Annotated in this window: 51 protein-coding genes, 1 tRNA gene and 1 pseudogene (2 of these 53 cut by a window edge); 32 read left to right on the forward strand and 21 right to left on the reverse strand. The window is 33.5% G+C overall.

All coding sequences use genetic code 11. The features are described from left to right. The 4 genes and pseudogenes from APR43_RS09930 to APR43_RS09945 all read left to right on the forward strand — a co-directional run. A protein-coding gene (locus APR43_RS09930; RefSeq protein WP_053471504.1) for an acyl-CoA dehydrogenase family protein crosses the window boundary here: on the forward strand, nucleotides 1-169 show its 3' portion. The gene continues 1,013 nt to the left of window position 1, outside the view; only the last 169 of its 1,182 coding nucleotides appear in the window; its start codon lies off the left edge, out of view; it ends in the stop codon at nucleotides 167-169. An 86-nt stretch (nucleotides 170-255) separates the two neighbouring features. After that, nucleotides 256-1,038, forward strand: coding sequence for a DUF3050 domain-containing protein (locus APR43_RS09935; protein WP_053471505.1), 783 nt, complete (start codon nucleotides 256-258; stop codon nucleotides 1,036-1,038). A 64-nt stretch (nucleotides 1,039-1,102) separates the two neighbouring features. Next, nucleotides 1,103-1,870: an SGNH/GDSL hydrolase family protein gene (locus tag APR43_RS09940; RefSeq protein ID WP_053471506.1), complete on the forward strand. Its 768-nt coding sequence runs from the start codon at nucleotides 1,103-1,105 to the stop codon at nucleotides 1,868-1,870. 289 nt (nucleotides 1,871-2,159) lie between these two features. Continuing rightward, nucleotides 2,160-2,543: pseudogene (locus APR43_RS09945) on the forward strand (helix-turn-helix domain-containing protein). A gap of 271 nt (nucleotides 2,544-2,814) precedes the next feature. Here APR43_RS09945 and APR43_RS09950 read toward each other — a convergent pair. The 4 genes from APR43_RS09950 to APR43_RS09965 all read right to left on the reverse strand — a co-directional run bounded on the left by APR43_RS09950 (nucleotide 2,815) and on the right by APR43_RS09965 (nucleotide 5,184). Then, on the reverse strand, nucleotides 2,815-3,354 hold the full coding sequence (locus APR43_RS09950) for a hypothetical protein (RefSeq protein ID WP_053471507.1): 540 nt from the start codon (nucleotides 3,352-3,354) through the stop codon (nucleotides 2,815-2,817). Continuing rightward, nucleotides 3,344-4,030, reverse strand: coding sequence for a DUF3800 domain-containing protein (locus APR43_RS09955; RefSeq protein WP_053471508.1), 687 nt, complete (start codon nucleotides 4,028-4,030; stop codon nucleotides 3,344-3,346). Before APR43_RS09955 ends, APR43_RS09950 begins: the two co-directional genes overlap by 11 nt. Before the next feature lie 135 nt (nucleotides 4,031-4,165). Beyond that, nucleotides 4,166-4,252: transfer RNA gene (locus APR43_RS09960), tRNA-Ser, on the reverse strand. Nucleotides 4,253-4,314: 62 nt separating this feature from the next. After that, nucleotides 4,315-5,184 (reverse strand): LysR substrate-binding domain-containing protein, encoded by an 870-nt coding sequence (locus tag APR43_RS09965; protein WP_053471509.1) that lies wholly within the window; start codon nucleotides 5,182-5,184, stop codon nucleotides 4,315-4,317. A gap of 90 nt (nucleotides 5,185-5,274) precedes the next feature. Here APR43_RS09965 and APR43_RS09970 point away from each other — a divergent pair, with 90 nt between their 5' ends. Next, nucleotides 5,275-6,516: an MFS transporter gene (locus APR43_RS09970; protein WP_053471510.1), complete on the forward strand. Its 1,242-nt coding sequence runs from the start codon at nucleotides 5,275-5,277 to the stop codon at nucleotides 6,514-6,516. A gap of 176 nt (nucleotides 6,517-6,692) precedes the next feature. Here APR43_RS09970 and APR43_RS09975 read toward each other — a convergent pair whose 3' ends face one another. From APR43_RS09975 to APR43_RS09995, 5 genes are all read right to left on the reverse strand, one after another. Beyond that, a complete protein-coding gene (locus APR43_RS09975; RefSeq protein WP_053471511.1) occupies nucleotides 6,693-7,724 on the reverse strand; it encodes an asparaginase in 1,032 nt (343 codons plus the stop codon). Next, nucleotides 7,714-8,850, reverse strand: coding sequence for a 1-acyl-sn-glycerol-3-phosphate acyltransferase (locus APR43_RS09980; protein WP_053471512.1), 1,137 nt, complete (start codon nucleotides 8,848-8,850; stop codon nucleotides 7,714-7,716). Before APR43_RS09980 ends, APR43_RS09975 begins: the two co-directional genes overlap by 11 nt. 64 nt (nucleotides 8,851-8,914) lie before the next feature. Next, entirely contained in the window at nucleotides 8,915-9,694 is a 780-nt protein-coding gene (locus tag APR43_RS09985) for a TatD family hydrolase (RefSeq protein ID WP_053471513.1), read from the reverse strand. A 199-nt stretch (nucleotides 9,695-9,893) separates the two neighbouring features. After that, complete coding sequence (locus tag APR43_RS09990; RefSeq protein ID WP_053471514.1) at nucleotides 9,894-10,616, reverse strand: hypothetical protein; 723 nt, start codon at nucleotides 10,614-10,616, stop codon at nucleotides 9,894-9,896. Between the two features lie 2 nt (nucleotides 10,617-10,618). Further along, nucleotides 10,619-11,203: an RNA polymerase sigma factor gene (locus APR43_RS09995; RefSeq protein WP_053471515.1), complete on the reverse strand. Its 585-nt coding sequence runs from the start codon at nucleotides 11,201-11,203 to the stop codon at nucleotides 10,619-10,621. Nucleotides 11,204-11,332: 129 nt separating this feature from the next. On the opposite strand from APR43_RS09995, the gene APR43_RS10000 reads away from it, so the two are divergent. The 8 genes from APR43_RS10000 (at nucleotide 11,333) to APR43_RS10035 (ending at nucleotide 20,946) form a co-directional block, all read left to right on the forward strand. After that, nucleotides 11,333-11,632: a hypothetical protein gene (locus APR43_RS10000; protein ID WP_053471516.1), complete on the forward strand. Its 300-nt coding sequence runs from the start codon at nucleotides 11,333-11,335 to the stop codon at nucleotides 11,630-11,632. A 188-nt stretch (nucleotides 11,633-11,820) separates the two neighbouring features. Next, entirely contained in the window at nucleotides 11,821-12,798 is a 978-nt protein-coding gene (locus APR43_RS10005; protein WP_053471517.1) for a hypothetical protein, read from the forward strand. Between the two features lie 111 nt (nucleotides 12,799-12,909). After that, entirely contained in the window at nucleotides 12,910-14,862 is a 1,953-nt protein-coding gene (locus tag APR43_RS10010) for a PKD domain-containing protein (RefSeq protein ID WP_053471518.1), read from the forward strand. A 231-nt stretch (nucleotides 14,863-15,093) separates the two neighbouring features. After that, nucleotides 15,094-17,757, forward strand: coding sequence for a CHAT domain-containing protein (locus tag APR43_RS10015; protein ID WP_053471519.1), 2,664 nt, complete (start codon nucleotides 15,094-15,096; stop codon nucleotides 17,755-17,757). After that, entirely contained in the window at nucleotides 17,709-18,146 is a 438-nt protein-coding gene (locus tag APR43_RS10020) for a retropepsin-like aspartic protease (protein WP_053471520.1), read from the forward strand. Before APR43_RS10015 ends, APR43_RS10020 begins: the two co-directional genes overlap by 49 nt. A gap of 180 nt (nucleotides 18,147-18,326) precedes the next feature. Continuing rightward, nucleotides 18,327-19,295 carry a glycosyltransferase family 2 protein gene (locus tag APR43_RS10025; protein ID WP_053471521.1) on the forward strand — a complete coding sequence of 323 codons (969 nt, stop codon included), beginning with the start codon at nucleotides 18,327-18,329 and terminating at the stop codon, nucleotides 19,293-19,295. Then, the gene (locus tag APR43_RS10030) at nucleotides 19,295-20,275 is read left to right on the forward strand and encodes a UbiA family prenyltransferase (protein WP_053471522.1); all 981 of its coding nucleotides are present in this window, start codon (nucleotides 19,295-19,297) and stop codon (nucleotides 20,273-20,275) included. The genes APR43_RS10025 and APR43_RS10030 overlap by 1 nt, the downstream gene beginning before the upstream one ends. Further along, the gene (locus APR43_RS10035; protein WP_053471523.1) at nucleotides 20,272-20,946 is read left to right on the forward strand and encodes a hypothetical protein; all 675 of its coding nucleotides are present in this window, start codon (nucleotides 20,272-20,274) and stop codon (nucleotides 20,944-20,946) included. The genes APR43_RS10030 and APR43_RS10035 overlap by 4 nt, the downstream gene beginning before the upstream one ends. Before the next feature lie 32 nt (nucleotides 20,947-20,978). Here the strand turns inward: APR43_RS10035 and APR43_RS10040 are convergent, their stop codons facing one another. The 6 genes from APR43_RS10040 to APR43_RS10065 all read right to left on the reverse strand — a co-directional run bounded on the left by APR43_RS10040 (nucleotide 20,979) and on the right by APR43_RS10065 (nucleotide 29,089). Continuing rightward, on the reverse strand, nucleotides 20,979-21,911 hold the full coding sequence (locus APR43_RS10040; protein WP_053471524.1) for a hypothetical protein: 933 nt from the start codon (nucleotides 21,909-21,911) through the stop codon (nucleotides 20,979-20,981). 231 nt (nucleotides 21,912-22,142) lie between these two features. Next, complete coding sequence (locus tag APR43_RS10045; protein WP_053471525.1) at nucleotides 22,143-25,319, reverse strand: efflux RND transporter permease subunit; 3,177 nt, start codon at nucleotides 25,317-25,319, stop codon at nucleotides 22,143-22,145. 91 nt (nucleotides 25,320-25,410) lie between these two features. After that, a complete protein-coding gene (locus APR43_RS10050) occupies nucleotides 25,411-26,478 on the reverse strand; it encodes an efflux RND transporter periplasmic adaptor subunit (protein WP_053471526.1) in 1,068 nt (355 codons plus the stop codon). A 9-nt stretch (nucleotides 26,479-26,487) separates the two neighbouring features. Continuing rightward, on the reverse strand, nucleotides 26,488-27,822 hold the full coding sequence (locus APR43_RS10055; RefSeq protein ID WP_053471527.1) for a TolC family protein: 1,335 nt from the start codon (nucleotides 27,820-27,822) through the stop codon (nucleotides 26,488-26,490). Nucleotides 27,823-27,859: 37 nt separating this feature from the next. Continuing rightward, nucleotides 27,860-28,459, reverse strand: coding sequence for a TetR/AcrR family transcriptional regulator (locus APR43_RS10060; RefSeq protein ID WP_053471528.1), 600 nt, complete (start codon nucleotides 28,457-28,459; stop codon nucleotides 27,860-27,862). Nucleotides 28,460-28,567: 108 nt separating this feature from the next. Then, on the reverse strand, nucleotides 28,568-29,089 hold the full coding sequence (locus APR43_RS10065) for a YceI family protein (RefSeq protein WP_053471529.1): 522 nt from the start codon (nucleotides 29,087-29,089) through the stop codon (nucleotides 28,568-28,570). 267 nt (nucleotides 29,090-29,356) lie between these two features. Here APR43_RS10065 and APR43_RS10070 point away from each other — a divergent pair, with 267 nt between their 5' ends. After that, nucleotides 29,357-30,331, forward strand: a complete 975-nt coding sequence (locus tag APR43_RS10070) for a polyprenyl synthetase family protein (RefSeq protein ID WP_053471572.1) — start codon at nucleotides 29,357-29,359, stop codon at nucleotides 30,329-30,331. Nucleotides 30,332-30,621: 290 nt separating this feature from the next. Here the strand turns inward: APR43_RS10070 and APR43_RS10075 are convergent, their stop codons facing one another. The 3 genes from APR43_RS10075 to APR43_RS10085 form a co-directional block, all read right to left on the reverse strand. Further along, entirely contained in the window at nucleotides 30,622-32,490 is a 1,869-nt protein-coding gene (locus APR43_RS10075) for an alpha,alpha-trehalase (protein ID WP_053471530.1), read from the reverse strand. Then, nucleotides 32,480-33,700 carry an MFS transporter gene (locus APR43_RS10080; RefSeq protein WP_053471531.1) on the reverse strand — a complete coding sequence of 407 codons (1,221 nt, stop codon included), beginning with the start codon at nucleotides 33,698-33,700 and terminating at the stop codon, nucleotides 32,480-32,482. The genes APR43_RS10075 and APR43_RS10080 overlap by 11 nt, the downstream gene beginning before the upstream one ends. Nucleotides 33,701-34,000: 300 nt before the next feature. Next, entirely contained in the window at nucleotides 34,001-36,640 is a 2,640-nt protein-coding gene (locus APR43_RS10085) for a TonB-dependent receptor (protein ID WP_053471532.1), read from the reverse strand. 166 nt (nucleotides 36,641-36,806) lie between these two features. Between APR43_RS10085 and APR43_RS10090 the strand changes: the two genes are divergently transcribed. Further along, entirely contained in the window at nucleotides 36,807-37,832 is a 1,026-nt protein-coding gene (locus tag APR43_RS10090; protein WP_053471533.1) for a LacI family DNA-binding transcriptional regulator, read from the forward strand. A gap of 41 nt (nucleotides 37,833-37,873) precedes the next feature. Beyond that, nucleotides 37,874-38,227, forward strand: a complete 354-nt coding sequence (locus tag APR43_RS10095; RefSeq protein WP_053471534.1) for a hypothetical protein — start codon at nucleotides 37,874-37,876, stop codon at nucleotides 38,225-38,227. 106 nt (nucleotides 38,228-38,333) lie between these two features. Here APR43_RS10095 and APR43_RS10100 read toward each other — a convergent pair whose 3' ends face one another. Further along, nucleotides 38,334-38,885, reverse strand: a complete 552-nt coding sequence (locus APR43_RS10100; protein WP_053471535.1) for a hypothetical protein — start codon at nucleotides 38,883-38,885, stop codon at nucleotides 38,334-38,336. Between the two features lie 116 nt (nucleotides 38,886-39,001). On the opposite strand from APR43_RS10100, the gene APR43_RS10105 reads away from it, so the two are divergent. The 6 genes from APR43_RS10105 to APR43_RS10130 all read left to right on the forward strand — a co-directional run bounded on the left by APR43_RS10105 (nucleotide 39,002) and on the right by APR43_RS10130 (nucleotide 46,811). Continuing rightward, nucleotides 39,002-41,776, forward strand: coding sequence for a 2-oxoglutarate dehydrogenase E1 component (locus APR43_RS10105; protein WP_053471536.1), 2,775 nt, complete (start codon nucleotides 39,002-39,004; stop codon nucleotides 41,774-41,776). Between the two features lie 73 nt (nucleotides 41,777-41,849). Continuing rightward, nucleotides 41,850-43,100: a 2-oxoglutarate dehydrogenase complex dihydrolipoyllysine-residue succinyltransferase gene (odhB, locus tag APR43_RS10110; RefSeq protein WP_053471537.1), complete on the forward strand. Its 1,251-nt coding sequence runs from the start codon at nucleotides 41,850-41,852 to the stop codon at nucleotides 43,098-43,100. A 221-nt stretch (nucleotides 43,101-43,321) separates the two neighbouring features. Next, the gene (locus APR43_RS10115) at nucleotides 43,322-43,654 is read left to right on the forward strand and encodes a hypothetical protein (protein WP_053471538.1); all 333 of its coding nucleotides are present in this window, start codon (nucleotides 43,322-43,324) and stop codon (nucleotides 43,652-43,654) included. Between the two features lie 13 nt (nucleotides 43,655-43,667). Beyond that, the gene (locus APR43_RS10120) at nucleotides 43,668-43,967 is read left to right on the forward strand and encodes a hypothetical protein (RefSeq protein ID WP_053471539.1); all 300 of its coding nucleotides are present in this window, start codon (nucleotides 43,668-43,670) and stop codon (nucleotides 43,965-43,967) included. A 5-nt stretch (nucleotides 43,968-43,972) separates the two neighbouring features. Continuing rightward, nucleotides 43,973-45,538 carry a PepSY-associated TM helix domain-containing protein gene (locus APR43_RS10125; protein WP_053471540.1) on the forward strand — a complete coding sequence of 522 codons (1,566 nt, stop codon included), beginning with the start codon at nucleotides 43,973-43,975 and terminating at the stop codon, nucleotides 45,536-45,538. A gap of 163 nt (nucleotides 45,539-45,701) precedes the next feature. Further along, nucleotides 45,702-46,811, forward strand: a complete 1,110-nt coding sequence (locus APR43_RS10130) for a PepSY-associated TM helix domain-containing protein (protein ID WP_053471541.1) — start codon at nucleotides 45,702-45,704, stop codon at nucleotides 46,809-46,811. A gap of 310 nt (nucleotides 46,812-47,121) precedes the next feature. Here APR43_RS10130 and APR43_RS10135 read toward each other — a convergent pair whose 3' ends face one another. Both APR43_RS10135 and APR43_RS10140 read right to left on the reverse strand, forming a co-directional pair. Continuing rightward, nucleotides 47,122-47,472, reverse strand: coding sequence for a toxin-antitoxin system YwqK family antitoxin (locus APR43_RS10135; protein ID WP_053471542.1), 351 nt, complete (start codon nucleotides 47,470-47,472; stop codon nucleotides 47,122-47,124). 210 nt (nucleotides 47,473-47,682) lie between these two features. Further along, nucleotides 47,683-48,681 carry a TlpA family protein disulfide reductase gene (locus tag APR43_RS10140; protein ID WP_053471543.1) on the reverse strand — a complete coding sequence of 333 codons (999 nt, stop codon included), beginning with the start codon at nucleotides 48,679-48,681 and terminating at the stop codon, nucleotides 47,683-47,685. 157 nt (nucleotides 48,682-48,838) lie between these two features. Between APR43_RS10140 and aspS the strand changes: the two genes are divergently transcribed. The 10 genes from aspS to nuoH form a co-directional block, all read left to right on the forward strand. Then, entirely contained in the window at nucleotides 48,839-50,590 is a 1,752-nt protein-coding gene (gene aspS / locus APR43_RS10145) for an aspartate--tRNA ligase (RefSeq protein WP_053471544.1), read from the forward strand. Between the two features lie 303 nt (nucleotides 50,591-50,893). Next, a complete protein-coding gene (locus APR43_RS10150; protein ID WP_007137066.1) occupies nucleotides 50,894-51,088 on the forward strand; it encodes a cold-shock protein in 195 nt (64 codons plus the stop codon). Between the two features lie 243 nt (nucleotides 51,089-51,331). Further along, the gene (locus tag APR43_RS10155) at nucleotides 51,332-51,697 is read left to right on the forward strand and encodes an NADH-quinone oxidoreductase subunit A (RefSeq protein WP_053471573.1); all 366 of its coding nucleotides are present in this window, start codon (nucleotides 51,332-51,334) and stop codon (nucleotides 51,695-51,697) included. 158 nt (nucleotides 51,698-51,855) lie between these two features. Then, nucleotides 51,856-52,404, forward strand: a complete 549-nt coding sequence (locus APR43_RS10160; RefSeq protein WP_053471545.1) for an NADH-quinone oxidoreductase subunit B — start codon at nucleotides 51,856-51,858, stop codon at nucleotides 52,402-52,404. A gap of 1 nt (nucleotide 52,405) precedes the next feature. Next, the gene (locus APR43_RS10165; protein ID WP_053471546.1) at nucleotides 52,406-52,927 is read left to right on the forward strand and encodes an NADH-quinone oxidoreductase subunit C; all 522 of its coding nucleotides are present in this window, start codon (nucleotides 52,406-52,408) and stop codon (nucleotides 52,925-52,927) included. A gap of 25 nt (nucleotides 52,928-52,952) precedes the next feature. Then, the gene (locus tag APR43_RS10170) at nucleotides 52,953-54,191 is read left to right on the forward strand and encodes an NADH-quinone oxidoreductase subunit D (RefSeq protein WP_053471547.1); all 1,239 of its coding nucleotides are present in this window, start codon (nucleotides 52,953-52,955) and stop codon (nucleotides 54,189-54,191) included. Nucleotides 54,192-54,333: 142 nt separating this feature from the next. Continuing rightward, a complete protein-coding gene (locus APR43_RS10175; RefSeq protein ID WP_035646225.1) occupies nucleotides 54,334-54,864 on the forward strand; it encodes a complex I 24 kDa subunit family protein in 531 nt (176 codons plus the stop codon). 1 nt (nucleotide 54,865) lies between these two features. Further along, nucleotides 54,866-56,236, forward strand: coding sequence for an NADH-quinone oxidoreductase subunit NuoF (gene nuoF, locus APR43_RS10180; protein ID WP_053471548.1), 1,371 nt, complete (start codon nucleotides 54,866-54,868; stop codon nucleotides 56,234-56,236). Nucleotides 56,237-56,328: 92 nt separating this feature from the next. Continuing rightward, the gene (locus tag APR43_RS10185) at nucleotides 56,329-57,360 is read left to right on the forward strand and encodes a 2Fe-2S iron-sulfur cluster-binding protein (RefSeq protein ID WP_053471549.1); all 1,032 of its coding nucleotides are present in this window, start codon (nucleotides 56,329-56,331) and stop codon (nucleotides 57,358-57,360) included. Between the two features lie 3 nt (nucleotides 57,361-57,363). Next, a protein-coding gene (gene nuoH, locus APR43_RS10190; protein WP_053471550.1) for an NADH-quinone oxidoreductase subunit NuoH crosses the window boundary here: on the forward strand, nucleotides 57,364-57,671 show its beginning. The gene runs 745 nt beyond the window's last position; the window shows 308 of its 1,053 coding nt (coding positions 1-308); it begins with the start codon at nucleotides 57,364-57,366; the stop codon falls past the right edge of the window.

Below are 57,671 nucleotides of genomic sequence, written 5' to 3' on the forward strand. Positions count from 1 at the left end.
TGCCCGCGAAGCCAGACAAATGTTAGGCGGAATGGGAATTACCGGTGAATATTCAATTATGCGCCATATGATGAATCTGGAAAGTGTTATAACTTACGAAGGAACTCACGATATTCATTTATTGATTACCGGAATGGATGTAACTGGAATTCCAGCATTTAAATCATAAACATCTATTAAAATATATATAAAAACAATATAAAAAAGCTTCTTCTAACCGAGAAGCTTTTTATATTTGCCCCAAAATTTACATAAATGAATATTGAAACTATAAACAATAGCATTCAACCTCAAAAAGAACAGCTTTTAAAACATTCATTATACAATAAAATCCAAACGATTGATGACTTACACAGCTTTGTAGAAAATCACGTTTTTGCAGTTTGGGATTTTATGTCTTTATTAAAAGCTTTACAAGCCAAACTTACTTGTACTACAACACCTTGGTTTGCTACTAAAAACCCAGAAACAAGATATTTAATAAACGAAATTGTTCTTGCCGAAGAAACAGATTTAAGCATCGACGGAAGAAGACAAAGTCATTATGAAATGTATCTTGAAGCAATGGAAGACTGTGGTGCAGACACTACAGAAATCAATAATTTTTTAGCTTCGGTAAATTCGCTTCACAACATTTTTGTTGCTATTAAACAAAGTTCACTTCATCCAGAAATTAAAGCTTTTCTTGATTTTACTTTTAGAGTTATTGAAGAAGGAAAACCGCATCAAATTGCCGCAGCATTTACTTTTGGAAGAGAAGACTTGATTCCGAGTATGTTTACCGAAATCCTAGGCAACTTTCAAAAAAATCTTCCAGATACAGATTTAAGCAAATTGCTTTATTATTTTGAAAGACATATAGAATTGGATGCCGATGAGCACGGACCAATGGCAATGCAAATGATTACGGATTTATGTGAAGACGACGCGCAAAAATGGAAAGAAGTTGAAGAAGTTTCAATTCTTGCTCTGGAAAAACGCATCGGACTTTGGAATGCCATTGAAGAACAAATTCTAATGAAAACAGAAATGGTCTAAAAACCATAACAACATATTTAACGTAACTATTTGTTTAAACCAGCCAAATTAATTTAAACAAATTATGAAACCGCAATTCAAACAAATAGTTACCGTTATTCTTTCAGCATTTCTATTAAGCTGCAGTCCAGAAGAATCTTCTTCAGAAACTCCCGTTTCACCAAAACCTGTAACTCCTCCTCCAACAACACAAATTCCCACAACGCCTATCTCTAAATCCGTAAATTATCTGGCTTTAGGAGACAGTTATACCATTGGTCAAAGCGTTTGCGAAACCTGCAGATATCCAGAACAGCTAAAAACCAGTTTAAAGGCAATTTATCCTGAAACCAGTTTTTCATTAAAAGTAATCGCTACAACAGGCTGGACCACTAATAATTTACTTACTGCGATAAAAGAGCAAAATCCAGACTCAAATTATGATTTGGTAACTTTATTAATTGGTGTAAACAATCAATATCAAGGAAGAGATTTTTCTATATATGAAAAAGAATTTCCGGAATTAGTCACAAAAGCAATTGCATTGGCCAAAGGCGACAAAAAAAATGTGGTCGTACTTTCTATTCCTGATTATGCTTACACTTCTTTCGGAATGATGTTTGGAACCGATGGAAGAATGAAAATCACCGAAGAAATTAATAAATACAACGCCTTTGCCGAAAATTACTGCATGATTAATAACATAACATTTGTTTCTATTACAGACATTACCAGAAACGGATTAATCAATACAAGCCTTGTTGCGAGTGATGGTTTACATCCTTCAGAATCTGCTTACGCGATGTTTGTGGAGCGTATTTTGCCAAAGGTAAAAATGGCTTTACAGGATTAATTTTTTCTTTTAAAGAAGCAGAAATTTAATTTTCAAAAAACCAATTGTCCCGCTATAGACTTTATCTTTTGTGGCCTCGTTAAAGAAACGAGACCACAAAAGGATACCGTTTCTATCGGGGCTAGTCTAGAAATTTATTTCTTTTAAGACCTTTTGCCTTGTAATTTAGATTTTCAGATAAAACTCTCCAACAGATTTACATCAATAATGAAAACCGTATCTTACAAAAACGAGCCTGTTTTTTACTAAAATCTATTTTTTTTAAAAAATTTTTAAATACCTTTGATTCATGAGCACAGCAACAAAACCATATCATATAGGGCGAAAAATTAGCCGTATTCGTGAACTGAGAGACATGAAACAAGAAGCTTTGGCACAAGCTTTAGGAATGAGTCAACAAACTGTTTCGGCTATGGAAAACAGCGAAACCATAGACGAAGACAAACTGAAAGAAGTCGCAAAAGTACTTGGAATGACCGTTTAAGCAATTAAAAACTTTTCGGAAGAAGCTGTAATTAATTATTTTAATAATATTTACGATCAAGGAGTTTTTAACACTGGTAATTATTGCAACTTCAATCCTTTAGACAAAGTTATTGAACTTTATGAGCGTTTAGTTCAGGCTGAAAAGGATAAAAATGAATATTTGGAGAAATTATTAAAAGAGAAATAAATCTTTTATAAATATAAACTTTCTGATTCTATTTACATAAATAAAGCTCAAAAAACTTATTTATTAATATTTGCTTTGAATTTCAAATCTGTTTTTTTAACAAGTTTATTCTTTCTTTTTTTTATCAAAAATGATCGCGATTGTTAATAACTTTATAGTATTGTTGATAAACACGCAATGTTTTTCGTATATTTGCGCTGTTCATTCTACCACACTAGGAGAATTGAATTACGAAATCCGATACGCCCCGATGTGTACCGGATTTTGCGGTTTAATGAACTTTGTCTAATTTATTTTTAAATTTTTGTTTTATCACATTCAAACCTCCATATTGCTTCTCTAAGTAATATGCTGTAATAAAATAATAATCTTTACCACTCCTTTGTGGCTCTAAAATAACAATATAGTTTTCAGTTGTATTATGAATGTAAGTTCTTATAACATCCCGATTTCTTACTCTATTATTTGCACTAAAAACAATAATTTCATCTTGAATACTTTTTTCTATATGCGGTAATATCCAATGTAGTCTTTTTGATCTCTCGAAATCAAAAATATCTCTTGATTTAATCACTTTACCTTTATTATCTCTTTCCTCTTCCGTTTTATAAGTTAAATGCTTAAAAAGAGATTCAACATCAATTTTATCTTCTTTTTTTAATGGTCTTATGATTTTAGAATTAAATTTAAACCCTGCATTATCTCCAATATCTCTATCAAAAATTGCTTTTAATGATACTAATCTATCTTTTTCATTCAGATGATTTAGTTCTAAGTGAGCATTATATTTTTTAATGTAATTAGTTGGCATTTTTCAAATCAATAAAAAATAAATTAAACTTTTTTTCCGCCTCTTTGTTTCGCATCGTTAAAGGTTTACATCTCAACTTTTCTATCTTTTCAATGATGTTATTTTTTGCTGTAACCTTATTTAATCCCCTAAGTTTATAATTAATTGCTCCCATTAGAACATCTGAAAGCTGCATTAATTCACTTTCATAAGAACGAATTATCTGTAAATTCCTAATATTATTATAATCTCTTTCCAAATATTTTTTTAAACTTCTCGCTTTAAGATAAGAATAAGTGTCTTTAATATCTAAATAAATATTATAATTATAATTAGGATCAATTTTTTTATTTAATAATTGATAATACATCTTATCGTAAAATATATTATGATCCTGATTAAAAGCTTTATGATTTAATTGTGATTTATCAATGATAATAGCTCTAAAGTTTAATTCATCATTACTAAAGAAGTAGTCAATCAATTTACTATAAAAAGGGTATTGTGATTTTGAAATAGAACTCCATTTCATTTCACCACGATAAAAATGCTCAATTTTCATATCACGAATATTTTTATTGTGCATCTTTAATAAATGATAAGGAGTACTTATGTAAGATAAAATCATATATGGATGACCATCACTTTCTATATGAGTACTTTCATCACAATAAATATTATAAGTTCTTTTCATCATTTTTTATTTTATATATCAATGATAATCCTTTTTTTGAGATCAACAAAAAATATGAAAAAGAATTATTAAACAGAAATAAAAAAAACCTCGAAATATACATTTCGAGGTTTGGTATTATTTAAGTTAAAAATTTCGCAGAAAGGAAGGGATTCGAACCCTCGATACAGTTACCCATATACTAGCTTTCCAGGCTAGCTCCTTAAACCACTCGGACACCTTTCTATTATTGGTCTGCAAAGAACACAAAAAAAATCGAGTTTCAAAAATAAAATCTAAGATTACTTTTAAATGCTTTTTTTAAATTCTTCCATGAATATTTTTACTGCTTTTTTTTGATAACCGCCAATTGTTAGCATAAAAGATTCTCTTTTGGTTGCAACGCCGGTAATTTGTATTGCTTTGAGCTGATCCCATCCTTTTAAAGCCTTTTCAGCCACGATCGTCGCCCAGTCACTGTTCTCTACCATTTGCAATAATGCGTGTATAGAATGCAGCTCGATTGAGATTTTAGGTTTCATGTTGAATTTCTGAAATAACTCTTCTACAAATTCTCTCGAATTCGATCCTTTTCCGGGCAATACCAACGGAATTTGTTCTATTTTCTTAAAAGCTATTTTATCCAAATCTGCTAAAGCGTGGTTTTTGGAAACTGCCAAAACCATATAAGAAGTAAACAAAGGCACTTTTTGAATGGGAAGTTCAATTTCGTGCGATGAAACAACCAAAACAACATCTAATTGATTATCAAGAAGTTTTTGTTCTAAAGCTTCTGTAGTTCCATATTCAACAACAATTTTGAGATTCTGGTATTGTTTAGCGAATGTATTGACGATGGGAAGAATTAATAAACCAAAAACATAAGTTACACCAATTCGCAATTCGCCGCCAATCATTTCGTTTAAATCCTCAATTGCCTGCTTTCCGTTTTCTACATTTTCTACCACTTTTTTAGCGTGAATTAAAAAAACAGAACCCGCTTCTGTAAGCTGTACTTTCTTTCCAATCCGCTTGAACAAAGGCAAGCCGAGTTCTTCCTCCAGTTTTTTTATTTGCTGCGAAAGCCCGGACTGCGTTACAAAACACAATTCTGCAGCTTTTGTAAAATGAAGAACCTCAGCTGTTTTAATAAAATATTCGAGTTGGTAAATTTCCATATTGATAAGTTTTAATACTTATTATCAGTAAAATTATTAATTTTTCTAATGAAATCATAATCCCGACCTTTGTATTAAATATTTAAGATCATGTTTAAAGCGTTAAAATCTAAAAACTTCAAGTTATTCTTCTATGGGCAATCCGTTTCAGTTATTGGAACATGGATGCAGAAAACTGCTATAAGCTGGATGGTTTACAGCATAACGGGATCTGTATTTTTATTAGGACTGGCTACTTTTTTAAGCATGATTCCATCTTTGTTTCTGGCACCTTTAGCAGGAAGTATTATTGGGCGTTACGACAGACACAAAGCAATGCTTTTATTGCAGTCTTTAGCGATGCTTCAAGCCGGAGCTTTGGCAATTTTAATTTATTTTAAAATTTACAATATTAACTTTATCCTTGCTTTAAGCCTTATTCAGGGAATTATAAATGCGTTTGACATGACCTGCAGACAAACAATGATGATTGATATTGTTAATGACAAAGAAGATCTGCCAAATGCTGTTGCGCTAAATTCAACTTTAAATAATTTTGCCCGAATTGCAGGTCCTGCACTAGCCGGAATTATTCTGCACAATTATGGTGAAGACATTTGTTTTATTGGAAATTTCCTTAGCTATATTCCGGTTTTAATTTCGCTTTTAATGATGAAAATTACGCCGCACATCAAAGCGGTAGATAAATTTAAAATGCTCGAAGATTTCATTGAAGGTTTTGATTACGTAAAAAAAGAAGCCGAAATGGCAAAAATGCTTTTAATGTTAATGTGCAGCAGTTTATTTGTAATTTCTTTTAATACGCTGATGCCGGTTTTTGCCAAAGATATTTTTAGCGGAAACGCACAAACTTTCAGCTGGTTTGAAAGCGCCGCCGGAATTGGTTCTATTTTATCTGCCATTTATTTGGCAAATCTTAAAAAATCAGATCATATGAGTAAAATAATGATCGCTGCGAGCTTATTATTAGGTTTTAGCATCATTATACTAGCGTATTCAAATAATTTGACTGTAGCGCTTATTTGCATGGCTTTGAGTGGTATAGGAATGATGGCTCAAACTTCATCCATCAACATTTATGTGCAGACGCAAAGTGCTGTAAATATGCGATCAAGAAGTATTAGTTATTATTTAATGGCTTATCAGGGAATGATTCCTGTGGGAAGTTTAATTATTGGATACGTTTCGCACATTATCGGAACCAGACATACGGTTGCTATTCAGGGAATTATTTGTATACTTTCTGTGATTGTTTATGTGTATTATAAAAATCGCAGTTCTCAAGAAGATTTAGAGACTTGTCCGGTTCATTATAAAGATTCAGAATTTTAATAAATTCCAATAAAAAAATTCCAAATTCCAATTGTACGCAATTTTGTCATTTCGAGGAACGAGAAATCGCACAAGTAACTCCGTTCCTAAAAGCGTCAATCTTTGTCGAATTTCTAGTGCGATTTCTCGTTCCTCGAAATGACAAACGAACTTATATCACTTATATGGTGGAAAATTTATAAAGAGATTTCCCCGCGCAAAGCCGTTTCAAAGACATCTTTAAATTCATTTTGCGGAATATTATGACCAAGCAAATACATCAATTTTGTAATTGCAGCTTCTGTAGTAATATCTTTTCCTGAAATAACGCCAAGAGATTTTAAGGCTGTACTGGTTTCATATTGTCCCATGTTTACGCTTCCGCCAGAACATTGTGTTACGTTTACAATGTGCATTCCGGATTTGATTGATTTTTCAATTAAATTCAAAAACCACTCTTCGGTTGGAGCATTTCCTGAACCGTAAGTTTCTAAAACAATACCACGTAAATCTGGAGTTGAAAGGATCGAAGCCAAAACAACTTCACTCATTCCCGGGAACATTTTTATAATTGCTACGTGATTGTCTAGGTTTTTGTGAACAATCAAATCTGCGCCTTCTATTATCGGAAGAAACAAATGGGAGTTTAACTTTAAATGCACACCAGATTCTACCAATTCAGGATAATTTGGTGCAGTAAAAGCTCTAAAATGTTCCGCATTTACTTTTGAAGTTCTGTTTCCTCGGTATAATTTGTATTCAAAATACAAAGAAACTTCATTGATAACAGGTTTTCCATTTTCCTGCAATGAAGCAATTTGAATAGCTGTAATCAGATTTTCTTTAGCATCGGTACGCAAATCTCCAATTGGTAATTGCGATCCTGTAAACACAACTGGTTTAGCTAAATTCTCCAGCATAAAACTCAATGCAGAAGCCGAATATGACATGGTATCTGAACCGTGTAAAACTACAAATCCATCATACAAAGCGTAATTTTCCTCTATAATTGTGGCAATCTTAGTCCACATTTTCGGATTCATGTTTGATGAATCTATCGGATTTTCAAACGAAACAGATTCGATTTCACAATCTAATTGTTTGATTTCGGGAATCTTCTGTATTAGTTTACTAAAGTTGAATGCTTTAAGCGCTCCAGTTTCAAAGTCTTTGCTCATACCGATAGTTCCTCCGGTATAAATCAAAAGTATTTTAGCTTTAGATGACATCTTGGTATTTTAATTTATTGACAACCGGATTAGCATACATTGCCAGAAATCCTTGTCTTGTAACAGGATTATCGCTTCCGATACGCATTTCTAAACGACGCTCAAAAAGTGATTTTTCACTTTCTTTATACAAATGAGCGAATCTTGTTGTTTCGTTTAAAATATCGTAAGCAATAAAATTAGTTGGCCATAATTGATAATTTGTCAAAATGGTATCATCAATAACTTGTGCCAAAGCCTGAACTTGTTTGTTTACGTTGTCATTTTCGGCAACAATTTTATCAATTTCAGTATCTAAAACATCGCCAACAGAAATATGTATTCTTTTTTTAGTTCCCATGATTCCACTTAAAATGGTCATGAAATCTTCGTTTTTATCTTTAACGTAAACTTCGTTTTTTGATTCTGCCATTAATTGCGGCATTTTCAAAACATCTGTAGGATCATATTCATACGAAATAGAAACCGGAACGATTTTTAATTTCTTAAAATAATCCATTAAATTTTCTTCGTCAGAACCCATTCCAATCATTTTTAAAACGCCCGGATTGGTTTCGTCATTTCCGTCTTTTGTTCTTCCTTCTCTTTGCGCAATCCAAACCGAACGATTTTCGCGAAGCAATAACTGTCCCATATATTCGGCAAGCAGTTTAGAACTTTGCAGCATTTCACGAGGCGTTAATCCTCTTAAAACCAAAAAGTTTCTGTTTAATTTCGCTAAAGTTGCCAGGAAAGCTTTTTTAACCAGATTGTCTCCAATTGCAGATGCTGTCATTACCAAACCATGTTCAAACAAACAAACATTCAGTAAAGTTGTATCTAATAAAATATCTCTGTGATTGGAGATAAATAGATAAGAAGTATTTGGTTCCAATTTCTCAAACCCCGAAGTTGTTAAGCCTTCAGAACTTTTCTCCAGAACCTTTTGTATGGTGTTATAAATAAAATTGCATTGAAAATCACGAATCGAATGCGTTTTCCTTAATTGATCTTTCCAAACCTCATCTTCTAGTTCCGGAAAAGTAAAGTTCATCATGGTTTTCATCATAGGGTGATTTACAACATCATGAAGTGCTTCATTTATTTCGGAATCATAAAACGGTCGAATGGCATCAAATTTCTGCATTATTTATATTGGTTTTAAGTGGGCAAAAGAACAAAAAAAAAATTAAAGTTTTGTAAGGCTTTGGTTAAATCCCAAAAACGTCTTTTGAATTTTGAGTGGTTATTGCTGCAATCTCTTCTTCAGACACATCATATAAGTCTGCCAGCTTTGAAATTACATTAACTAAATAACTGCTCTCATTTCTTTTCCCTCTGTATGGAATTGGCGCCAAATAAGGCGAATCGGTCTCCAATACAATGTGTTTTAAATCAATTTGATTTAAAAACTGGTCGATTTTCCCGTTCTTGAATGTTACCACGCCTCCAATTCCTAATTTCATATTGTAAGAAATCGCTTGCTGTGCTTGTACTAAAGTTCCGGAAAAACAATGAAAAATCCCAAATAAATCTTCAGATTTTTCTTCTTCCAGAATTTCAAAGATTTCATCAAAGGCTTCGCGACAATGAATTACGATAGGTAATTTGTATTGTTTTGCGAGCTGAATTTGTCTTTTAAAAACTATTTGCTGTTCTTTTAAATGTGTTTTATCCCAATACAAATCGATTCCTATTTCGCCCACAGCGTAGAATTTTCGCTTTGATAATTCGGTTTCCACATGCGCTAATTCTTCCTCGTAATTATCTTTTACATAAGTGGGATGTAAACCCATCATCAGGAAAATATTCTCCGGATAATTTTTCTCTAGGTCATACATTGATTGTGTTGCAGCAGCGTCAATTGCTGGAATAAAAAAGCGGGTAATTCCGGCATCAATAGCGCGTTGAATCATTTCGTCACGATCCTGATCAAATTCTTCAGAATATAAGTGCGTGTGTGTATCGGTAATAATAGGTGTTGAATTCAATGGTCTAATTTTAAAGTTGTCAAAATTACGACAATATTAAAAGAATAGCAATTGCTTGTTGGCACGCGGATTTTACGGATTCACTTCGTGAAAGTGCGGATGAAAGCGTATTTTTGTTGATCTTATAGAAAGAAAAATCGCAAAGCTTTTAAACTTTGCGAATCTCTGTATAAAATCTTTGTGTTTCTTTGTGAAATAACTAATCCAATTGATGCAAAAGTTCTTCAACCTGATCATAACCTTCGTAATCTTCTGAAATGGTTTCGAGGATTTTTTTACAGCCTTCGTAATCTTTTTGCTTTAATTTAGATAACGCCAAATACCAGACTGCTTTATCTTTATAGGCAGATTCTCCTGCTTTCAATTCATTAAAAATAGCTTCAGCTTTTATATAATGGCTTTCTTCTAAAAGAGAAACGCCATAAAAAAACTGAATTTCTGCTGTTTTGTTTTTTTGTAAAATCGTTTCAAAAAGCGGAATTGCTTTATTATATGTTTTATGATTAAATGCTTTTTCTGCCTCTTTTAAAGTCTCATCGGCTGTTGATCTTTCGGTAAAAGAAGCGTGTTCCGGATTATTGTAATCTCCATAAACAGGATTTTGGTTGTAATTAAAAAAGAACAATCCGAATAAAACGGCAACCGAAGCTGCAACTGCCAGATACCAAGGTTTTAAGCCAATTACTTTTGGTTTATTATCAAAATGTCTTTCAGAAATCTGACTTAAATTCTCTTTAAAAATTTCTCTTTCCTGCTCAAATCCAAATTTATTGTTCAATTGAAATTGTATGTTTTTAAAAGTCTCAAACTGTGAAGCAAATTCAGGATCTTCTAACAATTGTTTTTCAAAATCATTTTTTGCCTCAATCGTTAATTCGCCTTGAAGATATTCATCAAATAATATATAGCGTTCTTCGTTCATGACTAATCGTTTTTTAAAGAATTAAAGTTTTTTGCTTCCTGAATCCATTGCGTTAACTGGCCAACACAAAGCGACTTTTTTTTACGAATATAACCGTATGTTACGTTTAGTTTTTCGGCCACTTCTTCCATTGATTTAATTTCAAAACTCAACTTTAATAACTCTTTGCATTTGTCTCCTAATCTCTGAAACATGGTGTCAAAAAGCTGTTGTTTTTCATCAAATTCTTCGGTTTGTCCAATCAGCTCTAATGCAGATTCATTCATAGATACTGCATCTTCAATAATTGTTACCCCTTTGTTGGATGTTTTTTTCAATTCGTTGAGCCATTTTCTTTTACACAAGAGAAAAAAGTACGCATCAAACGGGCAGGTTAATTGCAGCGAATTGGCTTTGGCCTGATTAAAAAGCAAAATCAATACTTCCTGAACAATGTCCTGAGCGTGGTCTCTGTCGCCAGAATTGTTCATAATAAACATTACGACTTTAGGAACATACTTTTTATATATGGATTGAATCACTAACGAATCGTTTGCAGCAAGCCCGTCAATATACTTTTGGTCAGCATGCACTTTAGTTTTACTCATAAAAAAACTTTTAATCAGATAAAGTTAAAAAAGAATCTCAAAAAATTTCAAATAAAAGGGTAACAATTAACAATTGCAGTTGATATAAGGAAACAAAAATCTTTTAAAAGAGTTAAAAATTAAGAGAAAATGGAAACTTATCAATTTACCAACGACAAGACTTTAGATCAATTTTACAAAATGATCTCTGCCAAGACCCGCAATGGCTTTGTAATCGTAGAACATAACGAGAAACTACCCTATGTTGTTTTATGCAGAGAAAAAAAAGTTATCAAACATTTTCTGCACTTATTTCTTACCTGTCTCACTTTCGGGATTTGGTCAATTGTCTGGATTTATTTAATAGTTACGCTTTCGCGGAAGCAAAACATTCTCGTAGCTGTTGATGAAGATGGAAACCTCTTTGAAGACAAATGTCTTTCGGCGTAAATCAAAAAAAATAATAACAGGGGTAACAAATAAAACTACAAGTTGATATAACCTTATAAGAGCCATAAAAATATTTTTTGAAAAACAGGGGTAACAATATCAAACCCTAATTGATATAAGATTGTAATTAATAACCAGAATCTGAAAACCACTTGACGATCAAGACAGATTTATAAAAACTAGAAATTATGAACACAAATTTTAAAACTATCGGACTTTTATTTCTATTATTAGTTTCTTTTGTAAGCTGCGACACGAGCGATGGCGATGACACAGGCAACGTTATTTTGCCTCCAACATCAGCAGCTTTTAAAAGCATCAGCGAAAAAGGAGTAAAAAGAAATACACAAAACTTTACGATTACGGCCGGAGATGGTATGGTAACACTTACGTCTGCAAAAGGTGTAAAATTACACATCAACGGAAACTGCCTTACTAAAAACGGAAATGCTGTAACGGGAGAAGTTAATATTGAATATATCGAACTTTTTGATAAAGGAAACATGCTGGTTACCAACAAACCAACAATGGGAATTACACCAGACGGAAAGAAAAACCTTTTAATTTCGGGCGGAGAATTCTTTATTAAAGCTACTCAAGGCGGTGTTGAATTACAAACTTCTTGTTATTTAAGTTTAGTGGTTCCAACTGCGCTAACTGACGGTTATGACAATGCCATGACATTGTGGACCGGTGTAATTGAGGAAGACGGTGATTTAGCGTGGAAAGATGCCAGAGGTGCCGACGGAAAAGGCGGCGTTCAGGGTGAAGGAAACAGTTATTATGTAACTTTTGGAAACTTTGGATGGACAAATGTTGACCGTTTTTACAGTGATCCTAGACCTAAAACCACTATTTTAGTTGATGTTCCAGACGGATACAACAATACAAACAGTGCTGTATATCTTTCTTATGATGGAGAAGGTACAAATGCTCTTGCAAAACTGGATACCTATACTGCCGAAGGATTGTTTAGCGAACACTACGGACAAATTCCAATTGGTCTTGCTTGTCATATTATTTTCGCTACCGAAGATAATGGTAACTGGAGATATGCAATAAAAGGAGTGACAACAACTGCAAATGCTGTTTACACCTTTACACTAGCCGAAACAACAGTCGGTACCGAAGCTCAACTTGTTGCTGCAATTAATGCCATACAGTAACTTATAAATGCTTTTTTAAGAGAAAGTGATGATTTGCTCATCACTTTTTTTTACATTTAATCCTGTTTTAAAATTGATTCTGATGATTTTAAGACTAAAAACTGTCTAGTTATGAAACCACAACTGTCTATTTTCTTTATTCTATTTTCAATTTTCTCAATAGGACAAACCAAAGTAAAAGACACCATAACCCGAAGAGCCAATATTGGATTTATCCAAAACGGAAATGCCGTTTCTTTTAAACCCGAAACACCGCCGTTGATTCCAATTGCAGGTGCGCCAAAGCCAAGTTATTCTTATTTATGGGAACTCGGCGACGGACATTATAGTAAAGAAGCAGAGCCAAAACATGTCTATAAAAACAAAGGAACTTATACAACAAGGCTTGCCGTAACCAACAATTACGACAACGGAAAACCTCCTGCAACACGCCCGAAAAAAGTGGCTGTAAATGATATTACAGATACTAATTATAAAGACATTGCTTCTATTGCAGATCAAAATGGTTTTGCGATTTTAAAAAACTGCGATCCCATTCCGGAGCAGGAAATGGTAGTCGTAGTAAGTTATCAAAACTTAGAGAATTATGTTTCCAGCGGAAAGCTTTATTTATTTTATAATGAGAAACAATTCAAACATAATAACTTCGAATTAAGTGATTTTAGAACGTATGCAAACGAGCGTGAAGTAAAAGAAAATTTAGTTGCTTCTGTAAATGATCTTGACGATTCAAATAATTTTGTGGCTTCCGCCGAAAACAGTTTCAAACTTAAAAAATACCGAAATACAACTACAGAAGAAGATCTTGATGCTTCGCTTTTAGACGCTCATAAAACGTATCATAATGTTTCGGTTTTAGAATTTGATGATGCCAATCCGGGAGAAACTCGCAATGTCTTTTATACGTTTAAAACCACTCCCGAAATGATAAAAGATACGAGCGCAACGGTTACGATGCGTGGTATTTTTGTTCCGAATCGAAGCTATAAAAACCATAAGATTAAAAATCTCGAAATGGAAATTGTAACGTCTCACGATCCAAATAAAATGGGTTCTAACGGACGTTTTATGAATTACAGATTAGTTCGTTTTAAAAGGGTAAATTTTAAAACCCGTTTCCAAAATAATGGCGAAGGTCCAGCGAGAAAGATTCGTTTAGAAACCGATGTTCCGGATATGTTTGACAAAAAAACTTTCCAGATCGAAAGCATGTATCCCGAATGTCCGATTTGTCCAAAAGGCGAAGAACCAACCGTGAGCTGTCTCGATACGATTATCAAACAAAAGCAAATTATTTTTACGTTTAAGAATATTTATCTTCCGGGAACGGAACAAAAAAATGTTCACGAAAAAGACAGCACAAAAGGTTTTGTAAAATATTCGATGAAGTTTGGAGAAGACTTTCATAAGGTAAAAACCAAAAGCCGAACTTCGATTATTTTCGATAAAAATGAACCAATTATTACCAATTATGCCACTACTCGATTTTTGCCGGGAATTTCAATTGGCGTAAAAGCGGGTTACAACTTTTATCCAGATTTAGATAAATCGACAAGTTACTTTTTGGGTGCGACACTTTCGCCTTTTAAATCGTATCGTTTTTACTGGCAGGTTGAATGGATAAATGCATTAAACCAATATAACAGCGCGGTTACTGTTGTAGATCAAGTAAATACAAATGCAAACGGAGTAAGGCAATTGATACGCACGACTACAGCAACCGAAAATAAAAATATTAATTGGGAAGTTCCTGTTTTGATTCGGTACAACATTAATAATTATATTGGAATTGGTGCCGGAATTCAGGCGAATATAAATGTCTCGCAAGAACAAAATCAGAATTTAACCATTGATACTTATGAAGGCGATAAGGAAAGTTTTTTAATTGGCACAAAAACTGAAACCAACAATATGAAAACTTCTTTTACTGATATTAAAACGGGGCTTTTATTTGATTTAACGGCAGGTTTCGCGAGAATAGGACCGAGTTTAGGCGCTCGCTATGTAATTAATTTTGAACAAAATTTTAATTACTTTCAGGTTTATGGAATATGGAAGTTTTAAGGTTATTCCACAAAGGCACACAAAGGATACACAGAGATACGCTAAGAGGTTTGCCACAAATTGCACTAATTTTCACGAATCAATGCTGAAATAATTAGTGGAAATTCGGGAAATTCGTGGCAAAAAAAAATCAAAACACCAATGTCATCCTGAGCGAAGTCGAAGGCTTTATAACGAAAAAGGTCTTCGACTTCTCTCCGACTGAAACTCGATGATACAATCAAAATTAATATGAACTTATATAACTTATATGGTTTAATCTTTCTTTTCCTAACTCTGAATGTTTCAGGACAGAATCAGGAAGATAAAATATATAATGCTGTTGATAGTTTTGTTGCTCATCCTTCCGCGAAAGCGTTACAAAATTTAAACGCTTCAGAAACTGATTTTTGGAGAAATCCCAAACCTAAAACAAAAGATGAATTCTTGGCAATTGTGGTTTTAAACTGTAATAAAGCCTATTATGAAAACCAATTTGGGCAGACACAAAATGCGATTTCGAGTTATGAAAAAGCCTGGCAGATTTATCAAAAATATAAACTCAGCAATTATGATATTATTGAATTCTGCTTAAAACCTTTGGGAAATTTATATACGGTTTTGGGCGATTATGACAGTGCAGAAAACACCATAAAACAATACTTTTTTATTGTAAATACTTCTAAAAATTATCCTGACGCGCAAAAACAAAAATTTGCTGCGATTTTGAATTTATCAAATGTTTATCAGAGTTCGGGAAAAATTTCTTTGGCAATTGAACTTTTAGAAAATACTCTAAAAACAGAGCAATTATCTAATTTGCAAAAGGGAATTTTATGGAATAATTTGGGGAATAATTATTTATTAGATTCTCAAAAGAGGGTATGGATTGTGAAATCACCCCCAGATATCGAAAGTGCGTTTAAATCTTCTATTAAATATTTACAAAACGAAAAAAATCAATCAGAAACTTTATCTAATGCTTATCGAAATTTAGCTTCGATGAACAGACAATGGCAACGATATGAAACTGCTAATTCTTATTTGAAAAAAGCCGAGAAATTATTTTTAGAAACACCGGATATTCAGCCCAGAAAAATAGCAAAATTGTATTATGAAAAAGCTTTATTGCTTTTTGCTGAACATAAATATGATGAATGTTCTAAACAAATTAATTCGATTTTTGAAATTTTAATTCCGAATTACAAATCAAAAAGTAATTTGCCAAATGAAACTGAATTATACGCCGAAACGGTTTTAATTGATGCACTAGATTTACAAGCAGAAATTTTTATTCGACAAACTCAGCCAAAAAAAGCGCTTGATGCTTTTCATCTTTCCTTTCACATTGAAGATATATTGATGAATGTTGTATTTTACGAAAACTCAAAAATTATTTCACAATTGCGTTCTCGTAATCGTACCGAAAAATGCATTTCAATTTATGATCTATTGTATCAAAAAGAAAACAATATTAAGTATCTGGAAGAAGCTTTTCAACTTGCTGAAAGGTCCAAATCAGGGATTTTGCAACGTTATCGTTCAAATATTAAAAATGCTTCGAATGAAGAAAAGCATCTTTTACAAGAACTTCAAAACTTAAATAATGCTATTTTAAAGGAACAGCAAAAAGCAGATTCTGCAAACATTTTAGAGATAAATCGTCTTATAAAAAAGCAAAACGAATTGATGATTTCTTTGAAGAAAATTCAAACTGAAAATCCAGATTATATCCCTGAAAATTGTAATATAAAATCTCTTTTATCGCAATTAGAAAATGATAAAGCGGTAATGGTTTACTATTTTATGGGTTCTGAAATTCTATATTATTTCACCTTGCAGAATAAGCAAATCCATCTAAACCACATTTATATAACTGATACTGCAATTCCGCAAATTGGAGCGTTTATTGATTATTTTAATAACTCCAATACTATTCTTAACAACATTTCCGGGTATAATAAAAATGGTTATGCTGTTTATAAAATGCTGAAATTACCTCTAAACAAGGTGTATAAAAATCTAATAATTGTTCCTGACGGAATTTTAAATTTCCTTCCTTTTGAAGCATTAATTACTCAGGAATCAAAAACAACGAATTTTGCTAAAATGCATTATTTGTTAAACGATTTCAAGATTGCTTATAATACTTCAGCGAATATTTATCTGAATTCAAAACCTGTTTCAAAATCAGAAAAAACGGTTTTAGGCGTTTTTCCGGTTTTCGAAAAAACGGCTTTTGAATTGAGTTATTCTAAGAAAGAATTAGAATCGATTCGGAGTAATTTTAGCGGCAAATATTTAGAAAATTCAAATGCGAGTTTTTCTAATTTTAAAAATAATGCTTCCCATTATTCTGTTTTGCATTTGAGTACACACGCGTCATCTGGCAATATTGAAACTCCGGCAAGTATTAAATTTTACGATCAGGAAATCTTATATTCTGAATTGTATAATCTACATATAAATCCTGATTTAGTGGTTTTAAGTGCCTGCGAAACCGGAATTGGAAAATTATATAAAGCGGAAGGTGCGATGAGCATTGCAAGAGGTTTTCAGTTTGCGGGTGCGCAGAATCTGCTGTTTTCTTTATGGAAAGTAAACGATTTTACGACTTCGGTTTTTATGTCTGATTTTTATAAAAATATCAAAAATGATGTTTCTTATTTTGAGGCGAATTCAAACGCCAAATTGGAATATTTAAACGATAAATCAATTCCAAATGCTAAGAAATCACCTTATTATTGGAGTTCATTTGTGTATTATGGTTCGATTTCGGCAGAAGAAAAATCCGGAAATTATATCTATTATGTAATTAGCTTTTTGATTGTAATTGGTTTATTTTTGATATTCAATCCCTATCGAAAATGGAAAATCTTCACGAGGTTCTCAAAAAAGAGAAATACAAAAAAATAAAATTCAAGGTTACAAAAACACAGCATCTTTCTATAAAAGCAAAAATAAACGGCGTTTCGGGAAATTTCATTTTAGATACGGGCGCATCAAATACCTGCATTGGTTTTGAAAGCATCGAACGTTTTGAATTATCTGCAAAAAAATCAAAAACAAAAGCTTCCGGAGCGGGCGGAACGGGAATGTTAACCCAGATATCTTCACAGAATACTTTACAATTAGGAAGCTGGAAAAACAAAGGTTTCACTATTGTAATTTTTGATCTTTCGCATGTAAATGAGGCTTTACAATCCTATAAAGCTAAGCCTGTTCATGGTATTATTGGTGCGGATGTTTTGCTTGAAGGAAAGGCGATTATTGATTATTATAATCATTATTTGTATTTGAAGTAAAATTTAGATTTTAAACAAGTTAAAAGGATTAAATTGTGAAGAAGGAAGTTATATATTATAATTCGAAAGTTTTTGTTTTAAGATTTTTTGTTACAAAAATAATTTAGATTGCATATCTAAATTATTGATTAGATTTGTGTTCCAAAAAACAAATAAATCCTAAAACCAAAAAACAACCCATTGAGTACTATCACTGATTCTCCTCTTGTCTCTATTATTATACCAACTTATAACCGTTCTTATTGTTTATCTGCCACAATTGAGGCAGCTATAAATCAAACTTACAAAAATACTGAAATAATTATAGTAGATGACGGCTCAACTGATGATACAAAAAATGTCGTTTCAGCTTTTGGCAATAAGATCAAATATATTCAAAAGACACATACTGGACAGGCTGACACAAGAAATGTTGGTCTGCAATATGCCAAGGGAGAAATTATTGCTCCCCTTGATTCAGATGATATTTGGCACTATACATATCTTGAAAAAAGTATTGGATATATGTTGGAATATAGGTTAGACTTATTTTTTTCAAACTGGGAACTAAAGATTTCAGATACATATCATACAAATGTTTTTCCTAATTTTTCAAAAATTAATATTCCTAATAATGGCTGTTATGTTTTTGATTATATTGAATTTAGAAACCTTTTATTAATTGATTCTATAGCACCTAGTTCAGGTTTACTTATAAAAAAATCTTCAATTCCTTTTGGTTGGAATGCTCAGATAAATATTGGTGATGATTGGGTTTTACAACTGGAAATGGTTTTTAAAAATTTAAATTGTCAAGTTGGCTTTACTAAAGAAGTCTTTTGGAAAAAGAGTAGAGACACGACCAATGTTAGTGATGGCAGAAAAGGAATTACATTTAGAAAGTTACATATTAAAGATTTGAATTTGATTATTAATAAGTTTAGTTCCTATATGGATAATCATGAACGTAAAATGATCGATCAAAAAGTTATTCAAAATAAGATCTTAATAACTTATATGTTACTCCTTAAAGGTGATATTGGATTAGAAATGAAACAATTGCTGCTTCATGTCATCAAAGAACCTTCTTTATTCCTCATGGCTTTTAAAAGGGGGATTCAAAAACAAATTACTAGAAAAAATTATCAATTCATTTTTATTAGAAATTAATGAGTTTCTTTAAACATATCAGAATTGCTACTTGGTGGTTTAAATTACCCCCTTTTTTGGTACTTATTTACTTGTACTTTATCAAAGAAAATATAACTGATTTTGGGCGAGAGATTTTTCTCATTTTGTTTCTTTTATCTGGAATAATATCCATTGCTATATTCGCAAGTTTAATTAATAATTATTATGATCAGGAAGATGATGCCATAGCAGGAAAAGAAAATAAGATGACAAATCTTAGTAAAAACCAACAGTATTTAACTTTAGGAGGTATTGTATTGCTTGGAATGTTATTTTCTTTATTTATATTTCCTAATTTATACGCTTTAGTTTTTTATTGGCTAAGCTGGTTTTGTTTTTATATTTACTCTTGTAAACAATTTCGCCTAAAAGAGAAAACATATTTGGGTGTTATTTTTGACGGATTAGGATCTCAATTTTTTCCAACACTTTTTATTTTTTCTTTTTTATATAAAGGGGATATTGGGAATGATCTGATTTGGATAATTAGTGGAAGTTTTTGGATGACTTTTGCCTTTGGAATGCGATCATTGATTATTCATCAATATGATGATTATGAGAATGATGTAAAAGCAGGAGTTTCTACCTTTGTAAACAACACACCTCCACTATCAAGAAGTTTATTTCAAAAATTCGTTTTATTAATAGAGATTATATCTTTGATTGTTTTTATTTGGGAAATGGATTGGCATATTTTTGTACTTCCAATTTTAATTTATGGTATCATTCTCTTAATATTTAAATATTATTTAAATATTAAATTTTATTTTTTTGAGGCAGTTCAAAATCAAAGATCCAGAAGTTTATTGTTTGATTTCTATATAACAATTCTACCCTTTATACTTTTGGGATTACTTACTTTCAAAAATCATCAAAATGGAATATTATTGGTAATTTCAATTATCTTGTTTAATGTGCCTACTTTTTTTAATGTAATTAAATTTTTTAAATTAAAATGAAATATACTTTTTTCTACATATGCGGAACTTTCGGAGAACTTTTTTGGGTATTAGCTTATATGCTTATAATTTATAGAGGATTGAAAGACAAAAGTTATGGTATGCCACTGGTACCACTTGCTTTAAATTTAGGTGTAGAATTTGTATTTTCTTTTTGCGACCGATTTAATTTATTATTTAGCTATACATGGTTTTTTCTGGATTTAGGTATTGTTTATACTTATTTTAAGTATGGATATGCTTCATTTAGTAAATTTTATCACTTAGAAAAGAGGCAATGGTATGTTATAAGTGTATTAGCATTTTTACTTGGTATACTAATTAATTTTTATGGACATGAGTTTTTTGCCCACCTTTTACCTGAACTTCATGATAATCATATAAGCATTTTTTTCTCCGTGTTAACGTGTATATTTATGTCTATATGCAGGTTAGCTATGTTTTTTCAACGTGGAAATTCAGAAGGTCAGTCTTTTATAATTGCAAGTGTAATTATGATAGGTAATTTTCTATGCTTTTTTCAAATTGTAGCTACTTCTACTCTGTATATATGGACAAATCCTTTGATGAGATTAATTTTATTGACTATCGTTGTTACTGATATTTATTGTGCAAAATTACTTTACAGCCAACTTATAAAAGAAGGAATAAATCCATGGAAAAGATTATAATCTATTTTTTTCTATTTGTTATTTGTAATAATTTAATTTGAATCCAGCAGTATTTTGTAATTCTGTTTTTTTAATAATGCAATTGCCATTCCTATTAAGAAACCTATAAAAGTAAATACTATAAGAATTTTACGCAATGAGGGCTCACTGCTCATAACAGGTATTTGTGCTTTTTCCAATACCTGAATAATAGGTGTATCTTCCTGTATTTTTATCTTCAGCTGCACTATTGATGTTAATAAACTATTTTGAATTTCTTTTCTAAAGGCCTCATCTTTTAATGAATCTTTTGAAACATTTTTTTGTAAACTTTCTATATAATTTAATTCTTGACGGGCTTTTTCAGTACGATATTTTGTAATGTAATCTATTAAGTAATCTATGGTAAAATTTGCAATATCTGCTGCAACTACAGGGTCTTGCATTTGTGCTGAAACAAAAATTATATTATTTTTTTTAACACTGGTTATTATAATTCTTTGTTGGATGTCTTGTATAATACTATAATATTTTATTTTATTGTGAGTTTTGAAGTCTGATTTTTCTTTTTGAAAATGGGATTTTTTATTTTCCATTCCTGAATCGCAATAAGATCGAAAACTCATCTTTTTATTAGCACTTGTTACTACTTCTTTTGCAAGTATATAATCATAGAAGTCACTTGTTTTAATAATTTCAGCATAAAGCTCCGGACTGGTAATTTCAGTGTTGTACAAATCAACATTGTTATTGTATTTTTTTAATAATTCATTTATCCCTGCGATACCATTAGAAGCTTTGTATGAAACTTCAGGCATGATTTTGCCAATAGAAATATATTCTTTTGGAATGCTTAGTAAATAAAAAAATCCAAAAATTGAAAAAAATGAAGTAATTAATAAAATTATTTTATACTCCTTTTTTAAAAGCATCAATAACTTACTTAATAACTGGAATTCATTATTTTTTTCGATTGTTTCTGTCATATATTAAATTTTAGTTGGCATATCAAGTTTTATAATTTACCCGAAAAAAAGATAAATGAAAATTAATTCAAAGATGATTAAAAATGATTATAATAACTAATCGTTATAATTTTTATGCTGCATTTTTATTAAACAAATACGATTTTACATAACCCCCGAGTTTTATAGTATTAAAAAATCCCAAACTCCTTTCGGAACTTGGGATTTTTTCGTCTAAAATTAAATCAAAAATTAATGGGTATGTTTAGGGTTAAAACCGTCCTCGCTTAATTCTGTGTGCTCATAATCAGCAACCATTTCAGCTTCGTAATCGATTTTTTCTCCTTTAGAGAATTTATGAATAATTTTCTCCATGATATTATAAATTACAGGAACCACAATCAACGTTAGGAATAAAGAAGAAATTAATCCTCCGATAATTACCCAAGCCAAACCGTTTTTCCATTCTGCTCCAGCTCCTTTTGCTAATGCAATTGGGAACATACCAAATACCATCGCAATTGTTGTCATCAAAATTGGACGTAAACGAGCGTGGTTTGCCTGAATTAATGCCGTTCTAATTGATTCTCCTGCTGCTCTTCTTTGGTTGGTGTAATCAACAAGCATGATCGCATTCTTACACACAAGACCAATCAACATGATGATACCTAAAATGGTAAAGATGTTTAATGAGTTGTTTGTTAATGCCAGTGCTAACATCGCTCCAATAAACGAAAGCGGAATTGCAAATAATACTACGAATGGGTGAACGAAACTGTCATACAAACTAACCATTACAAGGTAAACCAAAATAATAGCGGCAAGTAAAGCGATTCCTAAAGTACCAAATCCTTCTGATTGGTTTTCCTGGTCACCACCCCAAATATAATTTACTCCGGCTGGCTTATCTAATTTATCTAGTTTAGCCTGCCATTGCTGAACGATTGTTCCTGATGGAACCCCAACGTTTTGTCCTTTTACAGTTACAGATGCAGATTTATCTCTACGCTCTAACTGGCTAGGTCCAGAACCTTCTGTAATATCTGCAAACTGAGACAATTTAATTTGCTGTCCGGCTGAGTTTACAAAAATTAAGTTACTTACGTCAGTAATACTTTTTCTGTCAAAAGCATTATATCTAATGTTGATATCGTACTCATATTCACCAGCTCTGTATTTACCGTCTGTATTTCCGCTAAAAGCAGTCTGCATGGTTAAACCAACTGTTTGAAGTGTTAATCCTAAAGCAGCCATTTTATCACGGTCTACTTTTACGTTAATCTCCGGGTTTCCGTCTTCAACCGTTAATTTAATCTCTGTTGTCCCAGGAATTGTACGTAATTCAGCTTCCGCTTTTTTAGCAAAAGCCATCGCTGCATCTGTTGAAGGTCCTGTTACGATTAATCCTAATGTAGCATCTTCTGCAGTTCCTAAAATACCAACCGGAACTGTTTTTACTTTTGCTCCAACTAATACTTTTTCAAGTTTACGTTTGATTTTTGCTGCGTAAACGTTCGCATCATCTGTACGATCTTTTTGTTCGATCATTTTTACGTCAATCTCTGCTTTATAAGCTGTAGCTTGCGAAGCTCCAAATCCTTCACTGGTTTGTCCTACTGTTGTAATTTGACTGTGAACATATTCCTGAGATTTTAAGAACGCTTCTGCTTTTTGCGTCATAAAGTTAGTTTGCTCTAACGAAGCATCTTTTGGCATCTCAATTTGAACTAAGAACTCTCCACTATCAGAAGAAGCAAAGAACTCTCCTCCAATGAAACCTCCACCCATTAATCCAATTGTTGAAGCAAAGAATAATATAATTACGACAACAAAAGTTTTAATATAATGATCTAAACACCAAGTCAATAAATGAGAAACCCAGTCAGTGAAACGTGTTAAATAGCTTTCGAAACCAAGGATAATTCTTCCGAATAAATTTTTTCCTTCAATATGCTCTAATTTCCCGAAACGAGAAGATAACCAAGGAATAATAGTAAACGAAGCCAAAAGTGACAACATCGTTGAGATAATTACCGTAACACAGAATTGTGTAATGATGTTAGATACCAATCCAGAACTCATCGCGATTGGCAAGAATACAACCACAATTACTAATGTAATAGAAGTTACCGTTCCGCCAATTTCTGCTGTTCCGTCATACGATGCACGAATTCGGCTTTTACCCATTTCCATGTGCCTGTAAATATTCTCCAGTACCACAATCGCGTCATCCACAAGAATACCTACCACCAGAGATAATCCTAATAAACTCATTAAGTTTAATGTATATCCCATTAAATAAATACCGATAAAAGTTGCAATCAACGATGCAGGAATCGAAACCATTACGATTAATGAGTTTCTAATACTGTGAAGGAAGAACAACATTACAAATGCTACCAGAATTACCGCAATCAATAAATCGTGTACTACAGAGTCTGCAGCTTCAAGAGTAAAGATTGTACTATCTTTTGCTACTTCAAGTTTTAACTGATTTACTTTATAATCTTTTTCAAGAGTAGCAATTGTTTTTAATAACTGCTCACTTACCGCAACCGCATTAGCATCTGATTGTTTGATGATTTGTAAAACGATCGCACTTTTTTGATCTACACGAGAAATTTTCTCCGCAATTTTTTGTGTATCCTGAACGTCAGCGATTTCACCTAAACGTATTTGGATTCCGTTTTGAGAAGAAACTACAAGGTTTCTTAATTCTTCAACACTTTTATATTTACCCGCTAAACGAATTAATATTTTTTGATTACGAGTCTGGATGTTTCCTGTTGGGAAATCTAAGTTCGAAGTCAAAATATTTTGCTGTACCTGAGGAACAGATAAGTTGTAACCCTGCATTTTTACAGCGTCAAGATTTACCTGAATTTCACGTTCAGAACCACCAATAATATTTACCTGAGCAACACCTTGTACACGAGATAAAATAGGAGCAATTTTTTTGTCAATTAAGTCATAAAACTCCGCTTCGTCCATTTTACCATTAGCACCAAGCGTCATAATTGGTAAATCACTCAGCGAGAATTTAGTTAATGCCGGTGTTTTAACATCTTCTGGCAAATCACTAATAATCGCGTTGATTTTACGCTGTGCATCATTTAAAGAGAAATCGACTTTTGCGTTTGATGTCAGTGTAATCGAAACAATAGATAAACTTTCGTATGATTTCGAATCGATTTTCTTGACATTTTCTAAAGATGCAATAGCATCTTCAATTTTCTTTGTCACTGTATTTTCTACCTCACTTGGAGAAGCTCCCGGATAAATAGTAGAAATTGTAATAACGTTCTGTTCAAATTTTGGGATCAGCTCATAACCTAACTGGCTGTAGCTGAACAATCCACCAAGTGTCAGAATTGTAAACAATACAATTACCAACGACGGACGTTTTATGGATATTTCGGCTAATTTCATATATTTTTTCTTTATGCTTTAGGCTGTAGGCAGTAGGCTTTAAGCTTTGAATTTGCTTATAGCCTATAGCTTACGGCTTATAGCCAAATAATTATTTAATAATTTCTACTGTGTTTCCGTCTTGTAAGTTAATCTGACCTGTAACGATTACTTTTTCACCATCAGATAAACCTTTGATAACTTCTACTTTATCTCCCAAAATTCTTCCAGCAACAACTTTTCTTAATTTTGCAACACCGTTTTCAGCAACAAAGATTTCGTTACTGTTCACACTTCCTACGAAAGCATTTCTAGGTACAACCATCAGGTTTTGTTTTTGTTGGTTTGACGCAAAGTTTGCAGTTCCGTACATACCTGCTTTTAGGTCGTTGTTTGCATTGTTTTGGATTTCAATTTCAACCGGGAAATTTAAAGACTCATCTGCTTTTGAAGCGATGAAAGTAATTTTTCCAGAGAAATTTTTATCAGGATAAACACTAGCCGTTACATTAATATGGTTTCCGACTTTTAAACTTGCAACCTGATTTTCGTTTACTGTAACTACTAATTTTAATTTAGAAACGTTTACGATATCAAATAAAGCCGTAGCTGGCATTCCTGCTAAAATAGATCCCGGCTCAATGTATTTTTTATTGATGAAACCATTGATTGGAGCTTTTACTTTAGTATCTCCAACATTGATGTTAGCTTGTTTTAAATTAGACTCTGCATTTGTCAAAGCTAATTTTGCCTGATCTAATTGTTGTTTTGTAACACCGCCTGTTTTAAATGCATTTTCATATCTGCTGTAATCTGATTTTGCATTTTGAAAAGCTGCCTGAGCTTGTTGTGCACTTACATTAATAACGTCTCCTCTTACAGTTAATAATGTCTGTCCTACTCTTACATAGTCACCTTCTTTAGCTAAAACGCTGATTACTTTTCCAGATTTTTCTGCAGAGAAAGTTAACTCCTGAATTGGCTGAAAGTTTCCGTTTGCAACGAAATCTAATGAAACTTCTTCTGTTTTTACCGGAGATATTTTTACTGAAACTGCAGCATTTTTCTCTGCTACGATATCAGTTTTTGCCTTATTCTTTTTCTTATTATTATTTAAGACATATCCAATTACACCCAGGGCTGCAATTATGATTACGATTGTTGTAATAGTTTTCTTCATTGTAATTAGTTATTTAATAAGAGATTTTAGTTCGCCTTTTGATTTGATTAAAGATATTTCGGCAATTTTATAATTTAAAATTGCTCTTGTGTAATTATTTTGTGCTTCAAGTGATGCATTTTCAGCATCTAACAAATCCGTTAAAGATGCTAATCCCTGAAGGTAGTTGTTTTTAGTATTGCTTAAAATTTCAGTTGCCAAACGCATGTTTTCTTTTTGGTTCTGAATTGTAACCAAGTTGTTGTCAATTTCAGCCATTGCATTTCTGTAATCTAAATCAAGAGAAAGTTTAGTGTCTTTGATGTCTTCCTGAAGCGATCTGATTTGAACATCTGCCTGTCTTACTTTTGCACGGGTTCCAAAACCTGTAAAAATTGGTACGTGTAAGTTCAATCCAATTGCAGAGTAATCTGACCAATATACTCCATCTTTTGGTTTTGCAAACCAAGGAAATTGAGGACCCTGACCAATATAGTTGTAACCCGCCGTTAATGAAAGTGTAGGGTAATATCCTGCTTCAACTGCTTTTTTGTTGTATACTAAAAGCTCTTCTTGTTTTTTCAAAAGCAGATATTCTGTTCTGTTTTCAACATTTGGCTGTTCTGTTAAAGCAGCAGGAACAACTTCAAATTCTTCTTTTGGCATATCAATTACAGTTTCGATAGGCATTCCCATATAAAACTTCAACGCATTTTCCTGTAAAGTAATTTGGTTTTTAATCTGCTGACGCTCCGTGTCTATGTTTGACATTTTTACAATGATACGATCCAGGTCGATTTTTTTTGCTAAACCATTATCAAACTGGCCTTTTACAATATCACGAACTTTTGTTGTGTTTACGTAATTGCTGTCTAATAAAATCAATCTTTCTTTTTGTACATATACAGAATAGTAGTTATTTGCAACTCTTTCAATAACTTGTTCTTCTGTTAACTGATTGTTTATTTGGTAAAATTCACGAGTCGATCTTGCTGCCCTTAAACCTGTAAAAACAGATTGGTCAAAGATTGCCTGAGTTAAAGAAAGCCCTGCATTTGATGTCCATTTTTGACCAAATGCTGCCTGGATTGTAGTTCCCGGCGCACCAAATCCTGCTCCGTCAATAACTGTGGTTTGAATCACCGGATTGTATGTTATGTTTCCGTTTGCACTAATTTGAGGTAATGCTCTTGAACGCACTTCCTGAATTTTGTACTCGCTGTTTTCAACCTCCAGTTTTGCTTTTTTAGCATCGGCTTTATTTTGAAGCGCGTAGTTTAGGGCGTCTTTTAAGGTTAAGGTGGTTACCTGTGCGTTGGCCGACAGACCAATTGTGCACAAAAATATAAGAACTATTCGTTTCATATGTAGTTAAATATTATTTAGAGATTGATGATTATGATTATTCTTTAATTTTTTCAAGCTGTTTTTCCAGTTCAATTATACCTTTTTCTGTCGCCATTGCTCTGGTATGATATTCTAAAGCTTCTAATTCTATTTTTTGTGCTTCTCTTTCAGAAACAGTTGTTTCATTAATGTGAAAAATCAAGGTGTAATAAAATTTCACATATAAATCTATATTGATGTCTGGTCGATATAAATTTTCACGAATGCCTTTTAAAATATTATCTCTAAAATAATGGTTGCACTGTTCTATTTCGTGCGTCATTACATTTTGATAAATTTCAGGATAATGCTTTTTTAACTGGTATAAAGGAGAGGTATCGGTGCTGTTTTTAAACATGTCGCGAAACATTTCTCTAATTTCAAAATTCTCATGAATTGCGTTGTAGTTTTTAGCTACGATGGTATCAATTACTTCGTGTACTTGTCTGTGAACTGATGAGGTGCTCTCTTCGATCAAAACTTCTTTATTACAAAAATATTTATAGATCGTTTTTTTTGAGATGCACATTTCTCCAGCAATATCGTCCATTGTAACACTCTTAAAACCAAGTCTTAAAAACAACTCACTTGCTTTTGATATAATTTTCTCTTTCATTTTAATTTTTCCAATTGCATTACAAATATAATTAGGAAACTAAAATCAAAAAAATAGTTTCCGTCATTTTTGTAATAATTTTACATTAAATTATTCATTATGTAAGATTTATATACTAAATTCCAGATTGGCTATCAGTTTAATATCTTTTCCAAGAGCTAAACCTCCATTATGATGAAAAGAATTATAGTCCAGACCAAAATCCTGACGTTTGATATCTCCTTTAATCTCAAAAGCAACTTTTTTTTCTCCGTTGTAAGTGTTGACACCAATAAATTCTGCATCAAGTTCTACCACTCTTGTAACATCTTTTATCGTTAAATCGCCTTTAAAGAAATTGATGTTGTTGTTTATTTTTTGGAATGAAGTCGATTTAAAACTAATAATTGGATGTTCGTCTACATCAAAGAAATCCTGAAGCTGCAAATTCGTATCGATTTGCTGAAAGCTTTCTTTTTTATTATTAATATCCAATGAAAATTCAACCGATGCATCTTCAATTTCATTGTCTTCAATATTCACATAACCGTCAAATTTATTTGTTGTTCCTCCTAAATAAGCAATTATAGAATGTCTCATTTTGATTAAAACATCAGATTGAGTAGAATCTATAGTCCATGTTGTTTTCATAAATACCTAATTTTAATGAGTTTATAAATTTTTCAAACTCTTCACGGAAACTTTTTTAGTGTTCCAAGTTTCCATTTAATGGCGCAAATATAGAAAGGAAACTCTAAACACCAAAAAAGTTTCCAAGTTTTTTTCAAAATAATTTTAACATCTTAAGATTTAGTTGATTTAATGGTAATTTTAAGTGGAAACTATCTTTTAATTTTAAGAAAGAAATAATTCATTATGAATCGTATCTTTGGGCTTCGTAAATCAGAATTTCATTTTATGCACGATATTAGTCAGTACCAGGATTTTTTTATTGAATATTTAAATAAACAAGACATACATAAAGAACCTAAAAATCTTTACGAACCTATTGAATACATTTTAGGACTTGGCGGAAAACGCATGCGTCCGGTACTTACTTTAATGGCCGCAGAAGTCTTTAATACTGATTATAAAGTGGCGCTTCCGGCGGCAATGGCGGTTGAAGTTTTTCATAATTTTTCGCTTGTTCATGATGATATTATGGATGATGCGCCTTTGCGAAGAGGACAGGTTACAGTTCATGAAAAATGGAATTTAAATACGGGAATTCTTTCTGGTGATACTATGCTTATTTTGGCGTATCAATATTTTGAACAATACGAACCGGCAGTTTTTAGAGATTTAGCAAAACTTTTTAGCAAAACGGCTCTTGAAGTTTGCGAAGGACAGCAATGGGATGTTGATTTTGAAACACGTAAAGATGTTACGATTCCGGAATATCTAAAAATGATTGAATATAAAACTGCTGTTTTGGTTGCCGCTGCCATGAAAATGGGCGCAATTGTGGCCAAATCTTCTGAAAAAGACGGCGATTTAATCTATGATTTCGGATTAAACTTAGGTCTGGCTTTTCAATTACAAGATGATTATTTAGATGCTTTTGGCGATCCGGAAACTTTTGGAAAACAGGTTGGCGGTGATATTATCGAAAACAAAAAAACCTATTTATACTTAAAAGCTTTGGAATTTTCTTCTGCTGAAAAAGCTTCAGAATTAGAGCAATTATTCAGCTTACAATTAGAAGATAATTCAGAAAAAATAGAAACTGCAAAGGCTATTTTTAATGAATCTGGAGCTTCAAAAGCAACTCAGGAAGCGATTGAAATGTATACTTTTAAGGCTTTTGATACTTTAGAAAAAATGGACATTAACGCTGAAAAGAAAGATATTTTAAGAACTTTTGGGGAGAATTTAATGGGAAGAAAAGTTTAGTTTTTTTGCCACAGATTAAAAGGATTATATAGATTTTTTTTGTTTGCCACGACCCGAGCGATAGCGAATAGGCGAAGCAATTACACGAATTTCCACGAATTATTCATCATAATTAAATTAGTGAAAATTCGTGTAATTCGTGGCGAAAGACTCTACACACAGTAAACCCGACAGGTTTTTAAAACCTGTCGGGTTTGTCATTTACGGTATCATCTAAAAGGGCTTCGACTTCGCTCATCCTGACAAACGTTATTATAGAACTGAGTGTCATCCTGAGCGAAGTCGAAGGCTTATGAAAACAAATCATCTGGATCAACCAAATCCGATAATTTTTGTTTTAAATCATCTTCTAAAATGGTTAAACCGAATTGATAAGAAGCGTTCATCCAGCCAAAACCTTCCTCGGTTATGTAATTAAATTCGGTTCCTACGTTTCCGTATTCGGCGAAGATTTTATGTGAACTTATCGATAAATCGAATTTTTCCGGAATTGTTCCGTTGTAATCAACTGCGTTTCTGGTAATCAGCCAAAGCCAGCGATAAACCATTTCCTGCGCTTCTTCATTAAAATTATAATTTAATAAACCTTCCCACAAAAGCATTTGATGCGGAGCCCAGCCAAACGGATAATCCCATTGTCTTGTTGGCGAATTATCGTCAAAACCGGCAATTGATTCTTTGGTACTTCCGGCAATTCCGCCTTTCATTTTAAACTTTGGAAGTGTTTTTTTAACCAAAATATCAGCTTGTTCTTGTGTGCTTATTTTTGCCCAAAGCGGATAAAAAGTGGTCGCGGCGTCAAAAACATGCTGTTTTTCGTTCACAAAATCATAATCGAAATAAATTCCGTTTTCAGCATTCCATAACAATTTGTTTATTTTTTCTCTTCTTTGTGATGATTTTAAAATCCAATAATCGCTTGAAAAAGATTTATCTTCAAAGTATTGAAATTCGTTTTTAAAGTATTTCTTAATCAAAAAAGCAATATCAGTTTCGTATTTATAAAGTAAACTATTTATTGCGACGGTATTTAAATTAGCACAGACTCCAACCAATCTATGCGTGGTATCATGACCACTTTCACGCATACTTCTATCATGTGTAAAATATTTATCGAGTTCAGGATCGACGATTTCTCTTTCGAGATATTTCTTTTCGAATTCACGGGTTGAGAGATTGTATTTTGGCGCATATTGTTCCAGAATATCGTCAAAATGTCCTTCTTCAACCTCAAACGGAAGCCCGATTCCTTCTGCTTTATAACGGTTTAAACCATTTGCAGTAAGTCTTTTTCCTTCTTCCATCCAAACCGTTAGATATTCTTTTATAGCGGTTTTTAAATGTCTTTCAATCCAAAAAATATCAGGATTCGACTTTTCTAAAACATCCATTATTAAAGATGTATAAAGCGGCGGCTGCGTTCGGGTTAAATAATAACTGCGGTTTGCATTTAGAATTTTTCCGTAATGATCTATTTGATATTTAAAGTTCTCGGCAATGCCCAAAGCAAGGTCAATTTTATCATCAATCAAAAGTCCTTTGGCAATAAAATAACTGTCCCAGCCATACATTTCGTTGAATCTTCCGCCGGGAACTACAAACGGAACTCCCGAAATTTCATTATTTTTTATTTGAAGTGCCAGCGCCAGAATTCCCGGTTTTTTGTTCAGCGATAAAACATAATCCGGAGTAATATTTTTAGGCAGTTGCACCACTTTTAACTTTGGAATTGTGGCTTCTAATTTCTTGAAATAATCAAAAACAATTTCGTCGCCAAAAGGCACATATAAGTATGCAAATTCATTTTCGATTTTATCGTCTTCCAGAATTTTCTTTACGCCCGTTGCATCAATTGTTCGCGTAAGACCATTCCAGTACAAATCTTTTATTTTCCTTGAAATACGTTTTACAGGATCTTCGGTAATTTCATTTAAATCGATTACTGCAAATTCAGTATTGTTTTTTTTAGCCAAAGCCAATTCCTGCAATAAATTCGAAAGCTGATAAGTTCCTTTAATATCTGCGGGATTTCCATCTAGATCGTACAGCAAAAACTTTTTTGGGCCGTTATCATCAATCGTAATTTTTTTATCGCCGTCAGTATCTTCCTGAGCCAATAATTTTTCGATGGTTTGGGTTATATGTAATTTAAATTTCATCTTTTGCAGTTATTTTTTTAAGAATAAAAAATGAGATCAATAATAAAGTCATTGGGATTAACGTAAAATAAAACGCTTTTTCCGGCCCTTCGTTTTTAAAAAGCCAGCCTGTTATTCTCGAACCCAATGTTCCGCCAAGAGCAGAAAAAATCACGATTAATCCGGTCATGGAACTTTGTAAATTCTTCGGTAAAGCACTCAATACAATCGAATTTAATAACGGATAAATAGGCGCAATAAATAAGCCGATTAAAGGAAATGCAAATCCAATTAATGGAATATCTGATAGCGTATTAATGTTTTTTACTTCTAATCCAACTGTTTTTGGAAGTACAAAAACAACAATCAACATCGCAGAAATTATGCAGACACTTAAAACATAAATCCAGTTTACTTTTTTGGTCACGATTCCGGCAATCAATCTTCCTATTGCTAGTGAAATTGCCAAAATACTGGCCATCATAATACTTATATTTTCCGGCAGATGAAGCACTTTTGTATTAAATGTTGGCAGCCACGAAAGTATTCCCTGCTCAATCATTACAAATAAAAACACGCTGATTACAAAAATAACCGTCAGCAGTTTTGCCATTAATTTGAACATTTGCAAAAAATCATCTTTAAGGTTTGCTCCTGCCGCAACTTCGGTTTCTTCAAATTTTATAAAGAGCAAAAACAGAAACGATAAAAACGATAATCCCGCTAATAACCAATAGACATTTAACCATGAATTTGGATCATTTTCATTATTAAAAGCCGGAAATAAAAAATAAGCCAGCGCAATTCCTACCATAAAAAAGCCTTCAATACTGCTCATTAAAGCGTTGTGTTCTTTTTTGGTTTCGGTTACGGTTCCTATTAACGAGTAAACGGAAACTTTTATCAAAGCAAATGAAACTCCAACGGTTGCAAAAAGGATTTTAGCATTATCAAATGAGTTTCCAAAATACATAGAAATACAAGCTAAAGTCACCAAACCCAATCCTATTAACATCGCTTTTCTATAGCCTATTCGGGGCAAAAAAGAGGCTATAAAAAAGGATACAATAGCAATTGGCATGTCTTTAAAAGCCTCTAAAATACTCGCCTGAACTTCATCGACTCCGTAATTTTTCTGCGATTTTAAAATCACAATTCCTACGCTGTTTAATAAAATGGCGAAGACAAAATAATTGAGGTAAAGTGAGATTTTAATTCCTATGTTTTTCATTTTTCTGTTTGTTTTGTCTATGCTTTGTGGTTACTGTGCGGAGACGCACTGCTGTGCGCCTCTACAGTAACTGTACGTGTATTAAATTTAACACATAGAAACATAGCTTAGATTGAACTCAAAAGGCGTTTCACTTGCATTAATTCACATAGCTATATGTGGAAACTAGTTTCTTTTTTGCTCTTTTTTTAGCGTATAAAAATCTATGTTTCTATGTGTTTAATATTTTTTTATTCGTTGTGGTTACTGTGTGGAGACGCACTGCTGTGCGCCTCTACAGTAGCTTTGCGTATATTAGATTTAGAAATTAACGGCTACAGAAAATCTAAACGCGCGTCCTAAAATAGGTCTTGCCATGAACACATCGCTTGCTGCAGATGTTGTTTGTCTTGGATCCCCTTCTGTTAAACCAATTTCGTTGAATAAATTCGAAGCATCGACTGCAAAACGAAGATTTTTGTATGTGTAATTTAAACCTGCACCAACTTCTTTATAAGCTGGTAAAACTTGTTTGTTATCCTGATTCGTGAATTTTTTATCATAATAAGAAAACTGAACGTAAGCTGTAAAATCTTTTGTGATATCAACTTCTGGTCTTAGGTTGCAGAAAAATTTAGGAATTCTTCTTACTGTATTTCCGTTAAAATCAAAAGTCGAACCGTCTGCATTTGTTCCTGTAAAGTTATCGTACTCTGGTTTTTGAACCGTGAATGTAAAGTTCAGTTTTACAAATTCATATCTTGCATTGGTTTCTACTTCAAGACCAATGTTGTTTACGTCGGCAAATTTATTTTCTGAAGATCCATCAGATAAAATATCCGTGAAAGCAACGTTTTTCAAATTCATGTGAAATAAATTCGCATTTACAGAGAAGAAAGAACTTGAGTATTTATAACCTAATTCAAATTGGTTTACTTCTGTATTTTCTAATTTGCTTAAATCTGCTGCATTATCATAAAATGATTCTTCAATTGGAGATCTAAATCCGTGGCTGTAACGAACGTATGAAGCCATATTGTCGTTGAATTTGTAGTTTCCAGCGGCAGTATACGACCATTCGCTTACATCATATCTCCAGTATGTATACGGATTTCCTTTTACTGTTGTTACTGCATCATCGGCCGTGTTGTTGTCTAAAATTCCTAAATCTTCCGAGAAAAATCTAGCGTTGTCTCTGTATCCGGAATATTTGTCTTTGTTGTATCTTAAACCTGCGTTGAAAGTCAAATTATCTGTAGCTTTAATTTCTGCGTCAGCATAAATATCATTCAAAAGTCCTTTTGTTTGCGCATCTCTTTCTAACCAAGTAATTCTTTCAACTCCATTCCAAGTATGATCAACTCCGGTTGTATTATCTTTTACATTTAATAATCTTGGATTATCTGAAACGCCTACTAAATATGAATTCCAGTTCCAGTATTGGTTTGATTTCCAGTTAGAATAGTAGTAACCAGCCGTTAATTTCACAGGATCTAAATCAAAAGAAAAAGAGAAATTATTCGCAAAATTGTTCATTTTCTTTTCAATATGCCAAAGGTCAGCTCTCATAATTAAAGCATTTGGATCAAGAGTCTGTCCGTTATCTACATAACTGTACGTCAAATTACTGGCCGTTGTGTTTTGAACTCCGGTTGCATACGCATCTTGTGTCCAAGGTCCGCCATTTGGGAAAATAGCATTGTAATTTAAATCGATACTCGTTTGTTTGAAAGCATTTTTGAAAGTAACCCTATCTGAAATTTTCTTTTTAAATTCAGCTCCAATTGAGTTGATAACTGGGTGAGAACCATCTTCTAAATCTGCGCTAAAAGTTCCGCCTCCATATTGAGGAACATTTAAATGACTAAAGTTTACCGAAGTCAACGTTCCATAATTTGGATTAAATCCGTCGATACCTTCAATTTTTCCGTTATTGCTTTTTAAAGGAATTGGTAAATAAAATGTGTTTCTGTCGTCAAGATGTTTGAAATTCACTCTTAAATAATCGTTGTCGTCAAATTTATAAGTAATATTTCCTTTGATTTGTCCGCCTTTATTAGCTGTAAAACCAGTATTTCTCACACCATTATCAGCTCTGTAAAATCCACCGACATTAAAAAACAATTTATCCTGAATTAATGCGCCAGATAAATTAAGATCTGTTCTAAACATTCCATAATCTGAAGTCGTGAATTTTGCTCTTCCCTGAAAATCATTCTGACCTGTTTTAGAAATAAAGTTAATGATTCCCCCAGGTGCATTGTTTGCAAAAATCGAAGCAGAACCTCCACGAACAGCTTCCATTTTACTTACCGTTTCGTCAAGTCTGTAAAAAGTATCGGCGTTGGCAAATTGTAACGCACCATCTTCAAAAACCGGCAATCCGTCTTCCTGAATTTGTACATATTCATAAGCTCCCGCAGACGGAATACCTCTTGCAAAAAGGTTGTTTCCAATTTCTCCTCCAGATGCTTCAACCACAAATCCCGGAATTGTCTGCAATAAAGCCGCCGTACTTGATGGCGCTCTGTCTTCGATTGCTTTTGCTCCCATTGTGGTAATGGCAACGCTCGATTCAAGTTTCGATCTTGGGGCAGATGAACCAGTTACTACTACTTCTTTCAAACTTTGAGATTCAGTTTCTAAAAGTAAATCTGCCGTTACAGATTCTCCTTCTTTTACCGAAATTTCTTTACTGTATGTTTTGTAACCCACATTTGTTGCTTCTACAACATAATTTCCGGCAATAACATCTGTAAAAACATAGCGTCCGTTTTCATCTGTTATCGTATTTTTTCCCGTGTCTTTTAAAGATACATTTGCTCCCGGAATAGATTGTCCAGTTTCGTCTAATACTTTTCCAGACACCGTGTTTTTTGCCTGGGCAAATAAATTATTTGGAACAGTAATTAGGCACATTATCAAAAATAATATACCTAAATAAGAGTGTTTCTGTTTCATGATTTTTTTGGTTTAGTTAGTAAATTTTTCATTTATACTGTAAACTTAAAACACTAATTAAACACAATTTAGCAATTCTAAATCGAAAACGTTTTCGAAATCACCTAAAACGTTTTCGGAAATATATTTTTTATCAATGAAGTTTATTTTTTACTACATTTATTTCATGAATGATACAAAATTAATAGATATAGCCTCGGCCTTAGGAATATCAGTCACAACGGTTTCAAAGGCATTAAAAGGATATACAGACATTAGCAAATCGACGCGCGCCAAAGTTATCGAAATGGCCGAAACGATGAACTATATGCCTAATTCTGTAGCGGTTAATTTAAGAACCAACGAAACCAAAACCATTGGTGTCATTATCCCCGCAACGGTTCATCACTTTTTTTCAAGCGTTTTAAATGGCATTTTAGAAGAAGCTGAAAAAAGAGGTTATTTAGTTATCATTCTGCAATCAAACGAAAAATATGAAATGGAGAAAAAACAACTTGCTTTATTGATCCAAAAGCGGGTTGACGGCGTTTTGATGTCGCTCTCCAACGAAACAGATGATTTCTCTCATATTAATGAAGCGATTCGAAAAAATACGCCTGTTGTTTTGTTTGATAAAATTGCCAAAAGAGTAGAATGTTCTAAAGTGGTTATTAATGATGCCAAAGCTGCTTATGATGCTGTTACGTATCTTATTAATAAAGGCTATAAAAAAATTGCTCATTTTAGAGGTTCGTATGTCCCTCAAAATTCTATTGATCGTTTTTTAGGGTATAAACGCGCACTCGAAGCTCACGGAATCGAGTACGATTCGAAATTGGTTTATGTTTGTGACAATAATACTGATTTTGAAGACGGTTACGAAAATGCTCAAAAAATCATGAACGAACATCCGGATATCGATGCCATTTTTGCGATTACAGATTTAGTCGCTATCGGAATTATTAAATATTTTAATGAAGCGGGAATAAAAACGCCGGATCAGGTGGCGGTTTTTGGTTTTAGTAATTGGTTTATGAGTACGGTGATTTCACCTAAATTAACGACAATTGATCAGCCCGGATTTGAAATGGGACACACAGCGGTTTCTATTTTAATTGATGAAATTGCCGACATAAAAGAACACAAACCGGTGACGCATCAAACTATAGAACTTCCAACTAGAATCATTGAAAGAGAATCAACGGTTAAATGATTTTTTAGTTTTAACTTTGCCTCAATTCTTAAAGAGCATCAATGTTTCCAATTCCTGAAAATACCGATTTTTTATTGGCTGATGCCGAAAGAGAAAATTTATATTTAAGTCTGATTGAGCAAATCAATAAAGATTTTAATCTGGCCAATGAAGGAATTGATTTTCCGCTTAGCATTTCTCCCGAAGAACTAAAAATCCAGCTTCACGAAAAAATCTACCGAATGATTCAGTACAAGTTTGCTGAATATCTGAACCTGCTTTATATTATTGATGTTTCTGAAATCGAAATCAAAAAGTTAGATGGTTCTGATTTGGTGATTTTGGCTGAACAAGTTGCCTTTTTGATTTTAAAAAGAGAATGGCAGAAGGTTTGGTTTAGAAATCATTACAAGTAAAACAAGGTACAGAGTTGCAAAGTGACAGAGGTTTCCTCACTTTGCGAGTAGTTTTAAGCCCAATGATAAAACCTTTGAACCTTTGTCACTATGAACCTTTGAACCTCTAAAAATAAACTCTCACAAAAGGCATAAACCCAGAACCATAAAGGCTTTTATCAGGATCATATAAAACATCGTAGCGAGCGCCAATTGTTACATTTCCAGTTCTGTAACCAGCTCCAAGATACAAGGCGGTATTCCAATAACTATCAGAAAAAGCCGGTCTGTTGATGTTGGCTTCATATCTTGTATCCACTCTTACCTGCTCTAATTCGGCAGATAATTGAACTTCCGGAATTGGGTTTACAAGCGTAATTAAACTTCCGCCATAAACATACGATTCATAATAGTTTTTTGAAGATAAGTAACCAAATTGTAAACCAAGACCAAAGGAAACAATTTCGTTAACATTGTAAATCGCGCTTGGCATTACTGATATGTCTGTATAACCGGAACCAATTCCTAAACCGAGCCCGCCTCCAAACTGCACTTTATCCCAGAAATGGTTTTTGTTATCAATAACATACGTTTGCTGCGCATTTGCGTAACATGAGAATAAGACTGTCAAAATCACAAAAAAAGATCTGCAATCGATTGAAAAATGTTTTTTCTTCATAGTTAACGTTTATTTTAACAAATTTTTACGTAAAAGTACGTAAAAAAAAGGTTTAAATAAAGTCGATTGTTGTACTTTTGCCTTTCTATTTAACAAAAAGTATATTCACTAATATTATGGATAGGTTTTCATTTTTAAATGCAGCGCATACCGAGTTCTTTGCACAATTATACGATCAATATTTAGTTAACCCAGACAGCGTTGAGCCAAGCTGGAGAAGTTTCTTTCAAGGTTTTGACTTTGGACAAACGACTTATAATGACGAAAATCCAGTGCAGACCATTGTTGAGTATGTGACTAGCCCAAACACAGATTACAGTCAGGTTTCAGACAAACTGCAAAAAGAATTTAATGTTTTAAAATTAATTGATGGATACCGTACGCGCGGACACTTGTTTACAAAAACAAACCCTGTTCGTGACCGTAGAACTTCTTCTCCTACTTTAGATATTGAGAATTTCGGATTATCAGCTGCTGACCTTCCAACTGTTTTTGATGCTGCGCAGACAATCGGAATCCCGCCTTCTTCATTAGAAGCTATCGTAAATCGTCTTAAAGCTATTTACTGCCAGCATATTGGTATTGAATATATGTATATCAGGAATCCTGGCGTTGTAAAATGGATTCAGGAAAAACTGGCTGTTAATGTGAACCAGCCAAATTTCTCTACAGAAGAAAAGAAAACAATCTTAAATAAATTAAACGAAGCTGTTTCTTTCGAGAACTTCCTTCACACTAAATATGTTGGACAAAAACGTTTTTCACTAGAAGGTGGAGAATCTATTATTCCAGCTTTAGATGCCTTGATTGAGCAGGCTGCAGAAAAAGGTGTTGAACAATTTGTAATGGGAATGGCTCACCGTGGTCGTTTGAACGTTTTGGCAAACATCTTTAATAAATCTACTCAGGATATTTTTGGTGAGTTTGATGGTAAAGATTACGATCAGGAATATTTTGATGGTGACGTAAAATACCACTTAGGTCTTACTGCCGACAAAAAAACAAGATCTGGAAAAAGCATCAACATCAATTTAGCACCAAACCCTTCTCACTTAGAAACGGTTGGAGCTGTAATTGAAGGTATTACAAGAGCAAAACAAGATAAATATTTCCCAGAAGATTTCTCTAAAGTATTGCCAATCGCGGTACACGGAGATGCTGCAATTGCAGGTCAGGGTATTTTATATGAAATTATTCAGATGGCGCAGCTTGACGGCTACAAAACTGGAGGAACAATCCACATTGTAATTAACAATCAGGTTGGTTTTACAACTAACTATTTAGACGCTCGTTCATCAACTTATTGTACAGACGTTGCTAAAGTAACTTTATCTCCGGTATTACACGTTAATGCTGATGATGCTGAGGCTGTTGTACACGCAGTATCTTTTGCTTTAGATTACAGAATGCAGTTTGGACGTGACGTATTTATCGATTTATTAGGATACAGAAAATACGGTCATAACGAAGGTGACGAACCTCGTTTTACACAGCCGGTTTTATATAAAATCATCGCAAAACATAAAAATCCAAGAGATATTTATGCTGAAAAATTATTGTCTGACGGCGTAATCGATGCATCTTATGTAAATGCTTTAGAAAAAGAATACAAATCTGCTTTAGAGGAAAATTTAGAAGCTTCCCGTAAAAAAGATTTAACAATCATAACTCCATTCATGAAAAACGAATGGGATGGATTTGTTCAGGTAACTGATACGCAAATGCTTCAAAAAGTAGATACTACTTTTGACAAAAAAGGATTAGATTCTATCATCAATACAATCTCAACTTTACCAGCTGATAAAAAATTCATCAGTAAAATAACTAAAATTGTTACGGACAGAAAAACTGGATACGATAACAATACTGTTGATTGGGGAACTGCAGAAGCATTAGCTTACGGTTCACTTTTAACAGAAGGATTTGATGTTCGTATTTCTGGTCAGGATGTTGAGAGAGGAACTTTCTCTCACCGTCATGCTGTAGTAAAAGTGGAAGATTCTGAAGAAGAAGTAATTTTATTAGACGGAATCGAGAACAAAAAAGGAAAATTCGGCGTATTCAATTCACTTTTATCTGAATACGGAGTTCTTGGTTTTGATTACGGATATGCATTGGCAAATCCAAAAGCTTTAACAATTTGGGAAGCACAATTTGGGGATTTCTCTAACGGTGCGCAAATTATGATTGACCAATATATTTCATGTGGTGAAGATAAATGGAACAACCAAAACGGTATTGTTTTATTATTGCCTCACGGATATGAAGGACAAGGTGCAGAACACTCTTCTGCAAGAATGGAGCGTTACTTACAACTTTGTGCAAGACAAAACATGTATGTTGCAGATTGTACAACGCCAGCCAACTTCTTCCACTTGTTAAGAAGACAAATGAAAACTAATTTCCGTAAACCTTTAGTAGTTTTCTCTCCAAAAAGTTTATTACGTGATCCAAGATGCGTATCAACTGTTGAAGAATTAGCGACAGGAAGTTTCCAGGAAACAATTGATGACAATACAGTAGATAAAAAGAAAGTAAAAACATTAGTTTTTGTTACTGGTAAATTCTACTATGACATCGTTGCAGAAAGAGAAAACAACGGAAGAAATGATGTTGCAGTTGTTCGTATTGAGCAATTATTCCCTTTACCAGTTGAGCAGTTAAAAGCAATTATCGCACAATATCCAAATGCTGATGATTATGTTTGGGCTCAGGAAGAACCTAAAAACATGGGAGCTTACAGTTTTATGTTAATGAACTTTGATCTTGTAAAATGGAGATTGGCTTCATTAAAAGCATACGCGGCTCCGGCATCTGGAAGTTACACACGTGCAAAACGTCGTCACGCAGATGCAATTAGAATGGTATTCGATAAAAATTTATTCAGATAAAAAAAAATGTTTCAAGTTTCAGTCCCGATAGCTATCGGGATTGAAACCATAAAAACCTTAAACAAAAACAAAGATGATTTTAGAAATGAAAGTCCCATCACCAGGGGAATCAATAAAAGAAGTTGAAATTGCAACTTGGTTAGTAAAAGACGGAGATTATGTAGAAAAAGATCAGGCTATTGCTGAAGTTGATTCAGATAAAGCTACTCTTGAATTACCTGCTGAAATGAGCGGTGTTATTACACTAAAAGCTGAAGAAGGTGATACAGTAGCTGTAGGCGCTGTAGTTTGTTTAATTGATACTGATGCAGCAAAACCTGCAGGCGGCGCTCCGGTAGCAGAAGCTCCTAAAGCTGAGGCACCAAAGGCAGAAGCTCCAAAAGCAGAAGTAAAAGCTGAGGCTCCAAAAGCAGAACCAGTTCAGACTCCAGCAGCTACAAGTTATGCAGCTGGAACTCCATCTCCTGCAGCAAGAAAAATATTAGACGAAAAAAATATTGCTCCAGCTACAGTTTCAGGAACTGGTAAAGGCGGAAGAATTACTAAAGATGATGCTGTAAATGCAGTACCTTCTATGGGAACTCCAACTGGTGGAAGCCGTGGAACTGAGCGTACAAAATTATCTATGTTACGTCGTAAAGTAGCAGAAAGACTAGTTTCAGCTAAAAACGAAACAGCTATGCTTACTACTTTCAACGAAGTAAACATGACGCCAATTAACCAAATTCGTAATGAATACAAAGACGCTTTCAAAGCTAAACATGGTGGTTTAGGTTTAGGTTTCATGTCATTCTTTACAAAAGCAGTTACAAGAGCTTTACAATTATACCCAGATGTTAACTCAATGATGGATGGTGATTACAAAATCGCTTACGATTTTGCTGATATCTCAATCGCAGTTTCTGGACCAAAAGGATTAATGGTTCCTGTTGTTCGTAATGCTGAGTTATTAACTTTCCGTGGAATTGAAGCTGAAATCAAAAGATTAGCTTTAAGAGCTCGTGATGGTCAAATTACTGTTGATGATATGACAGGCGGAACTTTCACTATTACAAACGGTGGTGTTTTTGGAAGTATGTTAAGTACTCCAATCATCAACCCTCCTCAATCAGGAATTTTAGGAATGCACAATATTATTGAGCGTCCAATTGCTGTAAACGGAAAAGTTGAAATTCACCCAATGATGTACGTTGCACTTTCTTACGACCACAGAATCATCGACGGACGTGAGTCTGTTGGTTTCTTAGTTGCTGTGAAAGAAGCTTTGGAAAACCCATTAGAATTATTAATGAATGGCGATGCTAAACGTGCTTTAGAATTGTAATCAGAATAATTTTTCAATTATATACAGAACCTGTTCATTCATTTGAGCAGGTTTTTTTATTTATAGTACCGAATTAAATCACTTTATTTTTAAAATTTAATTTAGAATAAATAAAAATAGCTTGCATTGTTGGCATTCATGACTTAGATTTGCAGAATCAAAAACAATTTAAAATTATCATCTCATAAACTGGACGATAATTTAATTCAATCTGTAAAATCATGATAACAATAGCAAGCCTTATCGTTTTTTTAGCTTTTTATACCCTTTACTACACTTCAAAAAGAGCCGCTTTATCGTATGATTTTGGTTTTGAAAAATGGATGCAGAAAAATCCAAAACAAACTAAAATTACTGGTTTAATACTTCTTGTAACAGCTTATGCCATCTGGCTTTTTACACAGTCTTTAGGAGGCGGAACTTTAATGTTTTTTATTCAGTTAATGGTAATTGGGAGTTTAATTATCATTCTTAGACCATTAAAAAAAGTAAACAGTAAAGCACTTTTAACAATCCTGATTCTTGTTGCTTTATTAGAACTTTATTACAATTAATCTTTTTTGACCAATGCCAGCAAATTCAAAATATTTAACTCCTGCCTTTTGGCCTCGTTTTGCCAAAATTACCGCAGCAATTTTAGGTGGTTACTTTGTTTCTGTCACTTTCCATTTAGCTTTAGCTTCCTGGTTTAATCGTCCGGAAGTTTTAATGACAATGGCTTTTAGCGGATTTATACTTTGGGTTGTTTTGATGGTCTTGGCTTTCTTAGCCAAAAGCGGATTGAAAATTTGGGGAATTTACCTTCTTCTTACTTTAGTTTTTTCTGCTCTTATTTATCTTGGTCAAACTTATAATCCCGTTGCGTAATCCTTATGAATAATCGCCATTATAATATTTATTTTCATACACATACCGTTAGCGGAATTGTAATTAGTATTGTACTTTTTGTGATCTTTTTTGCAGGGTCTTTTTCTTTTTTTAGAGATGAAATCATCAACTGGGAAAGAAGCGAATCTACCGCCATTACAAAAGAAATTGAATTAGATTACAATAAAGCTTTAAAAAATCTTGATAAAGAATACGTTCTACACGGAAGAAATATAACGATCTCTAAACCTTCTACAGAAAATAGAGTTGCCGTTTATATGGAAGGTACCAAAGATACTTTGGCTCCAGCCAAACAAAAAGAAGGTACTTTCTTTTATCTGGACAACAAAAAATTCAAATCCTACACTTACGAAGAATCTTATTCTTTAGGTGAGTTTTTATATCGTTTGCATTTTCTGGCGCAGATTCCGTATCCAGTTGGCTATTATCTTTCAGGATTTACGGCTTTGTTTTTCTTATTTGCCATTGTAACCGGACTTTTATTGCATTGGAAAAAAATCGTTTCTAACTTTTATGTTTTCCGTCCAAAGGAAAAATTAAAAACATTGTGGACAGATGCACATACAGCATTAGGAATGATCGGACTTCCGTTTCAGTTTGTTTATGCTGTAACCGGAGCATTTTTCATGATTAAGCTTTTAATTGTCGCGCCTGCCGTAATGGCTTTGTATAAAGGCGACGAAAACAAATTATATAAAGAATTAGAATACAACGATCCTGATTATAAATTTGATAATAAAAAATTAGTAGCTCCTTTTAACATCAATCAGCTTGTTTCTAAAGCAAAAAGCAATTGGTCTGATTTTGAAATTACACGCGTTTTTATTCAAAATTATGGCGATGCCAACATGCACGTTTTGGTTGAAGGTGAATTATTAAGCGACAAAAAATTTACGGGAATTGGAAAAGTAGTATATCGTATTGCTGACGGAAAAGAAGTTGCCCGCAAAAATCCTGTTACTCAAAATGGCTATATTGATGTTGTAAAAAATGTTTTATATAGAATTCACTTTGGTGATTACGGCGGATATGCTCTAAAAATTGTCAGTTTCATTTTGGGAATTATAACGTGTTTTGTCATCATTTCCGGCGTTATGATTTGGTTGGTAGCAAGACAAAAGAATAATTTACCTGAAAAGAAAAGACGTTTCAACGCTGCAGTTGTACGCATTTATCTGGCCATTTGTTTGAGTATGTATCCTATTACGGCTTTGGCTTTTATTGGTTCAAAAATATTTTATCCGTTAAGTCAATCTAACTTGTTTAGTTTATATTTTGGTGGATGGCTTATATTAACCGTATTCTTCATCATTAAAAAGAATGATGATTTTACAAACAAATTCTGTTTAATTTCAGGAAGTATTTTAGGTTTCCTAATTCCAATAACAAACGGAATTGTTTCCGGAGATTGGTTTTGGACTTCGTTTATGGAACACAAAATTCAAATTTTCTTTATTGATGTTTTCTGGATTGCTTTGGCTTCGATATCACTTTATACAGCGTATCACTTAAAGCCTAAAAAAGAAGTTGTTGCAGAAACAAAAGTCTAAAATTTTTCCGCCACGAATTTCACAAATTTGCACGAATTAAATTTGTGGAAATTTGTGAAATTCGTGGCTAACTTTTTTTACTTTTTGAGCAATAGCTTAAAATTAGCATAAATTATTTGCCCTCTATTGATTTTGCGTCTACTTTTACGCTTTTAATCAAAAAATGGGATTCAAAACGCAAATACGTTTTCTACATAAATGGCTCGGATTAATTTCCGGGCTTATTGTTTTTATAGTCTGTATTACGGGTTGTATATTCTGTTTTCATGATGAAATAAAAGACATTACCCGAAAAGAATGGCGTTTGGTCGAACCTCAAAACAAACCTTTTTTAATGCCGTCTGTTTTACAACAAAAGGCAAAAAAAATTCTTCCAAAGAACAAACAGTCGATGGTTTCTTATTATGGAAAAAACCGTTCGGCAATTGTTTTCACTTATTCTGATACCGAAAATTTATATCTCTATTTTAATCCGTACACAGGAGAATATTTAAAAACCGAAAATCCCAAAACCGATTTTTTCATCATTGTCGAATATATTCATCTGTATTTGCTTCTGCCGGATTATATTGGAAAACATATTATTGGCGTTTCGACCATTATTTTTATTATTTTACTGATTTCGGGAATTATTCAATGGTGGCCAAAACGAAGAAGCGATGTTAAAAGAAGTTTCACCGTAAAATGGTCCGCAAGATGGCGTCGTGTAAATTATGACTGGCATAATACTTCGGGATTTTACATTGCACTAATTGCACTTATTCTTGCCATAACCGGATTAACTTTTACCTACGAATGGGTTGGCGATGGAATTTACAAAACATTCAATTTTGGCGGAGACAAAGCTGCAGAAACAAAAGCGCCAGTAATCGACACAACAAAATTCGATTCTAATTCTATAACAGCTGTCGATCGGGCTTTTATTGAAACCATGAAATTGCAGCCAAAAGCCGAAATGCTTTTTGTTATATATCCACAGCAAAAAGGCGATATCATCAACACCGGAGCATACCCTCATGCCTTACGATACGATCATCAAAGCAATTATTATTTTCATCCGCAAGACGGAAAATTAATTCAAAGTGATCCTTATCATTCTAAAAGTTTAGGTCTGCAGGTTGTCGAAATGAATTACGGAATTCACACGGGGCAAATTTTAGATTTGCCTGGAAAAATTATTGCTTTTACAGTAAGCTTAATAGCTTCGGCTTTACCTGTAACCGGTTTTATAATTTGGTTTGGAAGAAGAAAAAAATCTAAAAAACGGGCATAAAAAAAGCTGTATCAAAAGTCAAACCAGCCCTTTTACTATAATTATTTGTTGATCTCCTAATTATCATTCCATAGGAATGTTTCGTAGGTAGAAAAAAAAGGCCAACCCCATTTGCGTTCCGTAGGAACGTTTGATAGGTCAGATTATAAAAAATGTCAAAATCAAACGTTCCTACGGAACGTAAACCATTATAACAAATTAATTTTCTACCAATGAAATGTTCCTACAGAACAAAGAAACATGTAAAATAACAAAGAGGCTGTCTCAAAAGTTGAGACAGCCTCTTTGTTATAAATCGTCGAAACTTAAATTAGTTTCTGTTTGCTAAAGCATTTTTCTGTAAGTTTTTAACTGAGGCTACTTTATTGTCAACATAAGCAACTTCGCTTAAATTGTTGTTGTCATTAAAATAAATCCATTTTCCAGTTTTAACTCCGTCTGTGTATTCTCCAATGGCTTTTTTATTTCCTCTTTCATCATAAGATACCCAAACACCATCTAATTTACCATCCTTAAAGAAACCTTCTTGCTGTACTCTGCCATTATCATAATAATAAGTAGCTTTTACTTTGTTTCCAACAACTTCTAATTCAGGATTCACTTCTTGTGCAGCTAATATTCCAGAGAACAACAACGCTGCTAAAATTACACTCTTTTTCATATCTTTAGGTATTAATGTTAAGAAATCATTACCAAATATAATCAAATGTTTACATTAAAAAAACTTTTACTTAACAATTTGGTAACATTGAATAAAAACTTAACATTGGAAATTTCCCGAAAACAAAAAAACCAACGCTGAGGCATTGGTTTTGCTGGTGTTTTAGCAAAAAACTAAAACTACGATAACGTTATAAATTTAGTGCATAAATTAGTTCAATAAGGAGTCTAACTGCTTTTCAAGGTCTGGAGAAGAGGGTCTTGATGCATTTGCATCGACAACATTGCCTTTTGGATCAATTAAAATAAATCTCGGAATTCCGGTTACATTATAACTTGTTACAAACTCCGATTTCCATTCATTATCAGAAAATAACTGAATCCCTCCAAGTTGTTTATCGGTTACAAACTTTTGCCATTTATCATGATCTTTTGGCGTGTCTATAGAAATACTTACGAACTCAATATTTTTTCCATGATATTTTTCTTCCACTTTTTGCAAATATGGAATTTCTCCTCTACAAGGTCCACACCACGTTGCCCAAAGATCAATATAAACATATTTACCTTTTAAATCAGAAAGTTTGGTTTTACCTCCTTTATGGTTTTCATAATCAAAACCTGGAGAAGGTTTATTGTTCATTTTTGCAATATCCTGAGCTTCTTTACGATATTGAGAGATTTCTGCAATTGCGTTAGCTCCATTTTCTGTTTCAATTTTTACAAATTCCGGGTCTAGATTTTTATCTTTTAAACGAGCAGCATCGCCAGCTTTTTTTGTATCGACCAACTTATTAAAAGCAGCATCGTCCAGAGAAGCAACACTATTGTCATAAAGTTTTTCATCGGCTAAAATACGCTGCGCTAAAATGTTGTTTTCTGCACTTCCTTTACCAGTGTAAACAATAGATTCATCAAATTGTTTGGCATCCATTTTCAGTTTTATATCGTAACCATTTTTTAGAAACAATTCTGTCGATTCTACACCATCATATAATCGGCTTCTGCCTCCATCAACAACCAGAGTATCTTTAAAAATACCATTCTTATCGACATAGATGGTTTTGATTACTCTGCCTTCATTAATAATCTTTATAATGTCAGTATTTCTGTTGGCGATATTTGCTTCAAAAGTTACATACTTTTTAGATTGTGCACTGATATTCAAAGCACTGAAAAGCACTAAACCTGCAATAAAAAGTTTCTTCATAGTATTAAAGTTTGTTTTTAGTACATCAAATCTAAAGAAATTACAAGTTCAAAATTTCAGAATTAACAAAATATTTTAAATTAATAATCATCTAGTTGCACACTTTGTTATATTAATTTGAATTTTGTGTTTACTTTTGCAGTCTAAAATTGAGATTATGTATAGAAGTCATAATTGCGGCGAACTAAACGCTTCAAATATTAATACCGAAGTTACACTTGCGGGCTGGGTTCAAAAATCACGTGATAAAGGATTTATGAACTGGGTCGATTTACGCGACCGTTATGGAATTACACAGCTTATTTTCGACGAAAGTCGTACCGATAAAACCGTTTTTGAATTAGCTAAAACTCTTGGTCGTGAATTTGTAATTCAGGTAAAAGGAACTGTTATTGAGCGTGAAGCTAAAAACAAAAACATTCCGACTGGTGAAATCGAAATTTTAGTTTCTGAATTAACGATTTTAAATGCTGCTTTAACGCCTCCTTTCACAATTGAAGATGAAACTGACGGTGGTGAAGATATCAGAATGAAATACCGTTATTTAGATATTCGTAGAAATCCGGTAAAAAACAGTTTATTGTTCCGTCATAAAGTAGCGATGGAAGTTCGTAAATATCTATCTGATTTAGATTTCTGCGAAGTTGAAACTCCTTATTTAATCAAATCAACTCCGGAAGGAGCGAGAGATTTCGTTGTACCAAGCCGTATGAACGAAGGACAGTTTTATGCATTGCCGCAATCTCCACAAACTTTCAAACAATTATTGATGGTGGGTGGAATGGATAAATATTTCCAAATTGTGAAATGTTTCCGTGATGAAGATTTACGTGCAGACCGTCAGCCGGAGTTTACACAAATCGACTGTGAAATGGCATTTGTTGAACAAGAAGACATTTTGAATGTTTTTGAAGGTTTGACAAGACATTTATTAAAAGAAATTAAAGGTATAGAAGTAGAAAAATTCCCAAGAATTACTTACGACTATGCTATGAAAACATACGGAAATGACAAACCGGACATTCGTTTCGGGATGAAATTTGGTGAGTTAAACGAATTTGCACAGCATAAAGAATTCCCAGTTTTCAATTCAGCTGAATTAGTGGTGGGAATTGCAGTTCCGGGAGCAGGAAATTATACCCGTAAAGAAATTGACGGATTAATTGACTGGGTAAAACGTCCGCAAGTTGGAGCGTCTGGAATGGTTTATGTAAAATGTAACGAAGACGGAACATTTAAATCATCTGTAGATAAATTCTACGATAATGATGATTTGGCAAATTGGGCAAAAGCCACAGAAGCAAATCCTGGAGATATGATTTTTGTACTTTCTGGTCCAGCAAATAAAACACGTGCACAGCTTTCTGCACTTCGTATGGAATTAGCAACTCGTTTAGGATTGCGTAATCCTGAAGAATTTGCACCATTATGGGTTGTTGATTTCCCATTATTGGAACTTGACGAAGAAAGCGGTCGTTACCACGCAATGCACCACCCGTTTACTTCTCCAAAACCAGAAGACATGACCTTGTTAGAAACAGAACCTGGAAAAGTTCGTGCCAATGCTTATGATATGGTTTTAAACGGAAACGAAATTGGCGGTGGATCAATTCGTATTCATGATAAAGCAACACAGCAGTTAATGTTCAAGTATTTAGGATTTACTGAAGAAGAAGCAAAAGCACAGTTTGGTTTCTTAATGGATGCTTTTCAATTTGGAGCGCCTCCTCACGGTGGTTTAGCTTTTGGTTTAGATAGATTGGTTGCCATTTTAGGCGGTCAGGAAACTATTAGAGATTTTATCGCTTTCCCTAAAAACAATTCAGGACGCGATGTGATGATTGATGCTCCATCAACAATTGATGAATCTCAATTGAAAGAATTACATATTAAAATTGATTCTATCTAAATTAATAGAAATTTAAATATTTAAAAACAGCTGAAATTCAGCTGTTTTTTTTATGCAATAAAGTCACAAAAAATAATGGACTGATTTACACTTATTCAGATATTAAATTCCTACAAGTTCATCTTTTTGATATTCTTACAATTAACGATTCTCAAATTATGGTATTTCATATATAATTTGATGCAATAAACTACGTAAAAACACTGGAAATCAATAATTTTTACAAAAAATTAACAGGTAGATGTCTTTTGTATGAATTTATATATTACATTTGCTTTATTATAAATTATTATTACAATTACAATGCGTACAGGTACAGTAAAATTTTTCAATGAATCTAAAGGTTATGGATTCATTACAGACGAAGAAACAGGAAAGGACATCTTCGTTCACGCTTCAGGAATTAACGCGGAAGAATTACGCGAAGGAGACCGTGTAAGCTATGAAGAAGAAGAAGGAAGAAAAGGGAAAGTTGCTGCTAAAGTAGCAGTAATCTAAGAAAAATATAGCAATTTATTTTTTTTGCCTCTGAATGGTTTTAAAAACGTTTCGATTTATTTCGAGACGTTTTTTTTTGTCCATTTCTTAAAAAAATATTAAAAAAAGCACGCGTTATTTATAATCAATAAAAATTACACATAAACGCGCTTTCATGATGTACTTATATCTCCCTTTAGTTTGTGATTTACATAGTTGAAAGTTATCTTTGTGGCTTATTCTTTAAGTAAAAAAGCTAAGCTTATGCAATCTGATCAATACAGTTACATTCCTATCTTAATGCAGTTCATTCTGGCAGTTGGTTTTGTGGTAGGAACAATCATTATTTCTGGAAAATTAGGCCCAAAAAGAACCTCTGAAGTAAAAGATAAAAACTTCGAGTGCGGTATCGAATCTGTTGGTAATGCCCGTATTCCTTTTTCTGTAAAATATTTTCTGGTAGCGATTTTGTTCGTATTGTTTGACGTAGAGGTGATTTTCCTTTATCCGTGGGCAGTAAACTTTAAAGATCTTGGTATAGAAGGAATGCTTAAAATGGTCGTTTTTATGGCTTTACTTTTAGTTGGTTTTTTCTACATCATCAAAAAGAGAGCTTTAGACTGGGAATAAATGTGATTTTAGATTTTAGATTTCTGATTTTAGATTATGTCTCGAATTAAAATTTAAAATTTAAACTCCTTTGAATTAATATACTGATTTAAAAAAATTGATTTTACTTTTTACGATTTCAACAAATCTAAAATCTAAAATCAGAAATCTAAAATAAAATGAGCGATTCAAATGTAAATATGGTTGCGCCACCGGAAGGAGTTGTAGGAGAAGGTTTCTTCGCTACAAAACTAAATGACGTTGTTGGTTTGGCACGCGCGAATTCTCTTTGGCCTTTACCATTCGCAACATCTTGCTGCGGAATTGAGTTTATGGCAACAATGGCTTCACATTACGATTTAGCACGATTTGGATCTGAGCGTGTGAGTTTCTCTCCTCGTCAGGCAGATATGTTATTAGTAATGGGAACTATTTCTAAAAAAATGGCTCCAATTTTAAGACAAGTTTACGAACAAATGTCTGAGCCGCGCTGGGTAATTGCTGTTGGGGCTTGCGCTTCATCAGGAGGTATTTTTGACACTTACTCAGTTTTACAAGGAATTGATAAAGTAATCCCGGTTGACGTTTACGTTCCTGGATGCCCGCCAAGACCAGAGCAGATTGTTGACGGTGTAATGAGATTACAAGAATTGGTAAAAAGCGAATCTGTTAGACGCAGAAGTTCACCAGAATACCAAGAATTATTAGCTTCATATAATATCTCATAAGATGGCTTTAGAAAATACCCTGATTCAAGATAAACTTACAGAAACATTTAATAACGATGTTTTTAACTTTCAGCAAGAAAGAGATATTTTTTCTTTAGAAGCTTCAGCTGATAAAATTACAGCGTTGATTTTATTCCTTAAAAACGATTCTGAACTGCGTTTTCACTTTTTAACAGATTTATGCGGGGTTCATTACCCGGACAACGATTCAGAACGTCAGTTTGCTATCGTATATCATTTGCACAACTGGTACGAAAACAAACGTTTGAGAATCAAAGTTTATCTAAATGGCGAAAAACCAGAAATCAAAACTGTTTCAAATATCTTCTTAAGTTCAAACTGGATGGAAAGAGAAACATACGATTTCTACGGAATCAATTTTATTGGCCACCCGCAATTGAAACGTATTTTAAATATGGATGAAATGGTGTCTTTCCCAATGAGAAAAGAATTCCCAATGGAAGACAGCGGAAGAACTGATAAAGACGACAGATTCTTTGGAAGAACAACAACAAATTGCTAAAAAATAAATAATTCAACATTATAAAATGTCAGAACTATTATTACCACCAGAGCATCGTTATGCTAAAATAATTAAGGAGAAACTAAACGAAGACGGAAGCGAGCTTTCAGTATTGAATTTAGGTCCTACCCACCCTGCGACTCACGGTATTTTTCAAAATATCCTATTAATGGATGGTGAAAGAATTCTGGAAGCTGAACCAACTATTGGTTACATTCACAGAGCTTTCGAAAAAATTGCCGAAAATCGTCCGTTTTACCAAATTACTCCTCTTACAGACCGTATGAACTATTGCTCCTCTCCTATTAATAATATGGGATGGTGGATGACATTAGAAAAGCTATTAGGTGTTGAAGTTCCAAAAAGAGCACAATACTTAAGAGTTATTGTAATGGAGCTGGCTCGTATTACAGACCACTTAATCTGTAACTCGATTCTTGGGGTTGATACTGGTGCGTATACTGGTTTCTTATACGTTTTTCAATTTAGAGAAAAAATCTACGAAATCTACGAAGAAATTTGTGGAGCTCGTTTGACTACAAATATGGGAAGAATTGGTGGTTTTGAAAGAGATTGGTCTCCAGAAGCTTTCAAAAAACTAGATAAATTCCTTGAAGAATTTCCAGTTGCATGGAAAGAATTCGAAAACTTATTCGAAAGAAACAGAATTTTCCTTGACAGAACTGTAAACGTAGGTGCAATCTCTGCTGAACAAGCAATGGCTTACGGATTTACAGGTCCAAACTTACGTGCTGCCGGAGTTGATTACGACGTTCGTGTGGCTCAGCCTTACTCATCTTACGAAGATTTTGATTTTATTGTTCCTGTTGGAAAATCAGGTGACACTTACGATCGTTTCTGTGTTCGTAACGCTGAAGTTTGGGAAAGTTTAAGCATTATTCGTCAGGCTTTGGAAAAAATGCCGGAAGGAAACGAATACCATGCTCAGGTTCCTGATTATTATCTTCCTCCAAAAGAAGATGTATATAATTCGATGGAATCATTAATCTATCACTTTAAAATTGTAATGGGAGAAGTTCCTGTTCCGGTTGCCGAAATTTACCACCCTGTTGAAGGAGGAAATGGAGAGATAGGTTTTTATTTAGTTACAGACGGAAGCAGAACTCCATATAGATTACATTTCAGAAGACCTTGTTTTATTTACTACCAGGCATATCCTGAAATGATTAAAGGTGCGTTACTTTCTGATGCAATTGTTATCCTTTCGAGTTTAAACGTAATTGCAGGAGAACTAGACGCGTAAAAAGATGGCAGATTTTAGAATTTAGATTGCAGATTGGAAGATCTAAAATTTAAAATCAGAAATCTAAAATTTAAAAAGAATGCCGATTATAGATCCAGATTGAAAAAATCTAAAATCTAAAATCTAAAATCCAAAATAAAAAATGGAACGTAAACATTACAAACAAGAAATAAATATGACTGAGGCATTGATCGCTCGTATCAATGAATTGATTAGTCATTATCCGGAAGGCAAACAAAAATCGGCTTTACTGCCTGTTTTGCACGAAGTGCAGGATGCGCATAACAACTGGCTTAGCATTGAACTGCAGGACAAGGTTGCCGAAATTCTTCAGATAAAACCAATTGAGGTTTATGAAGTGGTTACTTTTTATACCATGTTCAACCAAAAACCAATTGGAAAATACATGTTTGAATTTTGCCAGACGTCTTGTTGTTGTTTAAGCGGTGCCGAAAATTTAATGGATTATACTTCTGAAAAATTAGGCATTAAAATGGGTGAAACAACTGCCGATGGAATGTTTACCATTGCCGGTGTAGAATGTTTAGGTGCATGCGGATACGCTCCGATGATGCAATTAGGCGATTTCTACAAAGAGAAATTGACAGAAGAAAAAATCGATCAGTTAATCGCTGATTGTAAAGATGATAAAATAATATTACACGATAAATAAGATGTCACAAAAAATATTATTAGATAAAATCAATATTCCTGGAATTAAAACCTACGAAGTATATCGCCAAAATGGTGGTTATGCTTCTGTAGAAAAAGCTTTAAAAACACTTACACCGGATGAAGTTACCGAAGAAGTAAAAAAATCAGGTCTTCGTGGTCGTGGCGGCGCGGGTTTCCCTGCCGGAATGAAATGGAGCTTTATTGATAAAAAATCAGGAAAACCAAGACACTTAGTTTGTAACGCTGACGAATCAGAGCCGGGAACTTTCAAAGATCGTTATTTGATGGAATTTATTCCTCACTTATTGATCGAAGGAATGATTACTTCTAGTTACGCATTAGGTGCTAACCTTTCGTATATCTACATTCGTGGAGAATATATGTGGGTTTTCAAAATTTTAGAAAGAGCAATCGCCGAAGCTAAGGCTGCCGGATGGTTAGGAAAAAATATATTAGGTACGGGTTACGATTTAGAGTTACACGTTCACTGTGGAGCTGGAGCTTATATCTGCGGAGAAGAAACTGCACTTATAGAATCTTTGGAAGGTAAAAGAGGAAATCCTCGTATTAAACCACCATTCCCTGCGGTTTCAGGACTTTGGGCAAATCCAACTGTGGTAAATAACGTTGAAACTATTGCAACGGTGCCGTGGATTGTAAACAATTCTGGTGACGATTATGCTAAAATTGGAATTGGACGTTCTACTGGAACTAAATTAATTTCTGCTTCCGGACACATCAAAAATCCTGGAGTTTACGAAATTGAATTAGGTTTAAGTGTTGACGAATTCATGAATTCTGATGAATATTTAGGAGGAATGTCTTCAAGCCGTCCATTAAAAGCATTTGTACCGGGAGGTTCTTCTGTGCCGATTTTACCAGCTGAATTGATTTTCAAAACAGCAAACGGTGAAGATCGTTTAATGACTTACGAATCTTTAAGTGATGGTGGTTTTGCTACCGGATCTATGTTAGGTTCCGGAGGATTTATTGTTTACAATGATACTGCTTGTGTTGTAAGAAACACTTGGAATTTCGCTCGTTTCTATCACCACGAATCTTGCGGACAATGTACACCTTGCCGTGAAGGAACTGGATGGTTAGAAAAAATCTTATGGAGAATTGAAAACGGTCAAGGCAGTGAAGAAGATATCGAATTACTTTGGAGCATTCAAAGTAAAATTGAAGGAAACACAATTTGTCCGCTTGGTGACGCCGCTTCTTGGCCAGTAGCAGCAGCGATTCGTCACTTTAGAGATGAATTTGAATATCACGTTCGTTTCCCTGAAAAAATCAAAAATAGAGATCACTTTGTTGCTGAACCTTTTTCGCAAGTAAAGCATTTAGTAGGCGGTAAAGTAATCGTATAAAAATAAAAAGCAGAAAGTTATAAAGTTCATAATATTAAAAGGACAGCAATTCTTTAAAATATTCCGACTTTCAACATTCAAATCATAAAGAGATGAAAGTAACCATAGACGGTCAAAGTATAGACGTAGAGCCAGGAACAACGATCCTGCAGGCTGCACGTATGATTGGTGGAGATTTGGTGCCGCCAGCCATGTGCTATTACTCAAAATTAAAAGGCAGCGGCGGTAAATGTCGTTGTTGTTTAGTTGAAGTTTCTAAAGGTAGTGAAGCTGACCCTAGACCCATGCCAAAATTAATGGCATCTTGTGTAACAGGATGTATGGACGGAATGGAAGTAAACAGTAAATCTTCTGCCAGAGTTACCGAGGCGCGTAAATCTGTAACAGAATTTTTATTGATCAACCACCCATTAGACTGCCCTATTTGTGATCAGGCTGGTGAATGTGATCTTCAAAATTTAAGTTTTGAGCACGGAAACCCAAAATCACGTTTTATTGAAGAAAAAAGAACATTTGAACCAGAAGATATTGGTCCAAATATTCAACTGCATATGAACCGTTGTATTTTATGCCAAAGATGTGTACAAGTTGCAGATCAATTGACAGACAACAGAGTTCACGGAGTATTAGATCGTGGTGACCACGCTAATATTTCAACCGGAATTTCTAAAGCAATCGACAATGAGTTTTCTGGAAACATGATTGACGTTTGTCCGGTTGGAGCTTTAACTGACAAAACTTTCCGTTTTAAATCAAGAGTTTGGTTTAATAAACCTTATAACGCACACAGAGAATGTACTACTCCTGGATGCTGCGGTAAAACTACAGTTTGGATGTTTGGTGGAGAAATTCAACGTGTGACTGGTCGTAAAGATGAGTACCATGAAGTAGAAGAATTCATTTGCAACAGCTGTCGTTTTGATCACAAAGATGTAAATGACTGGGTTATTGAAGGACCTAGAGAATTTGAAAAAGATTCTGTTATCAATCAAAATAACTACACTCAAAAATTAGAGAAAGTTGAAATCGATACTGAAAAGAATATTCTTTTAGGCCGCGATATCGACCGTAAAAAAATTAGTATGGCTGCAATTCCATTAACTACTAATGAAAAAAATTCTTAAGAAATGGAAAGTGCATTTATTATAGAAAAAAGTGTTGTTATTGTTGTCGTTTTTGCGGTAACAATGATTATGGCAATGTATTCTACCTGGGCAGAACGTAAAGTTGCTGCTTTTCTTCAGGATCGTGTTGGACCAAACCGTGCAGGTTGGGGAGGTTTATTACAGCCGCTTGCCGATGGTATGAAATTATTCTCTAAAGAAGAATTTTTCCCAAACACACCAAATAGATTTTTATTCGTTGTAGGTCCGGCAATTGCCATGAGTACAGCTTTGATGACAAGTGCTGTAATTCCATGGGGAGACAGACTTCA

Origin of the sequence: Flavobacterium sp. NLM, assembly GCF_002210235.1 — a bacterium.
GTDB classification, from domain to species: domain Bacteria; phylum Bacteroidota; class Bacteroidia; order Flavobacteriales; family Flavobacteriaceae; genus Flavobacterium; species Flavobacterium panici.

Coding starts and splice junctions, on each gene's coding strand:
- APR43_RS09970 (WP_053471510.1), top strand. CDS start 5,275: ATGTTTAAAGCGTTAAAATCTAAAAACTTCAAGTTATTCTTCTATGGG.
- APR43_RS09950 (WP_053471507.1), bottom strand. CDS start 3,354: ATGCCAACTAATTACATTAAAAAATATAATGCTCACTTAGAACTAAAT.
- APR43_RS10005 (WP_053471517.1), top strand. CDS start 11,821: ATGAACACAAATTTTAAAACTATCGGACTTTTATTTCTATTATTAGTT.
- APR43_RS10155 (WP_053471573.1), top strand. CDS start 51,332: ATGCAATCTGATCAATACAGTTACATTCCTATCTTAATGCAGTTCATT.
- APR43_RS09990 (WP_053471514.1), bottom strand. CDS start 10,616: ATGAACGAAGAACGCTATATATTATTTGATGAATATCTTCAAGGCGAA.
- APR43_RS10060 (WP_053471528.1), bottom strand. CDS start 28,459: ATGAAAGAGAAAATTATATCAAAAGCAAGTGAGTTGTTTTTAAGACTT.
- APR43_RS09975 (WP_053471511.1), bottom strand. CDS start 7,724: ATGTCATCTAAAGCTAAAATACTTTTGATTTATACCGGAGGAACTATC.
- APR43_RS09965 (WP_053471509.1), bottom strand. CDS start 5,184: ATGGAAATTTACCAACTCGAATATTTTATTAAAACAGCTGAGGTTCTT.
- nuoF (WP_053471548.1), top strand. CDS start 54,866: ATGTCACAAAAAATATTATTAGATAAAATCAATATTCCTGGAATTAAA.
- APR43_RS09995 (WP_053471515.1), bottom strand. CDS start 11,203: ATGAGTAAAACTAAAGTGCATGCTGACCAAAAGTATATTGACGGGCTT.
- APR43_RS10175 (WP_035646225.1), top strand. CDS start 54,334: ATGGAACGTAAACATTACAAACAAGAAATAAATATGACTGAGGCATTG.
- APR43_RS10050 (WP_053471526.1), bottom strand. CDS start 26,478: ATGAAGAAAACTATTACAACAATCGTAATCATAATTGCAGCCCTGGGT.
- APR43_RS10070 (WP_053471572.1), top strand. CDS start 29,357: ATGCACGATATTAGTCAGTACCAGGATTTTTTTATTGAATATTTAAAT.
- APR43_RS10100 (WP_053471535.1), bottom strand. CDS start 38,885: ATGAAGAAAAAACATTTTTCAATCGATTGCAGATCTTTTTTTGTGATT.
- APR43_RS10035 (WP_053471523.1), top strand. CDS start 20,272: ATGAAATATACTTTTTTCTACATATGCGGAACTTTCGGAGAACTTTTT.
- APR43_RS10080 (WP_053471531.1), bottom strand. CDS start 33,700: ATGAAAAACATAGGAATTAAAATCTCACTTTACCTCAATTATTTTGTC.
- APR43_RS09935 (WP_053471505.1), top strand. CDS start 256: ATGAATATTGAAACTATAAACAATAGCATTCAACCTCAAAAAGAACAG.
- APR43_RS10030 (WP_053471522.1), top strand. CDS start 19,295: ATGAGTTTCTTTAAACATATCAGAATTGCTACTTGGTGGTTTAAATTA.
- APR43_RS10055 (WP_053471527.1), bottom strand. CDS start 27,822: ATGAAACGAATAGTTCTTATATTTTTGTGCACAATTGGTCTGTCGGCC.
- APR43_RS10120 (WP_053471539.1), top strand. CDS start 43,668: ATGCCAGCAAATTCAAAATATTTAACTCCTGCCTTTTGGCCTCGTTTT.
- APR43_RS10105 (WP_053471536.1), top strand. CDS start 39,002: ATGGATAGGTTTTCATTTTTAAATGCAGCGCATACCGAGTTCTTTGCA.
- APR43_RS10135 (WP_053471542.1), bottom strand. CDS start 47,472: ATGAAAAAGAGTGTAATTTTAGCAGCGTTGTTGTTCTCTGGAATATTA.
- APR43_RS10115 (WP_053471538.1), top strand. CDS start 43,322: ATGATAACAATAGCAAGCCTTATCGTTTTTTTAGCTTTTTATACCCTT.
- APR43_RS10165 (WP_053471546.1), top strand. CDS start 52,406: ATGGCTTTAGAAAATACCCTGATTCAAGATAAACTTACAGAAACATTT.
- APR43_RS10065 (WP_053471529.1), bottom strand. CDS start 29,089: ATGAAAACAACATGGACTATAGATTCTACTCAATCTGATGTTTTAATC.
- APR43_RS10085 (WP_053471532.1), bottom strand. CDS start 36,640: ATGAAACAGAAACACTCTTATTTAGGTATATTATTTTTGATAATGTGC.
- APR43_RS10075 (WP_053471530.1), bottom strand. CDS start 32,490: ATGAAATTTAAATTACATATAACCCAAACCATCGAAAAATTATTGGCT.
- APR43_RS10130 (WP_053471541.1), top strand. CDS start 45,702: ATGGGATTCAAAACGCAAATACGTTTTCTACATAAATGGCTCGGATTA.
- APR43_RS10095 (WP_053471534.1), top strand. CDS start 37,874: ATGTTTCCAATTCCTGAAAATACCGATTTTTTATTGGCTGATGCCGAA.
- APR43_RS09980 (WP_053471512.1), bottom strand. CDS start 8,850: ATGCAGAAATTTGATGCCATTCGACCGTTTTATGATTCCGAAATAAAT.
- APR43_RS10015 (WP_053471519.1), top strand. CDS start 15,094: ATGAACTTATATAACTTATATGGTTTAATCTTTCTTTTCCTAACTCTG.
- APR43_RS10045 (WP_053471525.1), bottom strand. CDS start 25,319: ATGAAATTAGCCGAAATATCCATAAAACGTCCGTCGTTGGTAATTGTA.
- APR43_RS10040 (WP_053471524.1), bottom strand. CDS start 21,911: ATGACAGAAACAATCGAAAAAAATAATGAATTCCAGTTATTAAGTAAG.
- APR43_RS10160 (WP_053471545.1), top strand. CDS start 51,856: ATGAGCGATTCAAATGTAAATATGGTTGCGCCACCGGAAGGAGTTGTA.
- APR43_RS10090 (WP_053471533.1), top strand. CDS start 36,807: ATGAATGATACAAAATTAATAGATATAGCCTCGGCCTTAGGAATATCA.
- APR43_RS10000 (WP_053471516.1), top strand. CDS start 11,333: ATGGAAACTTATCAATTTACCAACGACAAGACTTTAGATCAATTTTAC.
- APR43_RS09940 (WP_053471506.1), top strand. CDS start 1,103: ATGAAACCGCAATTCAAACAAATAGTTACCGTTATTCTTTCAGCATTT.
- aspS (WP_053471544.1), top strand. CDS start 48,839: ATGTATAGAAGTCATAATTGCGGCGAACTAAACGCTTCAAATATTAAT.
- APR43_RS10125 (WP_053471540.1), top strand. CDS start 43,973: ATGAATAATCGCCATTATAATATTTATTTTCATACACATACCGTTAGC.
- APR43_RS10170 (WP_053471547.1), top strand. CDS start 52,953: ATGTCAGAACTATTATTACCACCAGAGCATCGTTATGCTAAAATAATT.
- APR43_RS09955 (WP_053471508.1), bottom strand. CDS start 4,030: ATGATGAAAAGAACTTATAATATTTATTGTGATGAAAGTACTCATATA.
- APR43_RS10185 (WP_053471549.1), top strand. CDS start 56,329: ATGAAAGTAACCATAGACGGTCAAAGTATAGACGTAGAGCCAGGAACA.
- APR43_RS10140 (WP_053471543.1), bottom strand. CDS start 48,681: ATGAAGAAACTTTTTATTGCAGGTTTAGTGCTTTTCAGTGCTTTGAAT.
- APR43_RS10010 (WP_053471518.1), top strand. CDS start 12,910: ATGAAACCACAACTGTCTATTTTCTTTATTCTATTTTCAATTTTCTCA.
- odhB (WP_053471537.1), top strand. CDS start 41,850: ATGATTTTAGAAATGAAAGTCCCATCACCAGGGGAATCAATAAAAGAA.
- APR43_RS10150 (WP_007137066.1), top strand. CDS start 50,894: ATGCGTACAGGTACAGTAAAATTTTTCAATGAATCTAAAGGTTATGGA.
- APR43_RS10020 (WP_053471520.1), top strand. CDS start 17,709: ATGGAAAATCTTCACGAGGTTCTCAAAAAAGAGAAATACAAAAAAATA.